This window comes from Nocardia aurantiaca, assembly GCF_009708175.1.
Taxonomy (GTDB): Bacteria; Actinomycetota; Actinomycetes; order Mycobacteriales; family Mycobacteriaceae; genus Nocardia; species Nocardia aurantiaca.
On record NZ_WMBB01000007.1, the window covers coordinates 403,363 to 461,033 of the forward strand.

Annotated in this window: 45 protein-coding genes and 1 riboswitch (1 of these 46 running past the window's edge); of the genes, 13 read left to right on the plus strand and 32 right to left on the minus strand. The window is 70.0% G+C overall.

The genetic code is table 11. The features are described from left to right. Positions 1-71: the 3' end of an SAM-dependent methyltransferase gene (locus GLP40_RS17490; protein ID WP_328290286.1), read on the plus strand. It extends 784 nt beyond the left edge of the window; the window shows 71 of its 855 coding nt (coding positions 785-855); the start codon falls outside the window, past its left edge; its stop codon occupies positions 69-71. Positions 72-86: 15 nt separating this feature from the next. Continuing rightward, complete coding sequence (locus GLP40_RS17495) at positions 87-929, plus strand: acyl-ACP desaturase (RefSeq protein ID WP_154788954.1); 843 nt, start codon at positions 87-89, stop codon at positions 927-929. A 75-nt stretch (positions 930-1,004) separates the two neighbouring features. On the opposite strand, the gene GLP40_RS17500 is transcribed toward GLP40_RS17495, so the two are convergent. Continuing rightward, complete coding sequence (locus GLP40_RS17500) at positions 1,005-1,490, minus strand: PaaI family thioesterase (RefSeq protein WP_154788955.1); 486 nt, start codon at positions 1,488-1,490, stop codon at positions 1,005-1,007. 150 nt (positions 1,491-1,640) lie between these two features. Between GLP40_RS17500 and GLP40_RS17505 the strand changes: the two genes are divergently transcribed. Then, positions 1,641-2,858, plus strand: a complete 1,218-nt coding sequence (locus GLP40_RS17505) for a cytochrome P450 family protein (RefSeq protein ID WP_154788956.1) — start codon at positions 1,641-1,643, stop codon at positions 2,856-2,858. Here GLP40_RS17505 and GLP40_RS17510 read toward each other — a convergent pair whose 3' ends face one another. Further along, positions 2,859-5,411 carry a cytochrome P450 gene (locus tag GLP40_RS17510; protein WP_154788957.1) on the minus strand — a complete coding sequence of 851 codons (2,553 nt, stop codon included), beginning with the start codon at positions 5,409-5,411 and terminating at the stop codon, positions 2,859-2,861. 117 nt (positions 5,412-5,528) lie between these two features. On the opposite strand from GLP40_RS17510, the gene GLP40_RS17515 reads away from it, so the two are divergent. Next, positions 5,529-6,806 (plus strand): glycosyltransferase, encoded by a 1,278-nt coding sequence (locus tag GLP40_RS17515; protein WP_154788958.1) that lies wholly within the window; start codon positions 5,529-5,531, stop codon positions 6,804-6,806. Then, the gene (locus GLP40_RS17520) at positions 6,803-7,582 is read left to right on the plus strand and encodes an ABC transporter permease (protein ID WP_328290287.1); all 780 of its coding nucleotides are present in this window, start codon (positions 6,803-6,805) and stop codon (positions 7,580-7,582) included. Before GLP40_RS17515 ends, GLP40_RS17520 begins: the two co-directional genes overlap by 4 nt. A gap of 5 nt (positions 7,583-7,587) precedes the next feature. Here GLP40_RS17520 and GLP40_RS17525 read toward each other — a convergent pair whose 3' ends face one another. From GLP40_RS17525 to GLP40_RS17565, 9 genes are all read right to left on the minus strand, one after another. Beyond that, complete coding sequence (locus tag GLP40_RS17525) at positions 7,588-8,535, minus strand: UbiA prenyltransferase family protein (RefSeq protein ID WP_328290288.1); 948 nt, start codon at positions 8,533-8,535, stop codon at positions 7,588-7,590. Beyond that, a complete protein-coding gene (locus tag GLP40_RS17530; protein WP_154788959.1) occupies positions 8,532-9,167 on the minus strand; it encodes a nitroreductase family protein in 636 nt (211 codons plus the stop codon). The genes GLP40_RS17525 and GLP40_RS17530 overlap by 4 nt, the downstream gene beginning before the upstream one ends. Further along, a complete protein-coding gene (locus GLP40_RS17535) occupies positions 9,164-10,186 on the minus strand; it encodes a ScbA/BarX family gamma-butyrolactone biosynthesis protein (protein WP_328290289.1) in 1,023 nt (340 codons plus the stop codon). The genes GLP40_RS17530 and GLP40_RS17535 overlap by 4 nt, the downstream gene beginning before the upstream one ends. Next, a complete protein-coding gene (locus tag GLP40_RS17540) occupies positions 10,183-11,118 on the minus strand; it encodes a nucleoside-diphosphate kinase (RefSeq protein ID WP_154788961.1) in 936 nt (311 codons plus the stop codon). Before GLP40_RS17540 ends, GLP40_RS17535 begins: the two co-directional genes overlap by 4 nt. Then, positions 11,115-12,221 (minus strand): SDR family oxidoreductase, encoded by a 1,107-nt coding sequence (locus GLP40_RS17545; RefSeq protein WP_154788962.1) that lies wholly within the window; start codon positions 12,219-12,221, stop codon positions 11,115-11,117. The genes GLP40_RS17540 and GLP40_RS17545 overlap by 4 nt, the downstream gene beginning before the upstream one ends. Next, positions 12,218-12,475: an acyl carrier protein gene (locus GLP40_RS17550; protein WP_154788963.1), complete on the minus strand. Its 258-nt coding sequence runs from the start codon at positions 12,473-12,475 to the stop codon at positions 12,218-12,220. The genes GLP40_RS17545 and GLP40_RS17550 overlap by 4 nt, the downstream gene beginning before the upstream one ends. After that, complete coding sequence (locus GLP40_RS17555) at positions 12,472-15,960, minus strand: AMP-binding protein (protein WP_328290290.1); 3,489 nt, start codon at positions 15,958-15,960, stop codon at positions 12,472-12,474. The genes GLP40_RS17550 and GLP40_RS17555 overlap by 4 nt, the downstream gene beginning before the upstream one ends. Continuing rightward, positions 15,957-18,683, minus strand: a complete 2,727-nt coding sequence (locus GLP40_RS17560) for a phosphoenolpyruvate synthase (RefSeq protein WP_154788964.1) — start codon at positions 18,681-18,683, stop codon at positions 15,957-15,959. Before GLP40_RS17560 ends, GLP40_RS17555 begins: the two co-directional genes overlap by 4 nt. Positions 18,684-18,896: 213 nt before the next feature. Continuing rightward, complete coding sequence (locus GLP40_RS17565) at positions 18,897-20,069, minus strand: FAD-dependent monooxygenase (RefSeq protein ID WP_230329642.1); 1,173 nt, start codon at positions 20,067-20,069, stop codon at positions 18,897-18,899. Between the two features lie 45 nt (positions 20,070-20,114). Between GLP40_RS17565 and GLP40_RS17570 the strand changes: the two genes are divergently transcribed. Then, positions 20,115-20,678 carry a TetR/AcrR family transcriptional regulator gene (locus GLP40_RS17570; RefSeq protein ID WP_196054710.1) on the plus strand — a complete coding sequence of 188 codons (564 nt, stop codon included), beginning with the start codon at positions 20,115-20,117 and terminating at the stop codon, positions 20,676-20,678. Between the two features lie 264 nt (positions 20,679-20,942). Here the strand turns inward: GLP40_RS17570 and GLP40_RS17575 are convergent, their stop codons facing one another. The 8 genes from GLP40_RS17575 to GLP40_RS17610 are packed head-to-tail and all read right to left on the minus strand — an operon-like array spanning position 20,943 to position 28,706. Further along, the gene (locus GLP40_RS17575; RefSeq protein WP_154788966.1) at positions 20,943-21,767 is read right to left on the minus strand and encodes a carbohydrate ABC transporter permease; all 825 of its coding nucleotides are present in this window, start codon (positions 21,765-21,767) and stop codon (positions 20,943-20,945) included. Next, positions 21,760-22,713, minus strand: coding sequence for a carbohydrate ABC transporter permease (locus tag GLP40_RS17580; protein ID WP_328290291.1), 954 nt, complete (start codon positions 22,711-22,713; stop codon positions 21,760-21,762). Before GLP40_RS17580 ends, GLP40_RS17575 begins: the two co-directional genes overlap by 8 nt. 3 nt (positions 22,714-22,716) lie before the next feature. Then, complete coding sequence (locus tag GLP40_RS17585) at positions 22,717-23,574, minus strand: metallophosphoesterase (protein WP_154788967.1); 858 nt, start codon at positions 23,572-23,574, stop codon at positions 22,717-22,719. Then, positions 23,571-24,941 carry an ABC transporter substrate-binding protein gene (locus GLP40_RS17590; protein ID WP_328290292.1) on the minus strand — a complete coding sequence of 457 codons (1,371 nt, stop codon included), beginning with the start codon at positions 24,939-24,941 and terminating at the stop codon, positions 23,571-23,573. Before GLP40_RS17590 ends, GLP40_RS17585 begins: the two co-directional genes overlap by 4 nt. Before the next feature lie 32 nt (positions 24,942-24,973). Further along, positions 24,974-26,095 carry an ABC transporter ATP-binding protein gene (locus GLP40_RS17595; protein ID WP_328290293.1) on the minus strand — a complete coding sequence of 374 codons (1,122 nt, stop codon included), beginning with the start codon at positions 26,093-26,095 and terminating at the stop codon, positions 24,974-24,976. 9 nt (positions 26,096-26,104) lie between these two features. Further along, positions 26,105-26,998 carry an alpha/beta hydrolase family protein gene (locus GLP40_RS17600; protein ID WP_154788969.1) on the minus strand — a complete coding sequence of 298 codons (894 nt, stop codon included), beginning with the start codon at positions 26,996-26,998 and terminating at the stop codon, positions 26,105-26,107. Beyond that, entirely contained in the window at positions 26,995-27,519 is a 525-nt protein-coding gene (locus GLP40_RS17605) for a YiiD C-terminal domain-containing protein (RefSeq protein WP_154788970.1), read from the minus strand. Before GLP40_RS17605 ends, GLP40_RS17600 begins: the two co-directional genes overlap by 4 nt. 26 nt (positions 27,520-27,545) lie before the next feature. After that, a complete protein-coding gene (locus GLP40_RS17610; protein ID WP_154788971.1) occupies positions 27,546-28,706 on the minus strand; it encodes an acyl-CoA dehydrogenase family protein in 1,161 nt (386 codons plus the stop codon). 143 nt (positions 28,707-28,849) lie between these two features. On the opposite strand from GLP40_RS17610, the gene GLP40_RS17615 reads away from it, so the two are divergent. Both GLP40_RS17615 and GLP40_RS17620 read left to right on the plus strand, forming a co-directional pair. After that, entirely contained in the window at positions 28,850-29,776 is a 927-nt protein-coding gene (locus tag GLP40_RS17615) for a PDR/VanB family oxidoreductase (protein ID WP_154788972.1), read from the plus strand. A gap of 39 nt (positions 29,777-29,815) precedes the next feature. Then, complete coding sequence (locus GLP40_RS17620) at positions 29,816-30,502, plus strand: hypothetical protein (RefSeq protein WP_154788973.1); 687 nt, start codon at positions 29,816-29,818, stop codon at positions 30,500-30,502. 78 nt (positions 30,503-30,580) lie between these two features. Here the strand turns inward: GLP40_RS17620 and GLP40_RS17625 are convergent, their stop codons facing one another. The 11 genes from GLP40_RS17625 to GLP40_RS17675 form a co-directional block, all read right to left on the minus strand. Then, the gene (locus GLP40_RS17625; protein ID WP_154788974.1) at positions 30,581-31,393 is read right to left on the minus strand and encodes an amidohydrolase family protein; all 813 of its coding nucleotides are present in this window, start codon (positions 31,391-31,393) and stop codon (positions 30,581-30,583) included. A 39-nt stretch (positions 31,394-31,432) separates the two neighbouring features. After that, entirely contained in the window at positions 31,433-32,803 is a 1,371-nt protein-coding gene (locus GLP40_RS17630; protein WP_328290294.1) for an acetyl-CoA carboxylase biotin carboxylase subunit, read from the minus strand. After that, positions 32,800-33,384, minus strand: a complete 585-nt coding sequence (locus tag GLP40_RS17635; RefSeq protein ID WP_154788975.1) for an acetyl-CoA carboxylase biotin carboxyl carrier protein — start codon at positions 33,382-33,384, stop codon at positions 32,800-32,802. Before GLP40_RS17635 ends, GLP40_RS17630 begins: the two co-directional genes overlap by 4 nt. Then, the gene (gene accA, locus GLP40_RS17640; RefSeq protein WP_154788976.1) at positions 33,381-35,063 is read right to left on the minus strand and encodes an acetyl-CoA carboxylase carboxyl transferase subunit alpha; all 1,683 of its coding nucleotides are present in this window, start codon (positions 35,061-35,063) and stop codon (positions 33,381-33,383) included. The genes GLP40_RS17635 and accA overlap by 4 nt, the downstream gene beginning before the upstream one ends. Continuing rightward, a complete protein-coding gene (locus GLP40_RS17645; protein WP_154788977.1) occupies positions 35,060-36,625 on the minus strand; it encodes a PfaD family polyunsaturated fatty acid/polyketide biosynthesis protein in 1,566 nt (521 codons plus the stop codon). The genes accA and GLP40_RS17645 overlap by 4 nt, the downstream gene beginning before the upstream one ends. Then, on the minus strand, positions 36,622-38,685 hold the full coding sequence (locus tag GLP40_RS17650; protein ID WP_154788978.1) for a hotdog family protein: 2,064 nt from the start codon (positions 38,683-38,685) through the stop codon (positions 36,622-36,624). The genes GLP40_RS17645 and GLP40_RS17650 overlap by 4 nt, the downstream gene beginning before the upstream one ends. Further along, entirely contained in the window at positions 38,682-45,311 is a 6,630-nt protein-coding gene (locus GLP40_RS17655; RefSeq protein ID WP_328290295.1) for a polyketide synthase, read from the minus strand. The genes GLP40_RS17650 and GLP40_RS17655 overlap by 4 nt, the downstream gene beginning before the upstream one ends. Before the next feature lie 34 nt (positions 45,312-45,345). Beyond that, a complete protein-coding gene (locus tag GLP40_RS17660) occupies positions 45,346-45,945 on the minus strand; it encodes an SGNH/GDSL hydrolase family protein (protein ID WP_154788979.1) in 600 nt (199 codons plus the stop codon). Further along, positions 45,942-47,192, minus strand: a complete 1,251-nt coding sequence (locus GLP40_RS17665; protein WP_154788980.1) for an NAD(P)/FAD-dependent oxidoreductase — start codon at positions 47,190-47,192, stop codon at positions 45,942-45,944. Before GLP40_RS17665 ends, GLP40_RS17660 begins: the two co-directional genes overlap by 4 nt. A gap of 7 nt (positions 47,193-47,199) precedes the next feature. Next, positions 47,200-48,879 carry an AMP-dependent synthetase/ligase gene (locus GLP40_RS17670; RefSeq protein WP_328290296.1) on the minus strand — a complete coding sequence of 560 codons (1,680 nt, stop codon included), beginning with the start codon at positions 48,877-48,879 and terminating at the stop codon, positions 47,200-47,202. 75 nt (positions 48,880-48,954) lie between these two features. Then, the gene (locus GLP40_RS17675; protein WP_154788982.1) at positions 48,955-49,899 is read right to left on the minus strand and encodes a LysR family transcriptional regulator; all 945 of its coding nucleotides are present in this window, start codon (positions 49,897-49,899) and stop codon (positions 48,955-48,957) included. Between the two features lie 280 nt (positions 49,900-50,179). Here GLP40_RS17675 and GLP40_RS17680 point away from each other — a divergent pair, with 280 nt between their 5' ends. The 5 genes from GLP40_RS17680 to GLP40_RS17700 all read left to right on the plus strand — a co-directional run bounded on the left by GLP40_RS17680 (position 50,180) and on the right by GLP40_RS17700 (position 53,637). Continuing rightward, positions 50,180-50,332 carry a hypothetical protein gene (locus GLP40_RS17680; protein ID WP_154788983.1) on the plus strand — a complete coding sequence of 51 codons (153 nt, stop codon included), beginning with the start codon at positions 50,180-50,182 and terminating at the stop codon, positions 50,330-50,332. A 52-nt stretch (positions 50,333-50,384) separates the two neighbouring features. Next, positions 50,385-50,930 carry an HNH endonuclease gene (locus GLP40_RS17685; protein ID WP_154788984.1) on the plus strand — a complete coding sequence of 182 codons (546 nt, stop codon included), beginning with the start codon at positions 50,385-50,387 and terminating at the stop codon, positions 50,928-50,930. A 78-nt stretch (positions 50,931-51,008) separates the two neighbouring features. Next, positions 51,009-51,275, plus strand: coding sequence for a WhiB family transcriptional regulator (locus GLP40_RS17690; RefSeq protein ID WP_154788985.1), 267 nt, complete (start codon positions 51,009-51,011; stop codon positions 51,273-51,275). 256 nt (positions 51,276-51,531) lie between these two features. Further along, complete coding sequence (locus tag GLP40_RS17695; protein ID WP_328290297.1) at positions 51,532-53,139, plus strand: substrate-binding domain-containing protein; 1,608 nt, start codon at positions 51,532-51,534, stop codon at positions 53,137-53,139. 87 nt (positions 53,140-53,226) lie between these two features. After that, positions 53,227-53,637, plus strand: coding sequence for a DUF7144 family membrane protein (locus GLP40_RS17700; protein ID WP_154788986.1), 411 nt, complete (start codon positions 53,227-53,229; stop codon positions 53,635-53,637). 156 nt (positions 53,638-53,793) lie between these two features. Here GLP40_RS17700 and gcvP read toward each other — a convergent pair whose 3' ends face one another. Together gcvP and GLP40_RS17710 are read right to left on the minus strand one after the other, a co-directional pair. After that, positions 53,794-56,652 carry an aminomethyl-transferring glycine dehydrogenase gene (gene gcvP / locus GLP40_RS17705; protein WP_328290298.1) on the minus strand — a complete coding sequence of 953 codons (2,859 nt, stop codon included), beginning with the start codon at positions 56,650-56,652 and terminating at the stop codon, positions 53,794-53,796. A 161-nt stretch (positions 56,653-56,813) separates the two neighbouring features. Beyond that, positions 56,814-56,908: riboswitch (glycine riboswitch) on the minus strand. A 134-nt stretch (positions 56,909-57,042) separates the two neighbouring features. Continuing rightward, positions 57,043-57,609, minus strand: coding sequence for a MerR family transcriptional regulator (locus tag GLP40_RS17710; RefSeq protein ID WP_328290299.1), 567 nt, complete (start codon positions 57,607-57,609; stop codon positions 57,043-57,045). Between the last annotated feature and the right edge of the window lie 62 nt (positions 57,610-57,671).

Consider the following 57,671-nt stretch of genomic DNA (forward strand, 5'->3'; position numbering starts at 1 on the left):
TGGAGGTGGCCAACGCCGGATGGGGTTACACCACCAAGCATTACGCACTGGGCTGCCGCAAGGCGCGCTGACGGTCGGGAGCGGATATGACGATGGAATCGGCGTTGCTGCCGGTGGGTGAGCTGGTGGCGGCGGTGGACGGGTTCCTGACCGCCTCGCCCGCGGCTCGGAGCTGGGATGTGGAGACCGCCTTCGACTGGGACGCCGCCGACGCGGGCCGGCTCACCGAGGGGCAGCGTTCGGCGGTGCGGTTCGTGACCTTCATCGAGGACCACCTGCCCGGATATTTCGATGTGTACCAGCGGTTCTTCCCGGTCGACGACAGCGTCGACCTACCCGCCTTCACGCACAATCGGGAGCTCTATCACTTCACGGTGCGCTGGGCGCTCGAGGAGGACACCCACGCGCGAGCGCTGAACCGCTATCAGGTGGACTCGGGCATCGCCGAGAGGGACGCGCTGCGTGCGGAATTGGCGGTGGAGGGACGCAAGCCGTTCGATCTGCCCTACGAGCATCCGGTGCAGTTCTTCGCCTACGCGCTGGTGCAGGAGAAGGCGACCCAGATGTACTACCACCAGTTGCGGGATGTGGCCGGTGATCCCGTGCTGGCCGCGGTGCTGTCGCGGCTGGCCCGCGACGAGGCGCGCCATTTCAGCTTCATGGCCGACGTGGTGAGCCGCTACCTGCGCACGCAGGGCGACGACGTGGTGGGGCCGATCCGCGATGTCATCGCCGGCTTCCGCATGCCGCTGGCCGATACGCTGCGCGGGTATTGGCGGTGGGCGCTGCGCATCGCCGACGTCGCCGACTACGACCACACCGCGGCCTATGAGCATCTGCTGCGGGTGCTCGACCGCGCGGTCGACGCGCGCACCGATCGCCTGGACGAGCTGGCGGGCTTCATCGCCCAGTGCCGCGCCCTGGTGTGAGCCGGCGGACGTCGACAGTGCCCGGTTCCCTTGGGAACCGGGCACTGTCGACGTCCGTCCGGGCCACCTCTCGGTTCAGCCCTGGGGGCCGAGGACCAAGATGGTAGTGGAGCCGTGGGCGATCAGCTTGCCGTTGGCGTCGGTGATCCGGCCCTCGGCGGTGGCGGTGCGGCGGCCGACGTGCACGGCCGTCGCCTCACAGGTCAGGCGGCTGCCGTCGATGGCCACCGAGCGGATGAAGTTCACCTTCAGCTCGAGGGTCGTGTAGGCGGTGCCGTCACCGAGCTTGGTGAATACCGCGCTGCCCATGGCGGTGTCGATGAGGGTGGCGAGCACGCCGCCGTGCACGGTGAACATGGCGTTGATGGTGGCCGGATTCGGGTCCAGGTAATAGCGGGTGTAACCGTCGCCCGCGTGATCGAGCCGAATGCCCAACGACGCACCGACTCCGAGATTCTCCTGCAGACCGCGTTCGAAGACGGTGGTCAACTCATTGACGCGCGCCGCGACCGTCGGGTGCAACGGGGCGTCGCCGTTCACGTGAATGCCGGTGCTGGTCATGGATTCGTCCTTCCTCTCAATGTCCCCGAATTCGACCAGCCTTCGGTGAATTGTTGTTTGCCACAGACGATTCCATTCCAAGCTCCGATCGGCCGATCGAGATCACCGGTGGGGTCGACGTGACCCCGGTCGGTCCGATAGCGTCGTTCCATGGCCGATATCGAAGCCCCGGACCGGATCGAATCCATCGGACCGGAGTTCTTCGCCGACCCGCACGCCCATTACCGCCGCTGGCGTGAGCAGGGGCCGGTGCGGCGAGTGCGCTTCCCCGACGGCGTCATCCGCTGGGTAATCCTCGATTACGCCGCGGGCCGGGCCGCCCTGTCCGATCCGCGCCTGCACAAGGACGCCGCGGTCAACGACGCCCTGCTCAGCAGCAAACGCGGTGTGCCGCAGTCGGATCCGAATGCGCTGGCCCTGCTCACCAATATGCTCAACACCGATCCGCCCGGCCACACCCGGCTGCGGAAGCTGGTGACCCGGGCCTTCACCCCGCGCCGGGTGGCCGCCCTGGGCCCGCGCATCGAGGAGATCACCGACGCTCTGCTGGATGCCATGGAAGGCCGCGGCGAGGTGGACCTGCTGCACGAATTCGCCGAACCGCTGCCGATCACGGTGATCTGCGAGCTGCTCGGCGTGCCGCTCGCCGACCGAGCGGAGTTCCAGGCATGGACCCGGGCGCTGGTCGCGGTGGCGGGCTTGGAGCAGGACCGTGCCCGCGCCTCGGAGGAAATGGCGGCCTACCTGACGCAGCTGGTGCGGGCGAAGCGTGAGCAGCCGTCGACCGACCTGCTCCGCGCGCTGGCGACCCCGGCCGACGATGGGGATATCCTCACCGATTCCGAGCTCGTGGGCATGGCCTTCCTGTTGCTGGTGGCGGGCCACGACACCACCGTCAACCTGATCGCCAACGGCACCCTCGCCCTGCTCCGCAACCCGGCCCAGTGGCAGGCCCTGCGCGCCGATCCGGACGCGATTCCCGCGGCCGTGGAGGAGTTCCTGCGCTTCGACGGCCCGGTGAACATGAGCACCATCCGACACACCGCCGAACCGGTCACCATCGCCGGCACGCCGATCCCCGCGGGTGAATTCGTCTTCGTCGCCCTGGCTGCCGCCAACCGCGACCCCGAACGCTATCCGGTCCCCGACGCCCTCGATCCGGCCCGCGACACCGGCGGCCATCTCGCCTTCGGCCACGGGATCCACTTCTGTGTCGGCGCCCCGCTGGCCCGTCTGGAGGCGCGAATCGCCTTCTCCGCCTTGCTGTCCCGGTTCCCGAACCTGCGCCTGTCACCCGCGGCGGAGACCCTCGCCTGGCATCCGAGCACCCTCATGCACGGCCTGCGGGAGCTCCCGGTGCTGCTGTGATCAGCGCGCCCGCAAGGTGACCGGCAGCGCGGACGGCGAGAGCACGAAATCCCGGTTGGAGGCGCGCACCCGGTGTCCCGGCACCGGCGTGATGCGCCACCGCGACAGCAGAGCCGCCGAGGCCAGGGCGATTTCGAGCATCGCGAAGTGGTCGCCGAGGCAGCGGCGGCGGCCGACGCCGAAGGAGATCATGGCCTTCTTGACCGTGTCGGCGGCATTCTCGGCGGACCAGCGATCCGGATCGAAGGACTCGGGATGTGTGAACCAGCGCGGATCGTGCTGAACCATATAGGGGCTGAACATGATTGCCGCCCCCGCCGGAATGACGACGTCACCGATGGGCAGGTCGGCGCCGGCATTGGCGGCGCTGATCCACGGTCCCCAGAATCGGATGGTCTCGGACACCACCTGTTTCAGGTACGGCATGGCGGCCAGGTGTTCGGGCCGCACATCACCGGTCCCCACGACCGCATCCAATTCCGCGTACAGCCGTTCCGCGATGGCCGGTCGCAGACTCACCTCGTGCCACAGCCACCCGGTCAGCGAGGCCATGGAGCCGACACCCCCGGCGAGCATGAGAATGGCCTCGTCGATGATGTGATCGTCGGACAGACGCGCCCCGGTCTCGCTGTCGGTGTGCCGAATGAGGGCGGAGACCACATCATTGAAATCCTCGTCACGCCTGCGGTATTCGCGCACCGCCGCCCCCACCGCGGCCCGCAGGTGCCGGGACTTGCTGCGCCACCGGTAGTTCGCGATCATCCGCAGCCCGCGCAGCCGCGGCGGCAACGCGGTGCGCACGATGACCTGACTGAGCAGCCACGGCACATTGTCGCGGATCTCGCGGCGCGCGCTGTCACCGAAATCGGCGGTGAACAGCGTCGCCGAGACGGTGTCGAGGACCAGCCCGTGCGCCTCGTCCATGAGATTCACCCGACGGTCGGCCGGCAGCGCGGCGGCCCAGGCATTGGCGATGTCGGCGGCGGCCTCGGCGTACTCGGCCAGCCTGCTCTGCCGCAACGCGGGCGAGATCATCCGGCGGCGCAACCGGTGCTCGGGCCCGCGCAGCACATTGACCGCCCCGCCCGCGATATCGGCGATGGCCTCGCGCAGGTCCTCCCGCTCGAATTCGGCATCGCCGAGATTGACCTCGCGCAGCAGGTCCGGGGTGGTGAGCACGTATCCGGTCTGGCGGCCGAAGTGCACGCGCACGATCGGCCCGAGGGCGGGCAGCGAGGTGACGAAGCCGGGCGCGTCGGCGAGCGCGCGCAGACTGTGCCCGAGCACCGGCACACGTCCCGGCGCGGTGGGGATGTCGGCCAGGGTGCGCGGCATGGCGAGCGGCGTCGCGGAGGCGACTGCGGCACCGGCGTCCCGGTAGACCTCCAATACCCTTGCGATCTGGCGCGATTGGCGCACCGTGTCGGCCCGACCGGCAAGTCGCGTACGCAGTTCGGCGAGCACCGAACGGTCCGCCGCCAGTTCGGCCAGGGTCTCGGCGAGCGCCTCGACGGACGGATCGGCCGACCGGACGCCCGCCGGCACCGATTCCGCCAGCGCGGGATCGCAGTACACCACCGGCAGTCCCACGGCGGTGGCCTCGAGCAGCGCCATTCCCTGGGTGTCGAATCCGTTGGACGGGAACAGCAGTGCGTCGGCGTCGGCCATGGCGTCGAGACATTCGGCCTGACTCACCCTGCCGTGCAGCCGGATTCGCTGCCCGAGCCGCCGCTCCACAATGCGCCCGACGGCCGCGCCGCGCAGGTCGCCGTCACCGTAGATATCGAGGACGCAGTGGTCGGTGCGCCGCACCGCCTCGATGGATTCCAGCAGCCGCTTCTCCCCCGACAGCCGCCCGCACCAGACCAGCCGCAGCGGCCCGTCCGCCGGGCGCGCCACGGCGGTGCGGCCGTCGAGCAGCGCGTCGTCGACACCGTTGGACACCACCGTGATCGGCCGGGTGAGCCCGTGCGCGAGCAGCAGATCGGCGAAGTGCCGGGTCGGTGCGATCACCCGATCGGCCGCCTGGGCCTGCCCGCTGATCGTCCACCAGGCGTGCCGGGCCGCACCCGATTCCCCGTCCCGGTGCGGCATATGGTGCGCGTGCGGCACATAGCGGCCGTGCAGCGCCCGCAGTGCCAGGGCGGTGGCGTAGGGCGCGGGCGAGGTGTGCTCGATGAAGGCGTCGTCGCGGCTCTGCGCGGTGTGGACCAGCGGAATGCGGTGCCGCCGGGCGGCTTTCATGCCCGCGATGGCGACACCGTAGGTGCTCTGGGTGTGCACGATGTCGATGGGCCCGCGCGCCGCGAATTCGGCGTCGATGAGCGCGGCATTGCGCCGGTTCGGCGCGACGACCTCGAACCCGTTCACCGCCGGAATCGAAAGAGGATGCAGGGCAACGATATCCGGATCCGGTTCGGTCGCCGGATCGGGCGCCACGAACAACGTGACCCGGTGCCCGGCCCGTTCGAGGCCTCGGCGCAGTCCGGCGACGGCCGTCTGCACCCCGCCGAGCGAGGCCGGGTGGTAGTCCACGAACATGGCGATGTGCATCAGCGGAACCCTACGCAGCGCCGCCCCACTCTGAAATGCCCACATTTCCTGCGTCTGGACGCCGGTCGCACGGCACCCCAGTGTCGACTGGTCCCGTCCCGTGCCGAGAGAGGCCGCATGCGCATAGCGATACCGCTGACCGGAACCCGGGGCGATGTGCACCCCATCGTGGGCCTGGCCGTCGAATTGCGGCGCCGCGGCCACGATGTGCTGATCGGCGCGCCGCCGAATCTGGTCGATTTCGTCACCGCCGCGGGGCTTCCCGCGCGGGCATGCGGCCCGGATGTGCAGCGGCTCTACAGTTCCGACGAGGGTCAGCGCGCGCTGGCGGCGGGCAACACACTGCGGTTGATGCAGCTGGTGGGCAAACAGATGGCCAAGTACGCCGAGCGAATGAACCGCGAGGTCATCGAGGTGTGCGCCAAGGCCGAACTGATCGTGGCCAGCACCGTCACCGAGGATCGGGCCTCGTCGATCGCCGAGGCCATGGACGTGCCGCTGGTCAGCCTGCACTACTATCCGGCGCGCATGAACAGCGCCTATCCCTTTCCCGGATTGCTTCCGGCGCAGTGGAATCCGCCCGCCACCGTGAATCGGGCGACCTGGCTGCTGGCCGAGAATCTGCGCCGCGTGGTGTTCCTGCGCTACCTCAACGAGCTGCGCGGCATGCTCGGGCTGCCGAAGTCGTACACCAGTCCCGCCGCCGCGCTGGCGCGTGCGGGCGTGCCCGAGATCCAGATCTATGATCCCGCCCTGGTTCCGGGCCTGCCCGAGCAGTGGGACGCCCGTCGCCCCTTCACCGGCTTCCTGACCCTCGATCACGCCACCCGGGCGGCGGTGGGCGAGCTGTCCGGCAGTCACCACGACATCCTGGCGTGGGTCGAATCGGGTGAGCCGCCGGTGTTCTTCGGCTTCGGCAGCATGCCGATTCGCGATGCCGCCACCGTCTTCGCCATGGTGAAGCAGGTATCCACGCGGCTCGGGTTGCGCGCGCTGGTGCACGCGGGCTGGAGTGACCTGGACATCGCGAACACCGCGACCGACGACCGCATCAAACTGGTCGGCGATTTCGCCTACGACCTGATCTTCCCGCACTGCGCGGCGGCGGTGCACCACGGCGGCATCGGCACCCTGTTCGAGAGCCTGCGGGCCGGCCTGCCCACGGTGGTGTGCTCGGTGTCGTTCGAGCAGCCCATGTGGGGCGGGCAGGTGGAGAAACTCGGTGTGGGCGCGCACCTGCCGTTCACCGGCATGACCGCCGACCGGCTGGAGCGCGCGCTGACGCCCCTGCTCAACGAGGTCACGCGGCGACGGGTCAAGGCTTTCGCGGCCACCTTGCGGACCACCGGCGTGGCCGAGCACACCGCGGATCTCATCGAGGCCGCCGCCCGGTGACCGCTCCCGCGTTCTCGGCGGCACGCCACTTCGTCCCCGACACCCTGGTCATGTTCCGCCGCTGCGCCCGCCGCACGCTGCGCAGCACGGATACGCTGATCATCTCGCTGACCATGCCGATCCTGATGATGCTGTTGTTCACCTATGTGTTCGGCGGCGCGATCCAGGTCGGCGGTTCGTACCTGAATTATGTGGTGCCGGGAATCATGTTGTTGTGCACGGGTTTCGGCGCGTCCATCACCGCCACCAGCGTCTGCACCGATATGACGCGGGGCAGTATGGACCGTTTCCGGACGCTGCCCATGTTCCGCCAGGCGCTCTCGGCCGGGCATCTGACGGAGGGCGTCATCCGCACCATGACGGCGATCGCCATCGCGGTGAGTGTGGCGGTGGCACTGGGCTACCGGCCGGGTTCGGGACCGCTGGGCTGGCTGGGGGCGGCCGCACTGATCGCGTTGTTCGTCGTGGCGATCACCGCCATCGCCGTGGCTCTCGGTATGGCGGCGAGCAATCCGGAGGCGGCGGGCGGGCTCACCTACGCCATCACCTTCATTCCCTATGTGAGCAGCGCGTTCGTGCCGACCCACACGATGCCGAGCTGGCTGCGCGGTATCGTCGACCGGCAGCCCGCGACACCGGTGGTCGACACCGTGCGCGCGCTGCTCGATGGCACTGCCGCCGATCGAGCGCTCGCGGCGGTGCTGTGGTGCGCGGCGATCGCGGCGGTCGGATTCCTCTGCGCCGCCGTGTCTTTCCGGCGGCTGTCCCACCGCTGAGCCGGTCAGCGGCGGGTGGCCGCCACCGCTTGTGCGATGAGGGTCAGGTACAGCGTGAGGATGAACAGGACCGCGGGAACCACCGGGTATTCCTCGTCGCGCGAGCGTACGAATCGCCATGCACCGATCGCCGGAATCACGGTGAGCGCCAGCGGCATCCAGCCGATGACGGCGGCCGCGCCGGACCACTCCCAAGGCTTCGCGGCGGCGATCTCACACACCGCGGCCGCGAGCGCGCACAGCACCGACGCCGCGGCACTCCCGATCGCGCCGAGGGCGTTCGAGTAGTACATCTCCCCGGGCCGCGCGATCCGCGAGGTCTTGCGCGCGAACTCGAATTGCAGGAAGGCTCCGGCGAACACGACCGCCACCGCCGCGACCCGCCCGTGGTCCGCCGCCTCGCCGGTGTCGATGGCAGACAGCACCGCGTACGCGGTCACCAGCAACTGCACCGGGTAGGTGACCACCAGGTTGAGCATGATGTTGGTGCGGACGGTCTCCGAAAGCCGTTCCAGCCCCCAGAGAATCAGGCCGTAGGCCAGCACCGCCGTGATCGCCACCGCCGATCGCACCGACAAGGCCAGACTGCCCCCGATCGACACCACCGCGATCACCGCCATGGCGCTGCGCAATTCGAGCGCGCTCACCGCTCCGGTCACCAGCGGCCGGTCCGGATTGTGCACGCGGTCGTATTCGAGGTCTTTCTGTTCGTCGACCATGCGCAGGTAGAGCAGGACGATCGCGACGACGCCGACGCGTGCGGCGGTCGCGCCGCCGGGATGCCAGGCCACATCTGGCTTGGTCAGCAGTGCCGCCGTACCCTCCAGCGCCAGCACCCAGAGAATCCCGTACAGCAGGTAGTGCGGCTTGTACATCACCTTGGTGAACCGCGCGATCCGGCCCACCGAGGTGAGAATGCCCGTCCGAGCCGGGATTTCCGCGAGATCGGTCACGATGCCGCCCCGCCGTCCCCCGGTGTCTGCCAGCCGTCCCACCCGGTGATTTCCGCCGCGGGCACGCGGCGAACCGGTTTGTGGCCGCCGGGCAGCAGATGGGCGACCGGCAGCATCGCCACCTGGGTGGCTTCCTCGAAGGGGATGCCGAGCAACTCGGCGACCTCGCGCTCGTAGGTCAGATGCGCTGTGGTCAGCGTCGAGCCGAGACCACGTGCGCTCAAGGCCAATTGCAGATTCCACACCGCCGGATAGACCGACCCGTAGAAGCCGGCCAACCGCAGCGCCGACGGCTCGGCGGGCGGGCGGCCCAGCGAGCAGACCAGGATCAGCACGGGCACCTCGCCGAGATGATCGGCCAGGTACTGTCCCGAGGCGAGATCGGCCAGCTGATCCGGTCGCGGGGTGCGGCCGGACAGGTTGGCGGCGAACCCTTTCCGGTAGTACTCGCCGATCCGCTGTTTGAGCTCGGCGTCGCGCACCACCACGAACCGCCACGGCTGCCGGTTCGAGCCGCTCGGCGCGTGCACCGCGATCTCCAGGCATTCCCGGATGTCGCGGTCGTCGACGGGCCGGTGCAGGTCGAGGCGTTTGCGGACCGCGCGGGTGCCCGTCAATAGATCGGTGTTCATCCGAGCGCATCCTCCGACAGTGCGGCGTCCCCGGCGAATTCGAGGTCGATACGCGCGGCGACGGCGCCGGCCTGCCGGATCTCGCAGTGCACCACCGTGGCGTCGACCCCGGAATCGGTGCGCTCGGCCACGCACACGGCGGGCAGGTCCAGTTCGACGAACTGCTCGAAGGCGCTGGTCACACTGAGCAATCGACGTTGTGGCGCGCCCATGGTGGTGAGCGCGGTCTGGCGGCACGCCTCGATGAGCAGATTGCCGGGCACATGGTCGAGCTGGTGGTCGAACAGGATCGGGTGCGTGGTGTCGGCCACCAGCGCGGCGCGGGACCGGGTCGGGCCGGTCTCCGGCGGGCCGATCACCACATTGCGGGGGTTCTCCCGGCCGACCAGGGCCGCGGCGGCCCGGACGCCCGGCGAGGCGGGAATCTCGAAGGGACCGAGCCCCAACCGCTGCCGGTATCCCACGCGGATGGCGGCCCACTGCCGGGGATTCACCCAGGAGAACGAACCGTCCACGGTACCCATCGGAATTCCCCGGCAGCTGATATCGAGGACCAGGTCCAGACCCTCCAGCCGCTCACCCCGATGGTGTTCGCGCAGTGCCCGCACCCGTAGCTCCAGATCGGCGGGTGCGGAGCCGATCTCCCAGATCGCGCCGTCGATGCCGGTGCCGTTGAAGGTGCGCACCAGGAAGGCCCGGTCGGTGGGCACGTCGAAGAACTCATGGGTGACCGCGATGGAAGCCTGCCGGGCGGCCTCCATGACCGCGATCAGATCATGGTGCCGACCCAGCGCGCCCGCGTGATCGCCGTAATGACCGTGCATGCGCGGCAATTGGGCCCCGACCACGAAGGTGTCGGGCGTCGCGGCGTCGAGGGAGGTCACGAAGACCTCCGCGACCGCGTGCCGGTGGGCGAGCGCGCGCGGAATGGTGCGCAGGTGGGTAGCGCGCGCCCCCGGCCGCCCGGTGGCCACCGGTGTGACGGCGTGCGCGGTCCTGGGTGGCTGTGTGGTAGTCACGGTCTGGCCTCCAGCCAATCGGTCGCGCTCACGGGGCGCAGGGTCTGTGACCCGGTCCCGGTGCGCATGGGTAGAAGGTGCGAACCCAGCACGATCAGCGACCAGGGGTCGAGTTCGCGGCCGGTGGCCCAGGCCACGTCCAGAAGCGCGGCCTGGGCCGCGTCGGAACCGGGTTCGGCGGTCGACATGCGTCGATCCAGGGATTTCATTGCCTCGGAATCGAGTTCGGCGCACAGCCGGGCGACGGCGTCGTCGCGCTCGAAGCTGCGGGCGGGCGCGTCGTCGTAGAGGTCGCGGGCCAGCGCAGCGGCCGTGTCGGTGCGGTCACGCACTTCGAGGGCGCGGGCGAGCACCTGCGCACGCGTGGCCTCGTCGAAGTAGATGGCGAGTTCGCGCAGCACGTCCGCCGGGTCGTCGGGCGAGTGGACGAGGTTGAGCAGGTAGTTGTGCCGGCCCAGCAGGTAGCGCAGTTCACCGGGCTGCCGCTTGCGCGGGTCGGTGGCGCCTTTCGCGGCGGTCAGGCGCACCGGCGTCGGCAGGTCGTCGACCGGGCCGCGGACCACCAGCACCAGCACGTCGGAGATCCCCACCAGCAGATCGGCCAGCCGCCGTCGTTCCGGTGAGGCGATGTTCCAGGCGAAGTACCACAGGGCCCGGGCGACATGCCGGTCCACGACCACGCGGCGGGCGTCCACGACCTGGAAGTCGTTGTCCGCCAGCCACATCAGCGTCGGCTCGACGGCGCGCGCCACGATGGCATCGGGTTTCAGCAGCAGCAGCGAGTGCTCCCGGGCGAAGGCTCCGGGGTCGATGCCGAGCCGCTCCGCCTGTTCGACGGTCTCGAGCACGTAGGTGTCGGTGAGATATGCGTCGACCTTCGCTTTGTCGGGGGTCGACGCGTCGAGCAGGGTACGCAGGGTGCCGTCGGTCATGGCCGGGTTCCTCCCGTGGCGGGTGCGCCGATTCCGGTGCGCGCCAGTGTTTCCGCGATGGAGGGCAGCGGCGCGCCCAGATAGCCGGATTCCAGGCAGTGGTCCAGCAGCAGCCGCAGGTACTCCTTGCCGGTGCGCGGCGGGAGCCGGTCCAGCAGGCGGTCCGCGTTCCCGGTGTCGAAGTTCAGGCGGCGCTGGAAGTAGCTGGTGTAGAGCGCGCCGATGCGCAGGTAGTACTCGCGCTCGATCGGGTCGAGATCCTCGGGGCGGAAGGAGGATTCCGGGACGAAGGTCGCGACCTCGAAGGACGGGTACTCGGCGAGCACGTCGGAGACCTCGCGCAGGGACAGGGTGTCGCGGCCCACCGCGTGCAGGGTGGATGCTTCGACGCTGCCGAAATCGGCGACCGCGGCGGCGATCACGTCGGCGACATGATCGACCGGGGCCAGTGCCAAGGTGGCGTCATAGCGGCCGGGCAGGGTGCGCAGCTTGCCCTCGACCATGAGCTTCACGATCGTGTAGAGGTTCTTGTACTCGCGGATCACGCCGTCGGCCAGGGCGCCGGTGACGATGCCGGGCCGCACCACCGCCCAGCGCAGGCCGCGCTCCCCGGCCGCGCGGATCACCTGTTCGGCCCGCAATTTGCTCTGCTCGTACCCGTTTCCGAAGGATTGGCCCGCATCCAGCTCGTCCTCCCGGATGACGCCGTGCCGTAGCCCGCACACGTACGCGGTGCTCACGTGCAGCAGCGGCACGCCCCAGGCGAGGGCCAGCGTGACGGCGTGCTCCGCGCCGCGCACGTTCAGCGCCTCGTACGTCTCGGCGGTGGCGTCGAAGGCGGTGGTGGCCGCGCAGTGCACGATCATGCCCACCCGGTCGGCGAGTCCGGCCGGCGCCGCGAGCTCCAGGCCGAAGCCCGGGCTCCGGATGTCGCCGAAGATGCGCAGGTCGGGCTCGTAGCCGGTGCCGTCATTGCGGCGGATCTCCGCATTGGTGTGCAGCACGGCGGCCACCGTCCGGCCGGACGCGCTCAGGCGCGCCGCGACTTCCGCGCCGACCAGGCCGCTCGCCCCGGTCAGCAGTACAGTGTCCCGCTCGCTCATGCGCTCACCTCCAGCGTGCGGGTGACCAGCTCGATGACCTGGCCTACCCGCAGCACCCCCATCAGCTGTTCGGGCCGGTAGCGCGGCAGCTCGAAGCTGCGCTCGAGCACGACGGTCAATTCCATGAGCCGCAGCGAGTCGAAGCCGAGGTCCTCGATCAAGCGCAGGTCGTCGCCGAGGTCGGCGGCGGGACGCGGGGCCATGGTGGCGATGATGTCCCGGACCCGCTGGGCGACACTGGATTCGGTGGTCATGACTGCTCGCTCTCTCGCAGATGGGGTTGCTGGCCGCCGCTGGCCAGCAGGTCGCGGGCTTCGTCCAGGGGCAGGTCGGCATCGAGATAACCCGCCAGCCGCAGCCAGTCGTAGCCGAGGGTGAGGGTGCGCTGCCATTGCTCGCGGGAGTCGAACGAGGCCGGAAACTCCTGGGCCACCCCGGCATCCGCGGCCAGACGGCGCACCCGGGCCACGACACCGTCGACAATGGCGAGATCGCCGAGCGCGTCGCCACCGTCGCGTAGCGTTCGCGAAAATCGCACACGCTCAGCCGATTTCAGCGCCTTGATCAGCTCGTCCCGCTCGGGCGCGGGTGCCGGCAGCAGTCGGGCGACGGTACCGGCAGGATCCACGTCGGCGGGCAGCGGATGAATGCCGAACGCGCTCAACAGCACTCGCACACTCATAGCGATAAGGCGGTGCGCGGCGATATCGGCGACATCCCCCTGCGCGTCCTTGACGGCCCCCACCAGATCCTCGCGGGCATTCTCCAACACCACGTTGGACCACACCAGGTTCAACCCCGCGCCGATGAACCGCCGCGCGGGCAACGGCGACAGCGTGGCGATACCCTCGCCCCGCGCGGCCCCCGTCAGTCCCATTGCGGGCGTGGTCACCACCGCCACCGGCGTATACGGCTCCACCGGCCCGCACATGGCCAGCGCCGGTGCGAGCACTTCCCCACCGCGCCACTGCAATCCGACGAAGCCCAGCCGCACGAACTCGGCCAGCTCCGCGCCGATGGGCTGCGGTGACCGCGCCATGATGTCCCGGATCGACTGCCGGAACACCACCGACCGCCACGCCCGAGCACCGGCCTCGGACAGCACGAAAACCTCACTGTCGGAACGCAACACATGCAGCCGCCCGGCCAACGGCCAGGTGGTGACGGCCGGCCGGCGGGTGAGGATCAGCGCGTGCGGATCATCGGCGATGCCCTCCACCCCGAGCTCCGCGGCCAGCGCCAGCATCGCGGCCCACCGCGCCGCGCCGCTGTCCTGTGGACGCGGGTCCGGCGCCACGGCGGCCGTCGTGGCGCCGCCGTCGGACTCCCGGTCGAGTGCGCGGTAGCGATCGATCAGCGCGTGCGGGGCGGATCGGGCGAGCTGCTGTGGCAGCCATTTGGTTTCGAGGTAGGTCTCGCCGCGGCGGGCCAGCCACGCCTTCATGGCTTGCCGGAGGCCGTCCTCCGCCCATGCGCCGGCTTCGGTGTGAACTCCGAAGGCGCGCAGAGCGACCGCGTAGCGCAGTGCGTGGCGGGCGCGGGCGGTCCACCACTTCGAGACGAGGCCGGTGAAGGCGTCGTGGGGCAGGATTGCGCGCAGTTCGTCGAGGTCCACCGCGCCGGGGCGGACGACCGTACCGCGCAGGAAGCGCTGACAGCGGTTCAGGACATCCTCGTCGGGGTCGGTCGCCGCTCGTTCGAGCTGGCGGCGGAGCTGGGCGACCGAGCGGGTGCGGACCTCCACGCGGCGACCGTCGAGGAACAGGACCGTCGGGAGGGTGGGCAATTCGTCCGAGCCGGGAGCCACGACCAGGAAGTCGATGTCGGAGCCCGCATTGCCGAAACCTTCCGCGAGGGAGCCCTCGAAAAGGATCGCCGCGTCCTCGGGGACCGAGACCGAGCACAGGGCTGCGTCCAGGAGCTGTCGCAGCCTCGTCATGGGCGTACCCGGTTGCGGGGCTGCCCTTTCCGGCTGTGGACGCTCTGGCCCGGGCTGGTTCGGCGTGGGCTCCTCTTGCTGACGGGGGGCGGGCGCACCGGGCGCGGCCTCGGCCTCGTGCAGCACGGCACCCACGAGGGATCCGTCGCGCAGCAACTGCCACATGTGGCGGCGGCGGGGTTTGCCGCTGGAGGTGCGGCGGATCAGACCGCGCGGCCCGGTGACGATATGGACCGTCTGGGCGGGGCCGAGGTGGCCGCGAATGATGGCCCGGGCCTCGGCGATCCAGTCACCGGGTGGGGTTTCGGCGAAGAGGGCGACGCCCTGGAGTCCCGCCTCGACGATGCCGACGGCGGCGAGCTTGCCCTTGGTGAGCCCGGTTTCCTGGGCGACCCGGGATTCGATGTCCTCCATGAAGACCGACCGGCCGCGCACCTTGAGGCTAGTACCCATGCGGCCGAGAACGAATACCTCTCCCCGGTAGAGGAATCCGGCGTCACCGGAGTACAGGCGGCCGTTCTCGATGCGGGTGGACGAGGCGGCGGTCGGCACGCCGGAGTAGCCCAGGGCCACCGAGTCCCCGGTCACGACCATCTCGCCCAGGACGCCGTCGGGCAGTTCCCGGCCGTCGTCGTCGACCACGGTCACCGTGGATTCGGGGGTGGAGAAGCCGAGCCCGGTGATCCAGCCCGAACCCGCCACCCGGTGGGTGTCGTCGACCCTGGCCTCCTCGAGCACCGGAACCCGTTCTCCGAAGCGCAGATTCGGATTGTCCAGCCGCAGCGCCGTGATGGGCCGCCGGGTGGGTGAGGAGGTCACCATCAGCGTCGCCTCGGCCAAGCCGTAGGCCAGGGTGAACGCGCCCATCGAGAAGCCTCGCGGCCCGGTCAGATTCGCGAAGGACTGGAGGTCGGCTACCTCGACCGGCTCGGAGCCGATGGCCAGGGTCCGCCACCCCGACAGGTCCAGGTCGGCGATGTCCTCGGGCCGGACCCGGTGCGCCACGTAGCCGAGCGCGAAGGACGGCGAGGGCGCGTGCTGGGCGTGGGTCATGGCCCGTAGCCAGCGGATCGGATCGCGCACGAACTGGTCCGGGCGCATGAGGTACAGGTCCGCCTGGTTCGTGACACCCTGCAGGAACGCGCCCACCAGCCCCATATCGTGGTACAGCGGCAGCCAGGACACCATGGACTCGCCCGGCCGCCAGTCGATCAGGCGGGTGATCATGGCGATGTTGTTGGCCAGGTTGTGCCAGCTCACCCGCACTCCGCGCGGTGCGCCCGAGGAACCCGACGTGAACTGGAGCAGCGCCACTTCAGACGCCTCGGCGAGCTCCCGCGTCACGGGGGCGGCGGGCAGCGCGGCGGCGTCGACGACCACCGGTTCGTCGGTGCGACCGGCCGCGACGCAGGCGTTGCGCACGAAGGTCTCGAATTCCGGGGAGGTGACCACCAGCCGGGGCGCCGCCTGCTCCACGATGCCCGCGATATGCGCCACGATCTGGTCCAGGTCACCGAACATGGGCGGCGCGACCGGCGTGAACACCCCGCCGCACGCCCACACCGCGTAAAAGGCCGCCACACACGGGAATCCGGTCGGCATGATGACGCACGCGCCCTCGCCGCCGCCGAGCCCGTTGGCGCGCAGCAGTTCCGCGATCGACCACACCTGGTCGGCCAGGTCCCGGTAACTGCGATACTCCCAGCCGTCGGCTTCGTCGGCGAGATGCAGCCCCGTGTCGGCAGAGGGCTCGAGCAGCCAGGCGCGCACGGCCGCTTCGTCGTTCACGTGGTCGATCACTGTTCTCCTTCGGGAAGCACGGTGACGGTGCCGGCGGCCCCATCGACTCGGATGCGCATGCCGCTGCGCAGCTGGCGGGTGACCCCGGGCAGCTGGACCACGGTGGGCACGCCCAGTTCGCGCGCCACGATGGCCACGTGGGTGAGCGGGCTGCCACGCTCGATGACCAGCGCCGACGCCGAGGGCAGCGCGGCCACCCAGCCGGGGTCGGTGCGGTAGGCGATGAGGATGCCGCCCGCCACGTCGCGGGGCTCGTCCACGATTACCGCGGCGCCCTCGGCAATGCCCGCCGCCGAAGGGGTTCCGGTCAGCACCGTGCCGGGGGTGGCGGCGGCCGTCGCGGTGACGGGCACCCAGCCCTGTTCGGCCAGTTCGGCATTGCCCATCCGGGGTCCGACGGTGCGGAAGCGCGCCGGAGCGACGAGTGAGGAGTCCTTGGCGCGCAGTGACTTTCGCAGCGACACCACCTCGCGCAGCAGCTGTGTGTCCGCGCCCTCGTAGCAGCCGCGCAATTCCTCGACGGTCAGCTGGAACACATCGTCGAATTCGTCGATGACGCCCCGCGCCGCCAGATCCCGGCCCATCACCCGGATCATGCGCTTGACCATGCCGAAGGCCCGGGTGCGGCAGAAGCGCAGCCGCTCCCGGTGGGCGGCGCACCGGGACACCTTGGCGCGCAGGCGTTCATAGAGACGTCGCCGCACGCCATGGCCGAGGTGCTCGTCCAGGTAGGCGTCGGCTTGCTCGCCGCGGCCGGCGGCCACGGTGTCGCCGACGCGGCCGACGGCGCTGCGCAACATGACGAACAGGTTCGCCGGGTTCTCCCGCAGGTCGGGCGTTTCCAGCTTGAGCTCGTCGAGGCTGCGGTAGCCGTAACGGTCCAGGTAGTCGTCGAGCGCGGCCAGGAACTCGGTCCGGCCGGCGATCCGCAGCGTCTCGTGAATCTCCTCCGGCGCGGTCGTATTGACGAGTTCGTTCAGCTCGGAATCGGCCCGCACCACCCGCGCGAGCTCGGTCATGGCGCGCGCCGGTTCGGCCGATTCGACATCCGCGCCCGGTCCGACCACCGCGTAGAGGAACCACTCCGGCGCCTTGGGCAGCACCAGCTTGGTGAGCACGAACATCAGGCCGGTCAAGGTCAGCAGGATGGCGTCGAGCACCATGAGCGGGCCCCACCACTCCACCAGGTCGCGTTCCACCGTGCGATAGGAGCGATATGCCTGCTCGCCGGTGAGCTCGGTGTAGTCCACCGCGTCGTATTCGTCGTAGACGCGATAGAAGTCGGCCATGAACCGTTCGACCATGTCGTCGATGCCGAACAGCCTTCGCGCGTAGATCACCGTGGTGCGCGCCCGCGACCACAGCCGGGCGGCCGGACTGTCGAATTCGAAGGGGCGCAGGGTCTTGGCGATGTCCGTCGCCAACGGTTCCGCTACTCCGAGCGCGGCCTCGAGCACCCGCCGGTTGAGCGGGTAGCCGGGCGCGATGCCGACCATGCGATACCAGTGCAGCAGGTTGTAGTAGACGCGGCCGTGAAAACTGCCCAGCAGCACCGGAGTCCACGCGTCGGTCTGCCGCAGCTGCTGCGCCGGCACGCCCAGTGATGCCGCGTAACCGCGGTACACCCGACCGTAGATATCGGCGGCGGTGGTGTAGGTCAGCGGAGAGGTGATCCCGCTGAAGCTCTCGATGATGTTGGAGTTGTCCCAGATGCGCAGGTCCGCGGGACCCACCCGCTCGCCCGCGCCCCGCAGCTCGACCTGGCGCGCGGAGAGCGCCGATGCCGTCGCGGTCACCGGCCGGGTCTGCAACAGCCACACACCGGTGTCGTCTATGGCCCATTCGATGTCCTGCGGTGCGCCACAGGATATTTCGATCTTCCTGGCGGTCTCCGCGAGCTCCGCGATCTCGGCATCGCTCAGTACCCGCGCACCCCGGCGATCCGCCTCGACCGCGACGGTCACGCAGCCCTGGCCCTCGACCGGCTCGAATCGAATATCCTTGTCACCCAGCGTGATATCCAGCAGCACACCGGTGTCCTTGTCCAGGATCATCGAGTCGGCGTCGACCGTGCCGGACACCAGCCCCTCCCCCAGCCCGTAGACGGCGCTGATCACCAGCTCGTCGTCCGCGCCGGTCATCGGATTCCGCGTGAAGATCACTCCACTGGATCGCGGGACGATCAGTTTCTGCAACACCACCGCCGGTGTGAACGCGCGAGACAGCCCGTGCGCGAACGCATATCGCACCGCTCGCTCCGAGAACGCCGATACCCAGCAGTCCCGGACCCGCGCGCCGATCGCCTCGATGCCGCGCACGTTAAGGTGGCTGTCGAACTGCCCGGCGAAGGAATGCTCCGCGCCGTCCTCGGCCGACATGGACGACCGCACCGCGATCGGTCCCGGCCCCAAGCGCTCCCATGCCCGCGCGATCACCTCGACCGCCGCCGCGGGCACTTCCGCCGCCGCCAGCGCCGCACGCAATTCGGCGGCCCGCGCGACCGCGGCCTCCACTTCTCCGAGCTCGGCGAACTCCCCGACCGCCGCCATGAGGCCCGCCGCCTTCGCGAACCCGTCGAATACCTCCGTTCCGAGTGCCACCCACTCCGGCACCCGCACCCCCACATCCCCCAGCGCGGACAGCCCCCGCGCCTTCCCACCCCCATACGCGGCGATTTCCACCGAATCCGACCAAGGGCCGAGCAACCGCACAACCTCTCCCATCCCCCTGAGGCCAGTCACACCACAGCGGACGCCGAAGCAAGATCAGGGGTTCTACTCTGAGTAGTCCGCGTTTCAAACGCGCACCAGCCCAAGCTTCTTGGGTCTGCCTCACCCCGGGTTCGTCGGCCACCATTGCCCGCCGAAACCCACGGCATGCGATTCGCACAGCGAGTGTGGCAACGCACGACGTGGGGATGTCGCCGTCCGCTCCGCCTACTCGGGCGGCTCCCAACTCAGCACCGGGTCCAGTCCGCGCAGCATGGCCGAGCTCGGCGAGAGCCTGATCATGGTGTCGCGCAACGCCGTTGCGGCCGGATGTGACCATTGCGCCACCGCACCGATCACCCGGGATCGGCGCGCGATCGCGGTGGTGCGGCCGCGCCGCAGGCGGTCATAGGCGTTCAGCGCCTCGGGAACAGGGTGCCGCTCCAGCACGGCGGCGAGGGTGACCGCGTCCTCGAGGGCCTGGTTGGCGCCCTGACCGAGATTCGGGGTCATGGCGTGGGCGGCATCGCCGAGCAGGGCGACCCGGCCGCGGACCAGCGAAGTCAAGGACGGCAGATCGTAGATGTCGTGGTGCAGGACGGTCGCCGGATCAACCCGGGCCAGGGCCGCCGGAATGGGCGCGGGCCAGCCACCGAACCGCCGGCGCACCTCGTCGAATTCCCCGCCCGGATAACGTCGCCCCTCCGGCGCGTCGGCGACCCCGAACAGGTAGGCGCACCCGTCGGGGAGCGGGACCACACCGAAACGCTCTCCGCGCCCCCAGGTTTCGCTGCCGCTCGGCGCGAAATCCAAAGGACCGGTGATCATCCGCCATGCGGTGTAACCGGCATACCGCGGTCCGCGCGCATCCGGCCACAGCGCCTCCCGGACCACGCTGCGAATGCCGTCCGCACCGACGACCAGGTCGGCCTCGCACACGCCCGTGATGTGGGTGACCTCGACGGTGTCCTCGAGATTCCCGATGCCGGTCACGGCGACGCCCGACCGCACGACGCCGTCGGGCAACGCACCGGCGAGGATCGAGAACAGGTCCGTCCGCCGCACGGCGACGAGGGGACCGTATCGGCGCTCGAGCTCGCCGGTGTCGGTCTTCGACAACCATCGCCCGGCTCTATCCCGAATGCCGCCCTCGATCTCCACGACCCCCGCCCCGCGCACGGCGTCACCCACACCGAGCGCATCCAGTGCGCGAAGGCCGTTGGCCCACAGTGAGATACCGGAGCCGCTCTCCCCGACCTCGGCCGCCCGCTCCAGCACCTCGACCCGCCACCCGCGCCGGGTCAGGGCGATGGCGGCGGCCAGCCCGCCGATGCCGCCACCGACCACGATCGCATTCTCGGACTTGCCCATCACGGCCTCCACTACAGCTGTAGTTACCATTCGACTACAGTTGTAGTCCCACGGGCCGATGAAAGGGAAGCCATGGTGACCGACAACGCAGATCGCCGCATCCGGCTGGCCGACGCCGCGATCGACACGCTGGCCGAGGCCGGGATGCGCGGCCTCACGCACCGCGCCGTCGACCAGGCGGCGGGTCTGCCGGAGGGCTCCTGCTCCAACCACTTCCGCACCCGCGAGTCACTGCTCGAGGCCGCGGTCGACCGGCTCGCCGACCGCGACGCCATCGAACTGGCTCTGCGTCCGCCCGATGCCACCGACCCCGACGAGGTGGCCCGCCTGCTCACCGACCTGGTGACCAAGTGGACCACCGTCGACCGCACCCGCATGCTCGCCCGCTACGAGCTCGCCCTGGAATCGACGCGCCGCCCCAAACTCCGCAGGGCCCTGCGCGACAGTGGCCTCCGCTTCCGCGCCATGGCCGCCGACCTGCTCGCGGGCCTCGGCGCCGACGAGCCACAGGTCCGCGCACACGCCTTCATCGCCTGCCTGGACGGCCTCATCTTCGACCGTCTGGCGGGCGCGGGGGAACCGGACACCCAGCAGATCTACGAGGCGTTGCGAATCCTGTTGCGCGGCTATCTGTCCTGATCCGCCGCACCGACGGCGAGCGAGGAAGCGGGCCGCGCCGCCGGCCTCGAATCGTGGCACGGCGGCGTTGGCGTACAGGGATCTCTCGGTGGAGGCGAGGCATCGAGGGCGAGGCCCGATTCGCGGTTCACGGACGCGTCGTCCCACTGGAGGAGGAACTCGACCGCAACGGTCATTCGCCGCGCCGCCTCGGCCAGGGTCTCCCGATCAGCCCACCGAAAATCGGCAGCGGTGATCCGAGGTCGGACTGCCTGTCCGAACGAGTCATTTGAGGCCCGAGCGCACGAAGGCGTTCACGATGTGCCGCTGCAGCACCAGATACAGCAGCAGAACGGGCAGGCAGGCCAGACCCGCCACCGCCATCATGGGACCCCACTGCTCCCCCTCGGTGCCCATGAAGCTGCGCAGCCCCAGTTGCAGCACCCCGTTGGAGCGGCGCAGCACCACCGCGGGCCAGAAGTATTCGTTCCACGCGTTGATGAACAGCAGAATCCCCAACGCCGCCAGCGCCGGTCGCAGATTGGGGACCACCACCGTCCACAGGATCGACCAGCTGCCGCGCCCGTCGATGCGGGCCGCGGCCACCAATTCCTTCGGGAACGCGGCCATGTGCTGGCGCAGCAGCAGCACCGCCAGCGCGGAGCACAGGGTGGGCAGCACCACGCCGACCAGGGTGTCCAGCAGGCCCAGCCGGGTGAGCAGGATGTAATTGGGCAGCATGGTGACCTGGAACGGCACCAGCCAGGTACCCACGAAGGCCAGGTACAGCAGCCGCTGGAAGCGGAAGGTGTACATGGCGAAGGCGTAGGCCGCCAGCAACGCGATCAACAGCTGACCCGCCGCCGACATCGCCGCCATGGCGAAGGTGTTCAGGATCAGCCCGGTGATGTCGACCTGCCGCGCCGCGTCGGTGACGTTCGACAGTGACAGCGGCCACGGCACCGGGGACAGCGAGGTGACGTCCTCGGGCCGGCGCAGCGCGGTCGCGAAGAGCCAGTAGATGGGGAACACGCAGACCAGCGACGTGCCCGCCAGCAGCGCGTGGCCGCCGGCGGACCGCAGCCGCTCGAACAGCGGTGAATCAATCATCGTGGAAGGCAACCTTTTCCGAGATCCAGACCAGGCCCGCGGCCACCACGCCGAATCCGACGAACATCAGCACTCCCGCGGCGGCGCTCATCCCGGCGTCGAAGCTGTGGAAGGCGTACTCGTAGAGCAGGTAGTAGATGTTCGTGGTGGCCTGCGCCGGCCCGCCCTGGGTCATGGTGTCGATGAGCGGGAAAGTCAGTGTGGGACTGAGCAATACGGTGGTCAAGATCAGGAACACCAGGGTCGGCGAGAGCAGCGGCAGGGTGATCCAGCGCCGGATCTGACCGGCGCTCGCGCCATCCACGCGCGCGGCCTCGTCGTAATCGCCGCTGATCCCGGCCAGCCCGGCCCACACCACCAGCACCGCGAAGCCGAGTAGCTGCCAGCCGGTGATGCCGATGATCACCCAGTGCGCGGTCCGCGCGTCGTAGACCCAGTTGCGCTGCGAGCCGAGCACGCTGTCGACGAAACCGGTGCGCGGGTGCAGCAGCCAGCGCCAGACCGCGGCCGCCGCCACCGGAGCGACCAGGAAGGGCGCGAAGATCAGGGCGTGGTAGATGGTGCGGGCCCGCGCGCCCACCCGGCGGCTCGCCAACGCGATGAGTACCGGCAGCCCGACGGTGAACGGCAGCAATCCCGCGATCAGCACACCGGTACGGCGCACCGAGGCCCAGAACGCCGGAAGCCCCACCAGCCGTTCGTAATTGGCCGATCCCACCGATCGCATGGGCGAGGTCGGCAGCAGATTCCAGGAGTAGGTCGACAATTGCAGGGCCTGCGCCAGCGGCTGGTAGGTCCACACCACCAGCAGCACCAGCGCGGGAGCGAGATACAGGTAGGGGGCCGCGATCCGGCCCACCCGGCGCGACAGTGCGCGGCGGGGACGCGCCGCCGGTGCCGAAGCGATCACCGGCGGCGCGTCCTGTGTGTCGAGAATGACGAACACCGGCTACCCGGCCTCCGCCGCGAGAGCGGCCAGCCGTTGCTGCACCTCGGTGTCGGCCTTGTCGTAGATCCGGGTGCCCGGGGCCGCCTCCACCGCGGTCGCGATGACCGTGGAGCCGAGCACGTCCAAGCGGGTGAAACCGGAGCCGACGAAACCCTGCTGGCGTCCGGCCGGAGCCATGGCATCGATGCGATACGCCAGCGCCGGGCCCACCCACACCGGGATTCCGGCCAGCGCCGACGCCGCGGTCATGTGGTTGTGCCCGCACAGGATCATCCGGACGTCAGTGCCCGCCACCACCTCGGCCAGCCGGTCGGCGTCTTCCAGCTTGAGGAATTCGGCGGCGGGAATCGCCGAGGGCAGCGGCGGATGGTGCAGCACCAGCACCGTGCCGCGTGCGGCGGGCCGCCGCAACTGCTCCCCCAACCAGGCCAGCTGCTCGGGTTCGAGCCTGCCATTGTGGCGGCCCGGGGTGGTGCTGTCCATGCCGATCAGGCGCAGCCCGTCCACCTCGAGCACCCGATCGTGCGGTCGCGCGCAGTCCGCCGAGCCGGGCTCGAGCCCGAGCAGTTCCACTCCGAAAGCGGTGCGCTCGTCGTGGTTTCCCATCACGTACAGCACCTGTGCGCCCAGTTCGGCGGCCGCGGGTTCGACCACGCCGCGCAGCCGCCGGTACGCCTCGGGCGCGCCGTTGTCGGCGAGGTCACCGGACAGGATGAGCGCGCCGATACGCCGCCCGCCGGTGCGCAGCCGGTCGAGGACCCCGGCCAGCGCGGTGAAGGTGTCGACGGTGTCGAGCACCGGTTCCCCGGCCGCGCGCAGATGAGTGTCGGTGAGCTGCACCAGAGTCAGATCGGTCATGACGCGGGCAGCAGTCTGGCGCCCTCGGTGCGGGCGGCGGTGAGCGTGGACTGCGGATCCTTGCCCTGGAACACGACCGACTCGACGGCGTCCATCATGCCGTCACGGATCTGCAGATAGTCGTTGCCCGGCATGGAAACCCACGGCTCCATGGTGGCCAGCTGCGCGATATTCGGTGTCAGCAGCGGGTTCTGGGCGGCCCAGGCGCCGAGCACGGCCGGATCGGTGACCATTTCCGAACGCAGCGGCAGGTAGCCGATATTGCGGGAGATCTGAAGGTAGGCGTCCTCGCTGGTGAGATACTTGATCAGCTCCCAGGCGGCGCGCTGCTTGGCCGGGTCGCCGGACAGGATGTGCAGTCCCGCACCGGAATTGGTGGGCACGGCGGCCTTGTCGCCGAAGCGCGGCAGCGGAGCGGCGCGCAGGTCCCATTTGTCCTTCGCACCCGCCACGAAAGTGCCCTGGATGGCGCTGGTTTCGAGGATCATGCCGATCTCGCCTCGCGCGAACGCCTCGTAGCCCTGCTTCTGGGCCAGCTTCGGCATCGATCCGGTGGTGACCAGATCCTGCGCCATCTTGGTGACCTCGACGCTGGGCGCGTCGGCGTAGGTGAGGGTGCGGCGGTCCTCGGAGATGACGCGCCCGCCGTTGGAGCGCACCAGCGATTGGAAGCACCAGTCCTTGGCGGACTTGGTCAGACAGTCCAGATACACCCCGCCCTGTCCGGTCTTGGACGTGATCGCCTTGGCATCCTCGGCGACCTGCTGCCAGGTCGTCGGCGGCTTGGCGGGATCCAGGCCGGCCGCGGTGAACAGGCTGGCGTTGTAGTACAGCACGGGGGTGGAGAACACGAACGGCACGCCGTAGGTGTGGCCGTCCCAGTCGTCGAGGGTGCGGGCGCGCGGGTGGTAGTGGAAACGCGTGCCGTCGAAATTCTGCTGCACGGCCTGCTTGCCGAACAGCGTGTCCAGCGGCTTCGCGCCGAGCTGGTGAATGGTGAAATCCAGGTCACTGAAGCCCAGTTGGGCCACATCGGGCGGTGTACCCGCGACGATCTGGTTCTGGATGCTCGAGATGGTGTCGGTGGCCGGGTTGGGGCTGTTGCCCTGCGGCTTCTGCGCGGTCACCTTGATGTTGGGGAACTTCTTGGAGAAGTCGGCGATCAAGGCGTTGAAGGTGTCGGTCCACGGGCCGGCGAGGCCGTAGTTGTAGGACTCGAAGACGATCGAGACCTTCTGATCGGGGCCCAGTTCGGGGACCTGCGCGGTGGAGGTCTGATCGGTGGCGGTGGTGCCGCTCAGCCCGCAGCTGGTGAGCGCGAGGCAGGCGGCGAACACCAGGCCCAAGACGGGCACGGTGCGTTTCACGGGTTTTCTCCTCATCGAGTGGTGTTCGAAGTTCAGGCGACGGACGCCGCCGCGACGTCCTGGACGGCCGGTTCCGGCTCCTGCCAGGTCAGCCTCAGGCCGCGGTCCGGGTCGAAGAGATGGATGTCGGTGGCATCGGCGCGCAGCCCGATGTCCTCGCCCACGGCGACTCCCGCGGGTCGGGGCGCGCGCACGCACAGGTCCGCGGCGCCCGTGGCGACGTGCACCAGCTCCTCGCTGCCGAGGTTCTCGACCATGGTCACGCGGCCGCGCACGGTGGTCGCGGCGGGATCGATGCGCAAGCGTTCGGGCCGGATGCCCGCCAGCACCGCGGTGCCGTCGTCGGGTCCGCCGGAAAGGCCCAGGGCGGCGTCGATGCCGTCGGCGCGCATCCGCAGGGCGCCCTCATGCGAAACCACCTCCGCCGGAAACAGATTCATCGGCGGGGAGCCGAGGAATCCGGCGACGAAGGCGGTGCGGGGACGGTCGTAGAGCTCCTCGGGAGTGCCGACCTGTTCGACCCGGCCCGCGTTGAGCAGTGCGATCCGTGTGGCCATGGTCATGGCCTCCACCTGATCGTGGGTGACATACAGGAACGTGGCACCCAGCCGCCGGTGCAGGGCGATGAGTTCGGCGCGGGTGGCGCTGCGCAGCTTGGCGTCCAGATTCGACAGCGGCTCGTCCATGAGGAACGCGCCAGGATCGCGAACCATGGCCCGCGCCAGAGCGACTCGCTGACGCTGCCCGCCCGAGAGCGCGGCCGGCCGCCGCTCCAGCAGCGCCGACAGCTCCAGCGTGCCCGCCACTTCGCGCACCCGCTGGGCGATCTCAGCACGAGAACGTCGACGGGCGCGCAGCGGGAAGCCGATGTTCTTGGCCACCGTCAGATGCGGATACAGCGCGTAGCTCTGGAAAACCATGGCCAGATCCCGCTGCTGCGGTGCCGCGTCGGTGATGTCGGCGCCGTCCACCAGGATCCGGCCCGTCGAGGGCTGCTCGAGGCCCGCGATCATGCGCAGCAGCGTGGATTTGCCGCAGCCGCTGGGGCCGAGCATTACCAGGAACTCACCGTCGGCGATGTCGAGGCTCACCTCGCGCACCGCGTAGTCGGTGCCGAATCGTTTCGACACCTTGTCGATTTGCAGCCGGGCCACGTCTCTCCTTCAGACCGGCGCGGTGCCGGTCGTGATCCAATTCGCCACGCCGGTCGCGATGGCGGGCGCGTCCTTCACCCACAGGAAGTGGTCGCGATTGCGGACGGCCGAGCTCTCGTCGATATGCCATTGCGTCACCCGCGCCGCGGGCATGCGCGAAACCAGGAAGTCCACATTGGATTTCGGGCCGAGCACATCCTCGGACAGCGAGATGGCCAGCACCGGCAGCGTCATGGCGGCCAGCAGCGAGTTGTAGCGGCGCTTGGTGCCGCTGGGGCGGTAGTAGCTGGTCAGAGAGTGCATCGACCAGTCGACCATCACGCCACCGGGCATGGGCGCGGGAATCAGCACGCCGCCGGGCCAGTGCCCGCGCACCCGGGACACCAGGCCGATCCACTGGATCTGGCTCAAGGCCTCCCACCAGCGGCGCGGGCCGAAGGCCCACCAGAACACGGTGCCGGTGCCGATGACCGTGACGCCGACGATCCGGCCGGGTTCGGCGGCCGAGAACAGCAAGGCGAGTTGACCGCCCAGGCTGTGGCCGAACAGGTGGATCGGCGCGCCCGGGAAGCGTTCCTCGACCGCGGCCACGATGGCGGGCAGATCGATCTCGATCATCTCGCGGTAGCCGAAGTCGGTGTGCTCGCCCAGGGCGGGCGTGGCCTCGCCGTGGGCGCGCAGGTCACAGGTGGCCACCGAGAGCCCTTGGGCCTGTAGGGCTTTGGCGAGCGAGAAGTAATTGCGGGCTTTCATCGCCATGGCGGGCAGGATGAGCACGACCGGCGCGTCGGGCCGCTCCGAAGGCAGGAAGCGCACGGTGAACGACACGCCATCGGTGGTTTCCACCCGCGTGGACTCCAGAGTGCCGAATTCCGACCGGGACTCGGGGGTGGCGGTGGTCATGACGCCTCGGTTCCGGCGATGGTCACATCGCATACGTAATCGAAGGTGAACTTGGCGACCACCACCTCGTTGTCGTCGAGCAGCGACGCCTTGCCGGACAATTCGAACCGCGCCGACTCCGTCGCGGCCAGAATGACGGACAGCTCGGGCTGGTCAACGGTCGCCACGGCGCGGATACGGCCCTGCGCCGGTTTGCGATACGACGCGGTGCCACCCCGCAGGACCAGCCGCTCCACCGTGTACAGCCGCTCCGCCGCAGCGCCCACGAACGCCGCCGCACCGGCGATATCCGCGGCCGTGAACAGCGCGCCGGCATGCACGGTGCCCATATGATTGCGCACCTGTTCCACCGCCGGGATCTCCACCACCGCCCGCTCGCGGCTGATCTCGGTGACGAGCGTGCCGACGTGGCCGCCGAACGGCACCAGCGCCTGCGACACCGCGCGCAAGTACTCGTAATCGACGGCGTCGTAGTCCAATTCCGGATACGCGGCGGCGAATCCGGCCAGGGTTCTGGTCATCTCTGTGTTCCCTTCTGATCGCGTTCTCAGCGGGGTCCGCGCAGCACGCGGCGTGCGATGGACCAGCGCAGCACTTCCGAGGGCCCCTCGTAGATGCGGAATGCCCTGGCCTCCACCAGGAATCGAGCGACCAGGTGGTCCTCGCAGACGCCGAGGCCGCCGTGCAGCTGCACGGCGCGGTCCAGCACGCGCCAGACCGCCTCGGAGACGAAGGTTTTCGCGACCGAGGTCTCGTGGCGGGCCTGCGGGGAGGCCGGTCCGCAGACATCGACGGTCTCGGCGACGGTGCGCACCAGGCTGCGGGCGGCCGCGATATCGATCTCGTTATCGGCGACCAGGCCCTGGGCGATGCCGTGTTCGGCGATCGGAACGCCGAAAGCCGAACGGCGCGTGATGTGTTCGACGGTCAGCTGCTGCGCGCGCACGGCCAGGCCCAGCCAGTTCATGCAGAACACCAGCCGCGAGGGCGCGAGCCGGACCTGCGCCAGCTCCAGGCCGCGCCCCACCTCGCCGAGCACGGCGGCATCGGGCACCTCGCAGTCGACGAACTCGACCTCGCAGTGGCCGCCGGGAGCGCTGGTGTGATCCAGGGTCGGCATGCGGCGACCCACCCGCAGACCGGGATTGTCCTGATCGACCAGGAACATGGTGGGCCCGTCGGTGGTCATGGCCACGCAGATGGTGAAGGCCGCGCCGTTCGCGCCGGTGGTGAAGTGCTTGGCGCCGTTGATGACCCAGCCGTCATCGGTCTCGTGGGCGACGGTGCGCAGCATGCGCGGATCCGATCCCGCCCCGGGGGCGGGCTCTGTCAGGGCAATGGCCGAACGCACCTCGCCCGAGGCCAGCGGGGCCAGGTAACGCTCCTGCTGCTCGGCATCGGCGACATGGGCCAGCAGGTGGATATTGCCGTCGTCGGGGGCCCAGGCATTGACCGCGAGCGGCCCGAGCAGGCTCGCGCCCGCGGCCTCGAGCACCTGAGCCTGGCCACGGGTGTCCAGGCCCAGGCCACCGTAGCGCGGGTCGGACAGCGGGCCGAAGACTCCGGCTTCCTTGGCCTTCTTCTGCAGATCCAGCCGCAGGGCGTCGTCGGTGACGCGGCCGCCGGCCACCACCTCGCGTTCCACCGGGTAGACGTGCTCGGTCACGAATGCTCTGGTCCGTTCGACCAGTTCCGCCACAGCGCTCATAGCGCCAGTGTCGGCCCGGCACCGCGCATCCCGGCCGGGCGATCGTCAATGCCTATCGGGCGAATCGACTCCCGCTACCGACGCGCGATCGCCGCCCGGCTCGGACAGGGTTGGGCTCGACACCGACTCCACGAGGGGATGCGATGAGCGAGCTGACGGTCCGGGTCACCGACCGGCGGGACGAGGCCGAGGGCGTGTTCGCCCTCGAGCTGGCCGCGGCCGGTCCGGGCGCGCTGCCGCGGTGGACCCCGGGCGCGCACATCGACGTGCACGCGGAAAGCGTTGGACAGCGACAGTACTCGCTGTGCGGCGATCCCGTCGACGAGCGGCGCTGGCGCATCGCCATCCTGCGCGAACCGGCCGGCCGCGGCGGCTCCGAGCATCTGTACCGCACCGCGCACCCCGGGACCGAGCTTCGGGTGTCACTGCCGCGCAACAACTTCGCACTGGTGCCCAGTGCCGAGTACCTGTTCGTGGCGGGCGGGATCGGCATCACGCCGATCCTGCCCATGCTGGCCGCCGCCGAGCGGGCCGGGGCGCGCTTCAGCCTGTACTACGGTGCGCGCACCCGAGCGCACCTGGCCTTCACCGGCGAGCTCGCCCGATACGAGCGGGTGACTCTGGTGCCGCAGGACGAAGCCGGGCTGCTGCCGATCGCGGCGCTGCTGGCCGAGACCACCGCGACCGTGTACTGCTGCGGTCCCGCGCCGCTGCTCGACGCCGTCGAGAGCGAAGGCGCGCGCCGCGGGCTTTCGGTGCACACGGAGCGGTTCACGCCGCGGCGCGTCGACAACGGGGTCGATCGCGCCTTCCAGGTCCGGCTCGCGCGCAGTGGTCAGGTGCTGTCGGTCGCGGCGGACCGGTCGATCGTCGACGTCCTCGAAGGCGCGGGCGTCGCGATCGTCACCTCCTGCCGGGAGGGCACCTGCGGCAGCTGTGAGACGACTTTCCTCGAAGGCGAAGTGCAGCACCGTGATTCGGTGCTGTCCGCCGAAGAACGCGCCCGCGGCAGGACCTTGATGCCCTGCGTCTCGCGGGCGCTCTCCGACGTTCTCGTGCTCGAGCTCTGACACGGGAAACACCAAGAAAACACACGCAGAGAGAAACAGATGAGGAACACTGCTGCGGCGTCCGCGCTGCTCGCTGCCGGACTGTGCATCAGCGCCGGCATTACCGGAACGGCCGGGGCCGACACCCCCGAGGCCGTGAACTACACGGCGACCAGCACCCCGACGACCACGATCGTCCGGACCGACGCGGGCTCGATGACCGTCGAGGATGGCGTCTTCAAGATCAAAGCCGCCGACGGCACCGTCCTGGCGGGCACCGAATTGTCTTTCCGCGTCGACGATTTCGTCTTCCCGATCGCGGCCGACATCAGCGACCGCACCGCGACCCTGACCCCTCAGTTCGACGAGGCGCACGCGGTCTACAAGCCGGTCGCTCTCCCCTACGAGGACCAGGCCCCCTGGAAGACCCAGTACGACCGCGAGCAGGCCGCGTGGGGTCGCATGCGTGACTCCATCGCCCTCGGCGCCACCATCGGCACCCTGGTCGGCGGGCTCGGCGGCGCGGGCCTGGGCTGCCTGGCGGGCGCGTCGGTCGGTCTCGCCCTCACCGGCGCGCTGGCCACGCTGTTCGGCGCGGGTCCGCTGGCCGGTTGCATCGCGGGTGCGGCCGCCGTCGGCTTCCTCGGCACCATCGCGGGCCAGCTGCTCGTCACCGCCCCGGTCGCCATCGCCGCCGCCATCCAGTACTTCACCACCATCAACCAGCCCTTCACCCCCGCCAAGTAGGCGGCACAGGCCCGGCGAACCTCTCGCCCGGGGGACACCGACCCCGCCCGGATCTCCGATCCGGGCGGGGTCTTTCGTTCACACGCCGAAAACGCGGCGGGCATTACCGTCCAGATACAGGTCGCGGGTTTCCTCGTCGAGGCCCAGGGCGTCGAGACCGTCGAGGGCATGCTGCGGGAAGATCATCGGGTAGTTGGTGCCGAAGAGGACCTTGCGACGGCCGGTGCCGGTCTTCAAGTACGAAACCAGTTCGGGAGGCAGGCGTTTCGTGGTGTAGGCCGAGGTGTCGATGTAGACGTTGGGGTGTTTGCGGGAGACGGCGATCATCTCCTCGGTCCACGGGTAGCCGATATGGCCGCAGACGATGGTGAGGTCGGGGAAATCGAGGGCCACCTGGTCGATGTACGGGATCGGGCGGCCCGTTTCGGAGGGGCGCAGCGGACCGGTGTGGCCGACCTGGGTGCAGAAGGGGATGCCCAGGTCCACGCAGGCCGTGTAGAGGGGGTAGAAGCGGCGGTCGGTGGGCGGGGTCTCCCACAGCCACGGGAGTACGCGCAGGGCCTTGAAGTCCTGGTCCCGGACGCGGTGGCGCAGTTCGCGCACCGAGTCCATGGGGCGGCGCAGGTCCACCGAGGCGATGCCGGAGAAGCGGTCGGGGGCTTCGCGGACCCATTCGGCCACTTCGTCGTTGGAGATGAGAACGCCCTCCGGTGCGGACCAGGCCGACAGGAGGGCGTGGTCGACGCCCGCCGCGTCCATGGCGGCGAGCGTCGACTTCAGGGGGATGTCGCCGGCGGGGATCTCCGCGCCGGACCAGCGGCGCAGCGAGGCGAACATGTCATGGGCGAGAAAGCGGGCCGTGGGGTGCTGGGCCCAGGCGTCGACGGTCATCTGCGCGTGCTCCTTCGCGTTGCGTGATGCCGCCTTCCATCATGCCGGTGCGCCCACCGGCGCGGTGAGGGAACCGATCAACGCGGTGTCGTGGGTGGCGGCACGGAAGCGCGGATGGTCGAGCACATCATGTAGGAACTCGGCGGTGGTGGCGACGCCCGCGCCGCGAATCCGGGTCTCCGCCAGGGCGCGCCGCATCCGGGCGATGGCGGTGGCGCGGTCGGGTCCCCACACGATCACCTTGGCCAGCAGCGAATCATAGTTCGGTGGAATCGAGTAGCCCGCCGAGATATGGGTGTCCACCCGCGTGAACTGGCCTCCCGGCAGTACGCATTCGGTGAGAGTGCCCGGGGCGGGCGCGAATTCGCGTCCGGGATCCTCGGCATTGACCCGGCATTCGATGGCCACTCCGCGGGGCAGGCCGCCCGGGGGCACGGTCAGCCGTTCCCCCGCCGCGATGCGCAACTGCTCGGCGACCAGGTCGATACCGGTGATCATCTCGGTGACCGGGTGCTCCACCTGCAGGCGGCAGTTCACCTCCATGAAGTAGAAGTTGCCGTCGGCGTCCAGCAGGAATTCCACCGTGCCCGCACCGACGTATCCGGCGGCCCGCGCGCCGCGCACCGCCGCCGCGCCGATGCGTTCGGCCAATTCGGCGGGCAGCCCCGGGGCAGGCGCTTCCTCCACCAGCTTCTGATGCCGTCGCTGCAGCGAGCAGTCGCGCAGCCCCACATGCACCACGCATCCGTGCGTGTCCGCCAGGATCTGCGCCTCCACGTGCCGCGCCGGCTCCAGATACCGTTCGATGTACAGCCTGCCGTCGCCGAAGACGGCGGTGGCGCCGGCACGGGTCTGCTGCCAGGCGGCGGCGAACTCACTCGGATCGCGCACCACCCGCATACCGCGCCCGCCGCCGCCGGCCACCGCCTTGAGAATCACCGGATACCCGATATCCCCGGCCAGATCCCGCGCCTCGTCGACCGTCTCCACGGGATCGCGGCTGCCGGGCAGCAGCGGCAGTCCCGCCTCGGCCATCAGGGCCCGAGCGGTGGACTTGTCACCGAGCCGGGCCATCACCGCGGCCGGAGCGCCGACGAACACGAAGCCCTCCGCCTCGCAGACCTCCGCGAAATCCGGGTTCTCCGAGAGGAATCCGTAGCCGGGGTGGATGGCATCAGCGCCGGTCGCGCGGGCCGCCTCGATGACGGCGGGAATGTAGAGATAGCTGCGCTTGGCCGGGCTCGGACCGATCTGGATCGATTCGCCGGCCATGCGCACCGCCGGCGAGTCCCGGTCGGCCGCGGAATGCACGGCCACGGTGTCGATCCCGAGTTCGGCGCAGGTGCGGATGATCCGGACCGCTATCTCACCCCGGTTGGCCACCAGTAGCTTGCGGATCGGCGGCGTCACCGCAGCACCTCGAACACGATCAGCGGCTGCCCGTGCTCCACGGATTCACCGTCCTCGACGAGGAATTCGGCCACCACGCCCTCACTCCCGGTGGTCACCGGGATCATGAGCTTCATGGCCTCGACGATGGCGACCTGCTGGCCGGCCCGCACCGGGTCGCCCTCGGCCACGAACGGGGCCGCGCCGGGTTCCGGGGACCGGTAGAAGACGCCGACGGTCTCCGCGGTCAAGGTGAATGTGGCCGCGCTGGAATCCTTTCCGTCGTTCGCGCCGGGTGCGGTCGGCGCCGCGGGTGCGGGGCCGACCGGGAGGTGCGGTGCTGCCGCAGCGGTGAGCACCGCGTTCCCGGCCTGGCCCGCCTCCCAGCCGACCTGCAAGACCACCGGGCCGTTGGCCACGGTCACCGAGGTCGGTGCGGGTGCGATCCCGGCGCGCACGGTCAGGGCGTGGCGGGCCAGCACGGTCAGGCTGTGGTCGGCCTCCGTGGCGCTCACGGCGCGGGCCGAGCCGAGGGCCGCCGCGGCGGGTCCGGAGGTCGTGTGGGTGGCGGCGGGCGGTGCGGTGATGCCGTTGTCGGTCATCGGTTCTCCTGGAGGTCGTTGGGGGCCGTGCCGAAAACCCGGAAGCGGGCGTGCCGCTGGGCCGCCAGATCGGCGGCGGGCAGTGTGCGCAGCTCGTGCAGCGCCTGCCGCAGCGCGCGGCGCAGCAGTGCGGTGGCGGTGGCGGGGTGGCGGTCCGCACCGCCCTCGGGTTCGGGCACCACCGCGTCGGCGATGCCGAGTTCCAGCAGCGCGGCGGCGTCCACCCGCAGTGCCCGCGCCGCGCGCGGCGCGGCCGCGGCGTCCTGCCACAGGATGGAGGCGCAGCCCTCGGGGCTGATCACCGAGTAGACGGCGTTCTCGCAGACCAGCACCCGGTCGGCGACGGCCAGCGCGAGCGCTCCCCCGCTGCCGCCCTCGCCGGTGATCACTGCGACCACCGGAACCGGCAGTCCGGCAAGCAGTTTCAGGTTCTCGGCGATCGCGACGGCCTGCCCCCTCTCCTCGGCGGCGATGCCGGGATACGCCCCGGCGGTGTCGACCAGGGTGACGACCGGCAGCCCGAGTTTGGCCGCCAGCCGCAGCACCCGCGCCGATTTCCGATAGCCCGCCGGTGTCGGCATGCCGAAGTTGCGTTGCGCGAGTTCGGCGGCGGTGTGCCCCTTCTGGGTACCGATCACCGCGACCGGCACCCCGTCCAGTCGCGCCAGCCCGGCCACCATGGCCGCGCAGTCGGCGCTCATCCGGTCGCCGTGCAGTTCCACGAACTCCTCGAAGGCCCCGGCCAGGTGATCCAGCGTGGTGGGGCGGCCCAGACGCCGGGCGGCCCGTACCCGCTCCCAGGGGTCGGCGACGGCGAGGGTCGCCGGATCGGTGCGCACGGCCTCGGCGTCGTCGGTGTGCGGCCGCGACGGGCGAACGGTCATGCCCACCAGCCGGATCAGCCGATCCCGCAGCGCCGAGCGGTGGCAGATCATGTCCACGATGCCGTGTTCGAGCAGGAACTCCGCGGTCTGGAAACCCGGCGGCAGCGTCTGCCCGATGGTCTGGCGGATGACGCGCGGGCCCGCGAAACCCAGGCGCGCACCGGGTTCGGCGACGATCACGTCGGTGGAGGTGGCGTAGGAGGCGGCGACCCCGCCGTAGGTGGGGTCGGTGACGACCGAGACGGTGAGCACGCCCGCGTCGTCCAGGCGGCGCAGCGCGCAGCTGGTCTTGGCCATCTGCATGAGCGCGACGATGCCCTCCTGCATGCGCGCCCCGCCGGAGGCGGTGACCACGATGAGCGGACGCCGTTCGGCCAGCGCGATTTCCGCGGCCGTCGTCACCGCCTCGCCGACCGCGCTGCCCAGGCTGCCGCCCAGAAAACGAAAGTCCATGGCCGCCACCACGACCCGGACCCCGCCCAGGGTGCCGCGCACGCACAGCACGGCGTCGGGCATGCCGGTGGCCTGACGCGCGCTGTCGAGCCGCTCGGGATAGGGCCGGGAGTCGCTGAACCCCAGGGGATCCCGCACCGTCGCGGCGTGGTCGACCGGTGTCGCGGAGTCCTCGTCGAGCAGCAGGTCGACGCGCTGCCGCGCGGTCAGCATCCCGTGGTCATCGCATTCGGGGCACACGCGGTCGGCGCGCTCGTAGCGTTTGACGTAGATCATGGCCGAGCAGCCGGGGCACAGCATCCACGCGGTGCCCGCGGCCGTGCCGGTGTCGAGTACGGTCATCGTTCCTCCATCGGGCGCGGAATGTAGCGGCCGAGCGCGGCCGGGAGCCGCACGCCGGCGGTCCGCAGCTGCGCGATCCGGGTGAGATAGGCCGCGCCGGTCATCACCTGGTCGGCGATGTCGGCGACCGCGCGGTTGCCGGGTGCGGCGAGATAGCTGCCCGCCGCCCACGAGTTGAACGCGCCCATGGCCGGGCCGCACCAGATCTGGTAGTCGGGCACCCGTTCGGCGTCGCCGCGGATGCTCCAGCCCGAGGACAGCCCCAGATACCAGCGGAAGATGAGAGCCATGCGCGCCTTCGGGTCGCCTTCGGCCGAAACCAGCTGGGCCGGATCGCGTTCGGTGAAGAAGGCCACGCAGTCCTGCCACACCGTCTGCAGCGGACGCCGGAACAGTGTGGCCTCCAGATCCTTTCGCACCTCGGCGGGCAGGGCGTCGATGCCGTCGTAGGCCCGGTAGAGGTCGTAGAGCCGTTGTGCGCGGGCGGCGAACATGCTGCCACGCCGCAGCACCTGCACCTGCACGCCCAGTTCGAACATGTCCGAGGAGGGCGCCATCGCGCAGTCCGCGAACTGCGCGGTGGCCAGCAGCCGCTTGGTGGCCTCGCACTGGGCCGCCTCGCGGGCGGACTGATTGATCGACCCGGTGACGACGTAGGCCGCGCCCATGGCGAAGGCGCCGGCCGCCGCGTCCGGGGTGCCGATGCCGCCCGCCGCGCCGATGCGCACCGCCGCCGCGGCGGGCACGGTGCGGGCCACGCGATCCCGGACGGCGAGGAGTTCGGGCAGCAGCACCATCAGGGGGCGGCGGTCGGTGTGGCCGCCCGAATCGGCTTCGGCGGTGATGTCGTCGGCCATCGGCACCCGGGCCGCCAGTTCGGCCTGGGCGCGGGTGATGCGGCCGTCGGCGACCAGTTTCCGAAGCAGCCGCTCGGGCGCGGGACGCAGGAACGGTTCGGCGACTTCGACCCGGGAGACCTTGGCGATCACCCGATTCCTGATCTCGACGTTTCCCTGCCGGTCGGCCGTGAGCCCCGCGGCCCGGTAGCGCACCACCTCGGCGGTGAGGTCCATGAACGCCGACGCCTCCACGCACCGCACGCCGTGGCGCAGGCACGCGTCCACGATGGCGCGCTCCAGCGCGGGCTCGGACGGACTGTGGATCAGGTTGCAAGCGAAGGGCTTCCCCGCCAGCCGCCGTGACAGCCCGGCCAGCGCGGCGTCGACCGTGGCCGGGACAACGCCGGCCGCGCCGTAACTGGCCAGGTATCCGGCTTCGGCCATGGCCACCACCAGTTCGGGCGAGGCGATTCCGTTGGCCATGGCCCCGGCCGCGTAGGCGGCCCGCACCCCGTGCGCGGCCCGGAAAGCGCTGTCGCCCAGCCGCTCCGGCGGCAGCGGCGGCACCGCCGCGAGCACTTGGCCGTGAGCGGCGACGGCGGGATCGGAAGTGGCCGCCACCCGTCCCTCGGTGCGCACGATCCAGCAGGGCCGGTTCAGGTCCAGCAGCACGGCGGCGATGTCGGCGGTCTCGGTGGCGGCGGGTGGGCGGACGGTGGTCATGCCGGCGCCTTTCGATCGGCGAGTTCGACGGCGAGGTCGATCAATTCGTAGATGCGCAGCCCCGGCTTCCACAGCGAGCCGTCGACCACGACCGTGATGCCGTTCTCGCCACGGTGCACCGATTTGATGTGCGCCTCCAGCTCGACGGTGCCATCGGTGGGCAGGAACTGGCCGCGATAGCGCCAGCTGAAGGCGATGTCGGCGGGTATCCGGAACACCGGGTCGGCCATGCCTTCGGCGAAACCGGCGTCGATCATCCATTCCTGCACGGCGTGGATGACCGATTCGACACCCAGCGAACCTGGAATCACCGGATCCAGGTGGAAGTGACGGGCGAAGAACCAATCCCGTGGGTCGATGGTGCGCAGCGAACGCAGGTATCCCGCACCGTAATCGCCCCCGTCGTCGACCACCTCGACGCGGTCGACGAGGGCGAGTGTGCGCCGCGAGCAGGCGCGGGCGGCCGGATCGGCGCGGCGGGCAGCCACATCGATGACCCGGGTGCGGGCTTGCGGATGCGCCGAAAGCCAGCTCGGCACGTACCGTCCGGCGTCCAGACCGGTCTGATTGGCCAGGGCCTGGTCGCTGAAGTAACCGAACATGGTCTCGCCCCGGTAGAACGGCTCGCCGTCCACACTGAGGGTGTAGTCGAAGGTCTGCAGTGACGAGCCCGGCAGGATGGTCGTCGACAGCAGCCGCGAGGACTGCCGGATCGTGGTGTCGCGCAGGTCGATCTGCCGCAGCACGGTGGCGGTGCCGCCCAGGTTGCGCAGGCTCAGGGTGGCGCCGGGCTGGGTGAGCGTCGGCCCGGCGTAGTAGCCCATGAGCAGCGCCGCCTGCAGCGAGGTCTCCATGTACACGAAATGCGGCATGGAGTCATTGGCGGTATCGCCGTAGTACCAGGAATCGGCGGGCGAATCGTATTCGGTGTCGTAGGAGGCGGATTCGAGGTCGCCGCGGGCGCCGTCGAAGCGCAGAACCCGGTCCACCAACAGCAGGCCGCCGGTGGGCAGGCGGGTCGCGCGCACACCGGTGTACGGCGCGAACTCCGGCCCCATCGCGATGGCCTGGTCGCCGCGCGCCAGGTGGGCCATGTGGAACTCGTTGAGCAGCAGGCCCGGCGCGGCATGGCCGGGCCCCACGTCGGCGCCCGGCCGCTCGGCGACCATGACGGTGACCGGCAGCGCGCCGGCGACGCCGTCCACTGTCGCGGTCGCCTGCAGGAACGGACGCGGCACCACATCGAGCCGGTCGACCACGAGATCGACGGTGCCGCTGCCGAATCCGGGCGCGTTCTCGCCGACGCCGCCGGTGAGCGTGCTCCCCGACAGGCACAGCGGCATGCCGGTGTAGAGCGCGAACACCTCCGCCGCCTGCAGGGCCGCCGCGCGCGGATCACCCTCGAAGCGGGCCACGACCCGACCGTCGCCGGTGCCGCCGTACAGCTCGATCGCGCTCACCTCGGTGAGTGCGAGCGGTGTGGTGGCCGCCAGCCGCGCCGCCACCTCCACTCCGTCACGGTGGTGCGCGCCGCCGAACACGGCACTCATCTCGGCGGCGGCCAGCAGCTCCAGCGCGGCGCGATCCAGCCGCGCCACCCCGGTGCGGGCCAGCGGCTTGAACGCCCCCTCCCTGGCGTGGGCCGATATCGGCTGCCGGGTCCTCTGTCCCGCGTCCACGCCGGACGACTCCGCGCCGACGGTGGGTGACACCGTTCCCGCCTCGGATGGGTCCGGCCCGGCTCCGGACAGGACCGCTTCCGTCCGTGGCCCCGGCGTGCGCGCCCTCCGCCAGATCGCCCGCTGCAACGCGGTCTGTGCGGTCAGCGCCGCGTGGTGCGCCTCGAGCACGCCCGCGCGAATCTGGGCTATCGCCTCGGCTGTCACCGGGTGCACGGCTGCGGCGGGCTCCGCCGTCCACGTCACCGCCGACTCGGCCGGCCGCGTCGCCGGGAAGGGCGAGGGACCCTGCACCGCCCGTGCCGGTTCCGGCGGTTCGGCGGCCGGGGGCCGCGCGCCGACCGGATCGAAGGCGATGCCGTCGAATTCGAGAACTGTCATGCCGTCCACCGCCTCACCGAGGTTCGGAACTTCTCCGTCAGATCGGGTGTCGTGAGCACCGCGACATCCGAGAACCGTTGCAGCACCGTCCCGTCGGTCGCCACTGCGGTCGCGTCGATCAGGGCTTCCATCCGGGTCACGCGCGGGTTGTCGACCACCACCAGGAACGATGCGTCCACCGGGAGCGGCCGGTAATACTCCACCCGGCCGACCCCCAGCGGCAGGCAGGCCGCGCCGAGCAGGCGGTGACCGAGCACGGGCGGACATTGCAGGACCAGGTCGGCCAGCACCGGATCGTGCAGGCGTCCGGCGAACGCGCCGTGCGCCACGGGATCCGCCGCGAGGGCACATTCGAAGACCATGGCCTCGTCGCTTCCGGCGCGCACCCTGCGCAGGCCCTGCAGAGCCGGGGCGTGGAACTGGATCGCGTCGCGATAGATGCGGTCCGCGCTCTCTCCCTGCCCGTCCGGAACCTGCTGCCGTGCGGGCTGTTCCGCGCTCGCCGCGAGCAGCAACGTGGCGCGGAAGCGGGCCGCCGCGTCGGCGAAGACGGTGGCGTGCAACGCCATCGACCCGTCGGCCGTCTCGGCGGGCCGCGACTCGAATTCCAGGGTGGTCACGGGGTGGTCGAACACCAGTCCTTTCAGTACCTGGAAGTCGCGCGCTCCCACCACGATTCGGCCGGGATGGGTGCGCTCGGCCAGGTTCACCATGGCCCCCAGCCCGAAGGTGGCCGGGAGCACGATGTGCTCGCCGATCCGGTGGGCTTCGATCACCGGGTTGTCGACCAGGCCCGCGATCGCGCGGCGTGCCCGCACCGGCACCGCCGGTGTGTCGGCGGTCGAGAGCGCGGTGGCCGCGCCGACCAGCAGGATCGGCTCTTCCCGTCGCGCCGCGGTGAACTGCGCGGCGAACGCGGCCGCACCCGCGGCCGGCGCCAGCAGCGGAACACCGCGCGCCGCGAAGTGTTCCCGCAGTGCGGGAGTCACCATGCCGCCGTCCCACGCACCCCAGTCCAGGGCGGTGACCCGGCGTTCCGGATCGCGCGCTCCCCAGCTGACCGCGAACCGGCCCAGCGCCTCATTGGCCGCCGCGTAGTCGGCCTGTCCGGTGTTGCCGAACAGTCCGGCCACCGAGGTGAACAGAATCAGGTGCCGCGGCTCTCCGGCCGCGGCCAGCACCGCCGCCAGTCCGGTCAGCTTGGGTCCGAGCACCCGTCCGATCGACTCCGCCGTCTTGTCGGGAATCAGCGAGTCGGCCAGCACGCCGGCACCGTGCACGACACCGGTGATGTCACCGCGCCATGGAGCGAGAGCGGCGGCCAGCGCGTCGGCATCGGTGGCATCCACCGCCAGGTACTCGGCGCGATCACCGAGGGCGGCGAGGGTGGAACGGATTTCGCGGACGGCACGGACATTCTCACAGGCCCGGTCGATCTCCCGTGGGGTTACCCCGGTACCCGCCAGGGCCCGTACCGCGGCGGGTTTGAGGTCGGGGTCGGCCACGCCCGCGGCCCACTCCGGGTCCTCGCTCAGCGCGGTGCGACCCAGCAGCACGAAGCGGCAGCCGCTGTGCCGGGCCAGTTCCAGGACACAGGTCGCGGTGACGCCACGCGCGCCGCCGGTCACCACCAGGGTGTCGGCCTCGGTGAGCAGCGTCGCGCCGAAATCGGCGCCGGCGCGGACCATCTCGACGGTGCGAGCCGCGGCGTGACGACTCGGCACCGGCGTGCGGCGCGTCCCGGTCACGTCGATCCCGACCTCGACAGTGTCGAGGGCGGAGTCGCAGAGTTCCTCGAGCACCAGCTCCGCCAGCCGGTGCGGCAGCGTCTCCGGGTCGATGTCCAGGGCTCGGCAGAACAGTGCGGGCTGTTCGGCGGCAAGGGTTTTCACCAGTCCGCCGAGCCCGCCGAGCAATGCCGCCACCGGTTCGGCGTCACCGAGGAAGCCGAGCTGCCCGTCGAGACGGGTGATGGTGGCGAACCCGGCCCGGTCGCTCGCTGCCCGCAGGCGGGGCAGCACCTGCCCTGCCGCGAGGATCGCGTCGGTCAGAATGCCCTGCGCCTGCGCCCATTCCGTGGCTACTCCCGCGACCACCACGCAGATGTCCACCGGCCCGGTGCCGGTGACCGCGCCGGACCCGGAGACTCGCCGCACCGACCAGTTACGTGCCCGCAGCTGCTCTTCCAGTGCCTCGCAATCGGTTTCGCCCGATTCGTCCAGGCATACCAGCACGGCGTGCCCGGCCGCCCGGTAGGGATCCACCGCCGGATCCACCGGAGCCAGCTCGACAAGTTCCACCACGTGCCGCGGCGCTTCGGCCGCGGCCTCAGCTTTTGGGCGGACATCACCCCCGGCCAGCTCGCCCACGATCTGGTCGAGCGTGCGCAATGTGCCCAGCTGCTCGGGACCGAGTACGGGCAGCTCGGGAAACCGCTCCTGCAACGCGCCGATCACCTGCACCCGTTTGATCGAGTCGACCCCCAGATCAGCCTCCAGATCCATGGCCGGATCGACCATCTCGACCGGATACCCGGTCTTGTCGGCCACCACCTCGCGAAGCGCCCGCCGCAGCGAATCCGCGGACAGGCCACCCGAACCGGACGCCGGATCGCCCGCCGTCTCGGCCTGCGTCACAACCGCGTCCGCCCGGCCAGCGGGCGCGTCCACCTCGGGGGCGACGATGTTCGCAGCCGAGCCGAACCCGGCCAACTCGTCGGCGACCTGATCCAATGTGCGCAGCGTGCCCAGCTGTTCCGGCCCCAGCACCGGCAGCTCGGGGAACCGCTCCTGCAACGCGCCGATCACCTGCACCCGCTTGATCGAATCCACGCCCAGATCAGCCTCCAGATCCATGGCGGTGTCGATCATCTCGACCGGATATCCGGTCTTCTCGGCGACGACTTCTCGCAGCGCCCGTCGGACCGTGTCGGCCGACGGCCCATCCACACCGATGGACTCGGCCGCCGTGGCCGCGTCCTCCGCCGCCCGGGTCGCGACACCATTGCCCGGCAGGGTGATCGCCGTCTCGTGACCGGCGGGGCCGCCATCGGGTACCGAGAGACCGCCGGCCGCGGCAGTGCGGGCCGGCGCGGTGTGAGCAATGCCCGGCGCGAGCGCGGAGACACCGTTCCCGGTCGCGCCGTCCGCGGTGCGCGCCGAGACGGCGGGGCCGTGCGGTGCCCCCGCCTCGGGCAGCGTCGCCACCGGATCCGATTCGACGTAGACGGGCACCGAGCGCGACCGCACCGCGCCGCCGCCCTCGAGGGCGGCCAGTTGTGTCACGACATCGCCTGCGCGCGAGTGGCTTTCGCTGATCGCCAGGCCGTGATCCTTGACGGCCTCGATGGCGCGCACCAGCAATTCGTCCACATGGCCGTGACGCAGGGCTCCGGCCAGATCGCGGGCCAGTTCGAGCTGTCCGTCCAGGTAATGGCGGTGGGTGTGCAGATGCTGCACGAGCGCGCTGTCCAGCGCGTCCGGCGCCGGGATGCGGTACTGCGGTTCCGCGGTCACGGAGTTCTCCTGGGTGCTGGGCGCGGGCCGGTCACCCCGGCCGGGCTGGGCAATGGGGTTGAGCCGACCGTGCGCGCCGCCACCGTTTGCGGTGAGGCGGGTCGGCGTGCCGAGTTCTGTGCGGGCGGCAACGGTCGCCGGGGCGGAAAGCGTTCCCGCCGTGGCTGGTACGGCCGGGCTCGCACCGGTGGCTACCTGTCCGCCCGGCGCGAATGCCGCGTGCGCGGTCCCCGCCGAAGCATCGACCGCAGCCGCGGGTCCACCGGGCGCGTCGACCACCTCGGCGGCCGTGAGGCTCACGCGGTAGCCGTCGGACAATGCCGCGGCGTACGCGGCGCGGCGTGTCTCGGGCACGTATTCCGGAGCCGAGATCGTCACCGTCATCGCGGGCTTCTTCGCCGGGGCGGCCGGCTCCGGCGCGTTGCAGCGGTTGATGCCGCGAATGTCGAAGCCGAGCACGGCGAGCCGGACGGCGGCCCGCTTGAGAGCCAGGTCACCATTGCCGATCGGGCCGGAGTCGGTGGGGATGGCGATGATCTCGTCGCCGAAGGTGCGCCGTGCCAGCGAGGTCAGCACCTGTTTGGGGCCGAACTCGACGAAGACGGTGCAGCCGTCGGCCCGCATGGCGGTGAGGGCGTCGTAGAACTCGACGGGGTTGCTCAGCTGCGCGGTCAGGGTGGCGCGGTTGGCCTCGGGATCCGCACCGTAGGACGCGCCGCGGGTATCGGCGTAGACGGGAGCGTCGGGCGTGCCGATCGTCACCTCCGCCACCGCCGCGCCGAACGCCTCGACCGCGTGCCCCACATACGGGGTGTGGAAGGCGCCCGAGACCGGCAACGGCCTTGTGATCCAACCCTTTTCGGTGAATCGCCCGGTGACGGCGGCGACACCGTCAGCGCCGCCGCCCACCACGACCTGATCGGGGGCGTTGTGGTTGCAGATCCACACGTCGTCGATGCCCGCGAGCGCCTGTTCGACCTCGGCGCGCGACGCGCCGACCGCCACCATGGTGCCCGCCTCGACGCCCTCGGGAACGGTCATGGCCGCGCCGCGCGCCCGTGCCAGAGCGTGGAAATCCGCGGTGGCGATCGCGCCGGACGCCCACAGCGCGGTCAATTCACCGAAACTGTGGCCCAGGTAGCCGTCGGCGCGGAAGCCGAACTCGCTCAGGACCTGGAACTGTCCCGCCGACAGCGCGCCGATGGCCGGTTGCGCGAATTCGGTGCGCCGCAGCATGTTCTCCTGCTCGGCGCGGGTGTCCTCGTCGAAAGCGGGCGGCGGGAACACCACCGCGCCCAACCGTGTCGCGGCTCCGGCGAACACGGCGTTGGCGGCGTCGAAGGCCGCGCCCACCGGCGGATTGTTCAGCGTGGTGGCCACGCCCATGTCGACGTACTGGCTGCCCTGACCGGCGAACAGCGCACCCGCCCTGCGCTCGGGCAGCGCGGCGGCACGGAAGTACACGCCCTCCGGGTGATCCCAGTGCGGCGCTCCGGGATTGCGCGTGAGCTCGTCCACGACGAGTTCGCGCAGTTCGGCGACGGTGTCCTCGTCCAGCGAGACGAAACCCACCCGGGCATGGTGCTCGGGAATATCGCCGCCGTCACCGCCGTCGGTGCCGCGCACGGCCTCGATCAGTCCCGCCGCATCCGGCGCGTGCCAGATATGCGCCCGTGGTGTCCGGTGCAGCAGCGCCCCTCGCGCACCGTCGGCCTCCTCCAGCACCAGGTGGAAGTTGGTGCCGCCGAAGCCCATTGCCGAGGCCGCGGCCCGCCGCACCGGGCGCATCGGATCCAGGATCCACGGCCGGGAACGAGTGTTGACATAGAACGGCGCTGCGCCGGAGGCGATTTCGGCGTTCGGCTCGTCGACGTTGATGGTGCCCGGCAGCACCTTCTGGTGCAGCGCCAGCGCCAGCTTCATGATGCTGGCCGTGCCCGCCGCGCCCTTGGTGTGCCCGATCTGGGACTTCACACTGCCCAGCGCCGCGAAGCGGGTCTCCGGACTCGCCTCGGACAGCAGCCCTTTCAGCGCGGTCAGCTCGGTCTTGTCGCCGACCGCGGTGCCGGTGGCGTGCGCCTCGATGAGTTCCACGCCGGCGGGCGAGCAGTCGGCGTCGGCGTAGGCACGGTCCAGCGCCACCCGCTGGCCCGCGGCGACCGGCGCGTAGATGCTCTTGGCCCGGCCGTCACTCGACGATCCCAGTCCGCGGATCACCGCGTAGATCCGGTTGCCGTCGCGGCGCGCGTCCGCGAGCCGCCGCAGCGCCAGCATCGAAATGCCCTCGCCCAGCAGGGTTCCGTCGGCCCCCGATCCGAACGGGCTGATTCGCCCGCTGTGCGAGAGCGCTCCCACCTTGGAGAAGCACATGTAGATGAAGATGGTGTTCTCGGTATCCACGCCACCGGTGATCATCATGTCGGCCCGGCCGTCGCGCAGTTCGGCGATGGCCGTGCGGATCGCGGCCAGCGAGGCCGCGCAGGCCGCGTCCACGGTGCAGTTCATACCGCCCAGCCCGAGCCGGTTGGCCACCCGCCCGGCCACCACATTGGCGAGCAGACCCGGGAACGAATTCTCCTCCCACGGCGCGAAAGCCGCCGCGAACCGGTCCGCGATCGCATCGGCGTCGGCATCGGACAGGCCGACCGAGCGCGCCGCCTCCTTCAGCACCGGGGTGGACAGCCGCGCCGCCAGGGGATGCATGAGCGGCACCGGGCCGGTGGTGCCCAGCACCACACCGGTGCGCGACGGGTCGTACCACGCCGACCCGGTCGCGCCCGCGTCGGCCAGCAGATCGCGCGCCACGGTGAGGCTGAGCGTCTGCATGGTGCTGGTGACCTCGAGCTGATTGGGCGGCAACCCGAACTCGAGCGGATCGAAATCCACGTCGGGTAGGAAAGCGCCGCGCCGCGAATAGGTTTTGTCCGCGGCCGCCGGATCCGGGTCGTAGTAGTCGTCCAGGCTCCAGCGCGAAGCGGGCACCTCCTCGGTGCAGTCGACACCGTCGACGATGTTCTGCCAATACTCTCGATGGTTGCGTGCCTTGGGCAGCAGGCCCGACATCCCGACAATGGCAATCGGGTCGCGTGCCAGGCGTCTGTCGTCCGTCACGAAGAATCCTCTCGAACCGTGGCCGATGCGCCGGTCAGGCGGCGACCGTGGTGGCGGTGGTCGACGAAATGAGTTCGGCCGCACTGGCGGCGAACAGGCGGTGTCCGGACGGGCTCGGGTGCAGTCCGTCCTCGGTCCAGGTGCCGGCGCGCTCCCATTCCGAGCGGGCGGACAGATCCAGCAGCAATACCCCGTGGTCGGCGGTGACCCGGGCCATGGCCGCGTTGGCGAAGGCGAAACGCTCCCGCAACAGGCCCCGGAAGCCGTCCGGAACCGGCAGGCGCGCCGGGATATCCGGGTAGTCAGCGGTGAAGACCGTTGCACCCGTGGCACGTAACGCGCCGAACAGCGTGTTCAGATTGGCTTCGAAGGCTTCCGGGTCGAAGGCGCTCACCAGATCGTTCACGCCTACCACCACGCCGTACAGCTCGGCCCGCGCCGCCCGCGGCAGCTGCTCGCGCACCACGTCGCTCGTGGTCGCGCCGTGCACGCCCAGATTGCGGACCGCGGCCGGCCGCAGGCCGAGCTGGCCGCCCAGCCGCGCCACCCAGCCGCGATAGCCCCCGGCCGGGGCCGGGTCGCCGCGGCCCTCCACGAAACTGTCGCCCAGGGCGACCAGGCCCGCCGCGGTCATAGCGCCGCCTCGGACTTGCTCACATGGCGGGCCTGCACCGGGAAATCGACCTGCTCGTACAGCTCGGCCAGTTCGGTCTCGCCGAAGAACTTCTCCGGCGGGTACAGTCCGGCGATCAGGCCGAAGAACTTCGTGGAGTAATCCGGGCTCATGCTGGCGGCGCGGAACACCGAGTCGTAGTACGGGGTCAGCGTCAGCTCGGAGATGCTGGTGGTCAGCTCGAAGGTGCTGGCGCTCTGAGCGTCGCGCTCACGCTGGTATTCCGGCATCGTCTCCTCGAAAGGCCGCCCGCCCGAGAGGGTTTCGGCGACCAGGTCCGACAGCAGCTGGGCGTATTTGAACGAGTCGGTGATGCCCCAGCCGGTGAAGGGGTCCTTGTGATAGCCGGCGTCGCCGACCAGCGCCCAGCCGGGGCCGTAGGACTGGCGGCGGTAGTTGTCCGGGTACAGCATCGGACGGAACGGCTCCACCCGGCGGCCGGAATCACGCAGGCGCGCACCGATTTCCGGGTCGATCTGATCCACGATCTCCTGCACGCCGGCGTCCGGGTCGGTGCGGAACTCGCGGAACCGGTCGCGCTTGCGCATGACGGCCACCAGATACAGCTCGTCGTTGGTGGGCCAGGCCGCGAACTGCTGCTCGCCGAAACCGGTGCGGTGCTGCATACCCCAGTCGATGCCCTCGTAGTAGGAGTAGTAGACGAAGCACGCGGCCGGCGAGCCCTCGTAGACCTGCGCGCCCACCTCCTTGGCCACGGTGGAGCCCGAACCGTCGGCGCCGACCACCAACTTGGCCCGGAACTCGTGCTCGGCTCCCTCGCCCACGCGGCCACGGATGCCGGCCACCGCGTCCCCGTCGCGCAGCAATCCGGTCACGGTGAAGCCCGAGATCACCTCGGCTCCGGCCGCGTCGGCGGCGTCGACCAGGATCTTGTCCAGCACGGTGCGGCGCGGGCAGTACACGGCGTCGATGCCGTCGGGCGACGGATCGGCCATGCCCCGGATGTCGATGTCGGTATAGGTGAAGTTCAGATGCCGCACCGGCGGACAGCCGGTCGCGGTGACGCGGTCGAGCAGATCCCAGGACTTCAGCAGGCTCAGCCCGGCCTGGTGGATGTAATGGGTGGACGAGGTGTCGCTGGGGAACAGCGCCCGGTCCACCGCCAGCACCCGGTAACCCTTGCGGGCCAGCAGCATTGCCAGCGGGGCGCCGGACACACGGGTACCGACAACGATGACGTCATACATGCTCAGATCACTTTCGGGTCGTCGAGTAAAGGAGATCGATATCGGCCGAATAGGTTTCCGCGATCGCGGCGCGACGCAGTTTCAGTGAAGAAGTCAACAATCCATTGGCAATGGTGAAATCGCCTGCCACAATGCGAAACTCGCGAATGGATTCCGGACGTGAAACGAGCGAATTGGCATCGTCGATCGCGGATTGAATCGCGGTCGCGAGATCCTGTCCGGGGTTCTCCCGCCGCCAGATCTCGGCGCGCTCGGCATCCACGGTCACCAAGGCCGTGACGAAGGCCCGCCCCTCGCCCACCACCATGCAATTGCTCACCAGCGGATGCAGCCGTACCCGGTCCTCCAACGGAGTGGGCGCGACATTCTTTCCACCGGAGGTCACCAGGATTTCCTTCTTGCGCCCGGTGATTCGCAGGAATCCGTCCTCGAGCTCGCCCACATCGCCGGTGTGCAGCCAGCCGTCGGCGTCCACCGGACGCTGCGAACCGGCCGCGCCCCAGTAGCCGGGCGACACGTGCGGCCCGCTGACCAGCACCTCACCATCGGCGGCGATGGCCACCGCCGTGCCGGGAATCGGCGTGCCGACGGTGCCGAGCCGATTGGTCGCCGGCGCGCTGACCGTCACCGCGGTCGCCGCCTCGGTCAGGCCATAGCAGTTCAGGATCACCGTGCCGAACGCGGCGTAGAACCCGGCGGTCGAATCGTCGAGGGACGCACCGCCGGAGATGACATGGCGCAGCCGCCCGCCCAGCGCGTCGGCCACCGGATCGTCCACCACCACCGGCGGTTGCGACTGCGCGAGCCGCAACAGCCCGGTGACCACCGCCTCCCGCTCGGCCTCCTCGCTCAGCAGCGAACGGCAGTGCTTGCGAATCTTCTCCAGCGCATAGGGAATCAGCGCCAGGAAGGTGGGCCGCAGCCGCGGCAGCGCGGGCACCAGTTCGGGGATGCCGGGCAGCAGGTGGGTCCGAGCACCGCCGAACAGGCACGCGAAGAGCATGGTCTGGCCGAACACATGCGACAGCGGCAGCGCCAGCGCGGTCACCCCGTCGAACAGTCCGCCCGTCTGGCGCACCGTGTTCGCCGAGGACACGTACATGTTGCGGTGGGTGATCATGCAACCCTTGGACACACCGGTGGTACCGCTGGTGTAGACGATCATGGCCAGGTCGTCGGCCCGCACCGCGGCGGTGCGCTCGGACAGGTCCGCCCGGATCTCCCCCCGCGCCCACTCGGCGATGTCCGCGAAGCTCCACACCTCACCCGCGCCCGCCGCGATCAGCCGAGCCGCGTCCTGCGAGGTCTCCGCCGCGAAATGCGTGCTGCCGCTGTCGCGCAGGATGTGCTCGATCTGGGCGGCCGACGAGGTCGGATACACCGGCACCACCACCGCGCCGATGGCCAGCGCCGCGCAGTCCAGCAACGCCCACGCCAGGCCGGTGCGGCCCAGTACCACCACCCGGTCGCCCGCCGCGACCTGCCGATCCAGCAGCGCCGAGGCCGTGGCCCGCACCCGCCGGTCGAGTTCCGCACAGGTCAGGGGCGTGTCCTCACCGTCGGCGAGGGTTTCGCGGTCCGGGTGCCGGTCGGCCGCTCCGGCGACGATGTCGTACAGACTCGAGGTGTCGGGCGGTTCGAAACCGTTTCCGGTGACAGATCTTTCGGTGACAGCCGCTGTGTTCACAAAACGAATTCTGGGCGGCGGCAATCATTCTCGTCGCCGCCCGGACCGCTGTTCCTACCGCGCGAAAGTCATTGCCTATCGAATCGCGCCGACGGAAACCACGCGGGCATCATCGAGGGGGGCCGGTTCCGCCGAATCGATACAGTCCAGGAAAGCGGCCACCGCGGGATTCTGTTCCTCCGCGCGCCACACCGCATACAAATCCAGAGTAGGTACCGGGTCCAAAAGTTTGACCGCCACCGTATTGCTGCCGGGCGCGCCCATCCCCATGGAAATCGCGCGTGGCAGCGAGGCGAACCCGACCATCGGGCGCACCGACACCACATGCGCCGTCGCGCCCGGGTCGTCGGCGTGATGGCCCACGCTGAGCGCGATCCGCGTCTGCGCGGCCGCCTTGAAGATCGCGTCGTACATGGCCGGGCACTGCTCGCGGGAGAACAGCACACAGTCCTGCCCCTGCAGCTCGGCGAACGGCACACCGGGGCGATCCGCCCAGCGGTGCCGTCGTCCCACCACTGCCACCAGCGGCACCCGGTGCAGCAGCCGCCGATAGCGGAACTCCGCGGTGCTGGGGTGGCCGTATACCATCGCGATATCCAGCGACCCGTCCGAGAGCGCCGCCAGCTGCGGGCCGGTGCGCTTCTCCCACAGCGAGACCACCACGTCGGGGTGGCGGTCCGTCATGCGAATCAGTGTCTCGGGCAGCACATGACGGCTGGCGGGCAGGTTGTAGCCGATGGCCAGGGTGCCCGCCCGGCCCTCGGCGGTGGCCTTGGCCACGCGCGCTGCCCGGTCCATCTGGGCGACGATCTGGCGGGCCTGCAGTTCGAATTCCCGACCGGCGGCGGTCAGTCGGACCTCGTGCGAATTCCGGGCGACCAACTGGACCCCGAGTGACTTCTCCAGTTTCTGCAGCTGGGCGCTGAGGCTTGGTTGAGTGAGGTGGAGGCGCTGCGCTGCGCGGCCGAAGTGCAACTCTTCGGCGATCGTGATGAACGAGACTAGATGTCGGAACTCCATGACGCGGCTCCTTCCGAGTACCCGTCACGGTAGCCGCGACAGGTAACCGGTGATGAATCGCGTCCGCACAGCCGACCCCGGTTCGGTTTCCTCCCAGTGAATCCCCGATGTGATCCCGGTCTCCCTGGAACAAACATCCGCGGCCCTTCGTTGTGACTCTACGATGCGCGCCTGGTCGCCGACCGGAACCGCGGCATCCGGGGGCGGAAAAATCACCCGACAACGGCAGGTCCGTTGTGCCACCATGTGTTTCATCGAAGATCAGCCGACCGTCACGGTCGTGACCAGCAGGAAGGAGGAGACGGCAATGTATCCGATGTGCGGCGGACGGTATCCGAGTTCGCCCGAACAGCGCGCCCTACTCGTGGGCCACGTCGAGCGCAGCCTGCGCGGCGATGACCGGACCATCGGCCGTCTCCAGGCCCACGGCTGACCGGCCGGCTCCCCTTCCTGTTCGATCCCCTTCACGAAACATGGTGACCCCCATGCTGTTCCGTCATGCCGAAGACCCGGAGATAACCACCGACAACTGGATCAACGCCACAGTGCTGCTGCTCAACGCCTCCTACGAGGCGCTGACCACGATCCGCGCCGAGCGCGCGGTGGTGCTGTTGCTCAGCGGCGCCGCCGAGACCGTCACCGATCGGCAGCCGCACTTCCCGATCCGCTCCAAGCACCTGGAGCTGGTGCTGCCGGAGACCATCCGGCTCAACCGCTACATCTATCTCGAGCACCGGATCCTCGTGCACGACGACGACAGCCGCGCCACCCTGGCCGCGGTCCTGCGCCGCGACCGCTACCGCTGCGGGTACTGCAACAGCTGGGCCCGCACCGTCGACCACATCCGCCCGCGTTCGAAGGGTGGGCCCAACACCTGGGCCAACCTGATCGCCGCCTGCGGTCCCTGCAATACGTACAAGGCGGACCGGACTCCCGAGGAGGCCGGCATGCGCCTGCTGTGGGAGCCCAAGGCCCCCAACGACAGACAGCGGGCCCAGCGTCAGGTCTGGAAGGAACTGGCCGCGTCCTGATTTCGATGGACAGGGCCCGATGTCGATGAACAGGAAGCGCCCACCACGCGTGATCGGACATGAAAGGAGCGAGATCCGATGACGAACACTGCACTTCGGGAGCCGACCCTGGCGGATCTGCTCCCTATCTCCGACTCGAAGGACTACTGGCAGCGCGCCGCCTGCAAGGGTGACCCGAACCATGAGGCGTGGTTCCCGTACCCGTCGCAGGACTTCGACTACGCGCGAAGCATCTGCGCGGGCTGCCCGATCCGGCGCGAATGCGGTGACTTCGCCGCCCGCACCGGCCAGTCCGGCGTCTGGGGCGGTCACGAGTACGACCGCGGCAAGCTGATTCGCGACTGAATACCGGGCGGCGCCCCTCACCGGGGTCGCCGCCCTTCTTCGACGTCCGCTTCGAGGCGGCGCGTTGCGTATCGGATATCCGCCCACCGACGCACGAGGCGATGGCGGCCGGGATTCGTACCGGTCGGGTTTCGCGCAGCCGCCTGGTACAGGTGGCTACCGAACCGTCAACATAGGATGGTCACTCGTGGGAACTCATCGCGCCGCGGGCGGGTCACGAGGTATCAGCAAGGGACCGGTTATCGCAGTCGTCGCGGTGATTGTGCTAGTGCTGGCCGTCGTCGGATGGGCCTGGTTGTCGGATCGGTCGAAGCAGCGCGACAGCCGGGCCGCCGCCTCCTGTGTCGAGGGCACCGCGACGCTGAATGTGACCGTCGATCCCGACATCCTCACCCCGGTCAAGGCCGCCGCCGACCGATTCGATGCCACCAAGCCGCATGTGCGCGACCACTGCGCCGAGGTGGCCGTGACCGCGCAGCCCTCGGCCGCCATGGTCGCGGCGTTCACCGCGAACAAGCCGTGGGATCCGGCGCTGGGCCCGCAGCCCGCCCTCTGGATTCCCGAGTCCTCCCGCTCGGTCGAGCAGATGCGGGTGCCGGGTCTGATCGCGGGCACCCCCGCCCCGATCGCGGTCAGCCCCATCTCCCTCGCCGTCCCCGACGACCTGCGCCGCGCGCTCGAGACCGCCCAGGTGCACTGGTCGGATCTGCCCAGGCTGCAAGGCGGGTCGCTTGGCGACATCGGGCTGCCCACCTGGGGCAAGCTGCGCTTGGCCATGCCCGCCGGGGACGCCTCGCTGGCGGTCGCGACCGCGGTGGGATCGGGCGTCTCCGGCACCGATCCCCTCGACGAGAAGGCGGTCGCGACGGGCCAGGTGGTCTCGGCCATCTCCGGCCTCGCCGCGGGCGCACCGGCCGCCAAGGACGTGACCGGCGCCCTCACCGACCTGACCGGCGCGACCGACCCGGCCACCGCTGCCCTGCACGCCGTGGCCGCCACCGAGCAACAGATCCGCGCCCACAACGGCCTGACCGCGTTCCGCCCCGACGGCGCGGGACCGGTCGCCGACTATCCGGCCGCCCAGCTCACCGGCGCCTGGGTCGACCAGACCCAGAACCTGATCGCGGGCCTGTTCGCCGACTTCCTGCGCGCCCCCGACCAATCGAAGCTGTTCACCGACAACGGCTTCGGCGCGGCCCCGCCGGCCACCGCCGCCGTCCCGGCGAAGTCCGTGCTGGACAAGGTGAACCAGATCCTCGCCCACCCGGTGCTCGGCGTGCAGGCCACCGTGCTGCTCGACGTCTCCTCCTCCATGTCCGCCTCGGAGGGCTTCGGCACCCGGCTCGCGAATGCCGTTGCGGCACTGGAGTCCACGATGAACGTCATGCCGCCGGACTTCGGCCTGGGCGTGTGGGAGTACTCCAAGAACCTCGACGGGAACAATCCCTACCGGATCCTCACCCCGACCGCACCGCTCACCACCGATCAGCGCACCGCCATCAGCCAGTCCCTGACCACCGTCACCGCCGGCGCCGCCAAGCCGGACCGCGCCTATCCCACGGTGGAGGCGGCCTACAAGAGCGTGCTCGCCAACTACGCCGCGGCCCGGACCAATTCGATCCTGCTCATCACCGATGGACCCGAGGACGACTCCCCCGTCACAGGTGATCAGTTGCTGGCCGCCGTCGCGGCGGCGGCCGATCCGGCGCATCCGGTGCGGGTGGACGTCATCGTGATCGGTGGCCCGGGCACCCAGACCCTGCAGACCCTGACCCAGCGCACGGGCGGCACCTACACCAAGGTGAACACCAGCGCGGATCTCCCGTTCGGCACCGCGGTCTCGCAGGCGCTGACGACACCGTGACGGCCCCCGACCCCGGGCGGCAACGGCACGGCAACACGTCGGCCGCAATGTCCGCGTTCATCAGCAAACCCGTGGCATATTCGGCAAATGGCACATAGCACTGGTCCCGAACCCACATTGAAGCAGGGCGTGGCCGCCGGAACGACCATCGCGGCGGGCATCCTGCTGCTCGTCGTCGGGGTGCTGTCGATCCTGCAGGGCATTTCCGCGGTGGCGGCGGACAACCTGCTGGTCGTCGGCTACGACTACGTCTACAAGCTGAACACCACCGGATGGGGCTGGATCCACATCGTCCTCGGCGTCATCGAGGTCGTCGTGGCGATCGGCCTGCTCCGCGGCACCACCTGGGGCCGCACCGCGGCCCTGGTGCTGGCGGCCCTGTCCATCGTGGAGAACTTCCTCTGGATTCCCTACTACCCGGCCTGGTCCCTGCTCATCATCGCGCTCAACGTCGTGGTGATCTGGGCCATCGCCAGCTACAAGCCGATCACGGCTTGATCCGACGCACAGGAGAGGACAAGCGCCCCGCCGGTTCTCCGAACCGGCGGGGCGCTTACTTGTTCGAGGAAGATCCGGGTCGATCCGACGTAACTCGGATTGCAATCCACCGCGAGGATACGATCCCGACCGAAAGCGGGCCGGGATCACGGGAAATCACTCGGCGTAGGCGTCCAGCGGAGGGCACGAGCACACGAGATTGCGGTCGCCGTAGGCGCCGTCGATACGGCGCACTGACGGCCACACCTTGGCGCGGGCGTGCTTCACACCCATCGGGTAGACGGCCAGTTCGCGGCTGTACGGGTGGTTCCACTCGTCTACCAGGCACTCCGCGGTGTGCGGTGCGCCGCGCAGCGGGTTGTCCTCCACCGGCCAGACCCCGGCCTCGACCTGGTCGATCTCGCCCTTGATGGCGATCATGGCGTCGATGAAAGCGTCCAGCTCCTCGAGGTTCTCGCTCTCGGTGGGTTCCACCATGAGAGTGCCCGCGACCGGGAAGCTCATGGTCGGGGCGTGGAAGCCGTAGTCGGCCAGCCGCTTGGCCACGTCGTCCACGGTGACGCCGGTGCGCTTGGTGATCTCGCGCAGGTCCAGGATGCACTCGTGGGCGACCATGCCGTTGTCGCCGGTGTAGAGGACCGGGAAGTGTGGATCCAGCTTGCGCGCAATGTAATTGGCCGAGGCGATGGCGGTCAGGGTGGCGCGGCGCAGGCCGTCGGCGCCCATCATTCGGATGTATGCCCAGGTGATCGGCAGGATCGACGCCGAGCCGTACTTGGCCGCCGACACCGCGTGCGAACCCTTGTCGAGCGGATCGCCCGGCAGGTACTGCGCCAGGTGCTCGCGCACCGCGACCGGACCCACGCCGGGGCCGCCACCACCGTGCGGAATGCAGAAGGTCTTGTGCAGATTGAGGTGGCTGACATCGCCGCCGAACTTGCCCGGACGAGCCAGTCCGACAAGTGCATTCAGATTCGCGCCGTCCACGTACACCTGACCGCCGGCCTCGTGCACCAGCCCGCACAGCTCGGCCACCTCATGCTCGTACACGCCGTGGGTGGACGGGTAGGTGATCATGATGCAGGCCAGCCGCTCGGCGTGGTCGGCGATCTTGGCGCGGAGGTCGTCGAGGTCGATATCGCCGTTGGGGCGGGTCTTCACGACCTCGACCCGCATGCCCGCCATGGCGGCCGAGGCGGCATTGGTGCCGTGCGCGCTGGAGGGGATCAGGCAGGTATCCCGGTGCGAGTCGCCGCGATCCAGGTGGTAGCGGCGAATCGCCAGCAGACCCGCGTATTCGCCCTGGCTACCGGCATTGGGCTGCAGGGAAACCCGGTCGTAGCCGGTGACCGCGCACAGCCAGCCCTCCAGATCCTCGATCAGCTTGATCAGGCCCGGCGCGTCCTCGACCGGCGCGTAGGGGTGCACCCGATTGAAGCCCGGCCAGGTGATGGACTCCATCTCCGCGGCCGCGTTCAGCTTCATGGTGCAGGAGCCGAGCGGAATCATGCTGCGGTCCAGCGCGATGTCCTTGTCCGACAGCGCGCGCAGATAGCGCAGCATGGCGGTCTCGGTGCGGTACCTGGTGAACGCGGGCGCGGTCAGGTACTCCGAAGTGCGGACCTCGATGTGCGGGCGTTGCTTGCCGTGGAAGAGCGCACCCTCCGGGCCGACCGGGATCTCGGCGCCGAAGCAGTCCAGCACGGCGACCACATGGGCGTCGGTGGTGACCTCGTCGCAGGCGATGGCGACATGATCGGAGTCCACCAGCCGCAGGTTGATACCGCGGCCCTTCGCCTTGGCCACAATGGCTTCCGCGCCGCCGGGCGCGTTCACCAGCACGGTGTCGAAGAAGCTCTGGTGCACCACCGCATCGCCCAGCCCGGCGGCCAGCCACTGGGCGTGCCCGTGCACGCGCCGCGCCAGGGACCGCAGCCCGTCCGCGCCATGGTAGGAGGCGTACATGGCGGCCAGGATGGCCAGCAGCACCTGCGCGGTGCAGATGTTCGAGGTCGCCTTCTCGCGGCGAATGTGCTGCTCACGCGTCTGCAGCGCGAGCCGATAGGCCAGGTTCCCGTCCGCGTCCACGGACACGCCGACCAGGCGGCCCGGCAGCTGCCGCGCGTGCGCGCTGTGCACCGCGAGGTAACCCGCGTGCGGCCCGCCGAAGCCCAGCGGCACGCCGAAGCGCTGCGTGGTGCCGAAACAGGCGTCCGCACCCTGCTCGCCGGGCGGCGTGATCAGCGTCAGCGCAAGCAGATCCGCGCCCACCGCGACCAGCGCGCCGCGCGCGTGCGCGGCCTCGATGACCGGTGCCCAGTCCACGACGCGGCCCGATGCGCCAGGCTGTTGCACGATCACGCCGAAGAAGTCGCCCTCGGGAAGCTGGGGCGGGTCAGCGGGCGTGCGCGGAGCCAGATCCGCCTCGACGATCTCGATGCCCAGCGGCTCGGCCCGGGTGTAGAGCAGGGTCCGGGTCTGCGGGAACAGGTCGGTGTCGATGAGCAGCCGCATGGACTTGCTCTTGCGGTTGGCCCGCTGCAGCAGCGTCATGGCCTCGGCGGCCGCGGTGGCCTCGTCCAGCATGGAGGCATTGGCGACCTCCATGGCGGTCAGGTCGGCCACCATGGTCTGGAAGTTGAGCAGCGCCTCGAGGCGACCCTGGCTGATCTCGGGCTGGTAGGGCGTGTAGGCGGTGTACCAGGCCGGGTTCTCGATGAGATTGCGCAGCAGCACCGGCGGGGTGAGGGTGTCGTAGTAGCCCAGCCCGATCATGGAGGTGGCCACGGTATTCGAATTCGCCAGTGCCGCAAGCTCGGCGAGCGCCTCATGCTCGGAAACGGCGGCGGGCAGCGCGTTCAGGCCATTGCCCTCGGGCGCGTCCAGAATGCTGGCGGGCACGGCCTTGGTGGCGAGTTCGTCCAGCGATTCGACGCCCACGGTCTCGAGGATGCGGCCGGTCTCGCCGCTGTCGGGGCCGATGTGGCGGTCGGCGAAGGATCGAGTCCAGATCACGGCTGCTCTCCAAAGGGTGGGCGGAATCGGCTTTTCGGCCGACGTGTCGTCTGCCCTCCCCCTCTGTCCTCGATGCCTGAGAGATTCGGACCCCGGCCGCGCGGCCGGTGCCCTTTCACCATGGGCGGGTGACGCGGGGTCACCACTTTCCAGAGGCGTCGAAACTCCGCACGGTCCCTGATGCCTGAGAGATTGACGGGGAGGTGCTGCTCCTTCGGCGTCCGAGGCTATCCCGGAACTCTCCCGCACGGCTGCGACGCACTGCCAGTTTAAGCGGCACCAGGTTACGGCGATGTTGCCTGGTCCGGTTTCGCACAGTCCGGAGTGTGATCCTGATACGCCGAACGCGCGCCGCCCCGGGCGACGCGCGTTCGGATCGGACAGGGCTGTCTAGCCGGTCTTGCTCATGCGGGCCTTGCGGCGGAAGGCCAGTTCGTCCTCGGGCCGATCCGAGGCGGTGGCGGTTTCGGCGCGCTCGGCGGGGAAGTTGGCGATGGCGCCGGTGAGTTCGCGCATGGCGCCGCTGACGGCGATGCCGAATACGCCCTGCCCGCCCTGCAGTAAATCGACCACTTCTTCGGCGGAGGAGCACTCGTAGACGGTGGTGCCGTCGGAGAAGAGCGTGATCCCGGCGAGGTCTTCGACACCGCGGCTGCGCAGGTGGTCCACGGCGATGCGGATGTTCTGCAGCGAGATGCCGGCGTCGAGGAGGCGCTTGACGATCTTGAGGACCAGGATGTCCTTGAAGGAGTACAGGCGCTGGCTGCCGGATCCGGTGGCACTGCGGATGGACGGGACGACCAGTCCGGTGCGGGCCCAGTAATCGAGTTGGCGATAGGTGATACCGGCCACCTGACAAGCGCTGGGCACGCGGTAGCCGACGAGTTCATCGGGCACCGTGTCATCGGGGAACAGCCCTGGCTGCACCACATCCTGAGGTTGCGGTTGATCTCCCACTGGCTACTCCCTTACTGCGTGCCTATCAGGGCTGGGCTCATGTCGTTTGAAACAACACCGAA

What these genes read in the sequence shown, in the direction of transcription:
- GLP40_RS17495 (WP_154788954.1), top strand. Translation starts at nt 87, where the DNA reads ATGACGATGGAATCGGCGTTGCTGCCGGTGGGTGAGCTGGTGGCGGCG.
- GLP40_RS17500 (WP_154788955.1), bottom strand. Translation starts at nt 1,490, where the DNA reads ATGACCAGCACCGGCATTCACGTGAACGGCGACGCCCCGTTGCACCCG.
- GLP40_RS17505 (WP_154788956.1), top strand. Translation starts at nt 1,641, where the DNA reads ATGGCCGATATCGAAGCCCCGGACCGGATCGAATCCATCGGACCGGAG.
- GLP40_RS17510 (WP_154788957.1), bottom strand. Translation starts at nt 5,411, where the DNA reads ATGCACATCGCCATGTTCGTGGACTACCACCCGGCCTCGCTCGGCGGG.
- GLP40_RS17515 (WP_154788958.1), top strand. Translation starts at nt 5,529, where the DNA reads ATGCGCATAGCGATACCGCTGACCGGAACCCGGGGCGATGTGCACCCC.
- GLP40_RS17530 (WP_154788959.1), bottom strand. Translation starts at nt 9,167, where the DNA reads ATGAACACCGATCTATTGACGGGCACCCGCGCGGTCCGCAAACGCCTC.
- GLP40_RS17540 (WP_154788961.1), bottom strand. Translation starts at nt 11,118, where the DNA reads ATGACCGACGGCACCCTGCGTACCCTGCTCGACGCGTCGACCCCCGAC.
- GLP40_RS17545 (WP_154788962.1), bottom strand. Translation starts at nt 12,221, where the DNA reads ATGAGCGAGCGGGACACTGTACTGCTGACCGGGGCGAGCGGCCTGGTC.
- GLP40_RS17550 (WP_154788963.1), bottom strand. Translation starts at nt 12,475, where the DNA reads ATGACCACCGAATCCAGTGTCGCCCAGCGGGTCCGGGACATCATCGCC.
- GLP40_RS17560 (WP_154788964.1), bottom strand. Translation starts at nt 18,683, where the DNA reads ATGGGAGAGGTTGTGCGGTTGCTCGGCCCTTGGTCGGATTCGGTGGAA.
- GLP40_RS17565 (WP_230329642.1), bottom strand. Translation starts at nt 20,069, where the DNA reads ATGGTAACTACAGCTGTAGTGGAGGCCGTGATGGGCAAGTCCGAGAAT.
- GLP40_RS17575 (WP_154788966.1), bottom strand. Translation starts at nt 21,767, where the DNA reads ATGATTGATTCACCGCTGTTCGAGCGGCTGCGGTCCGCCGGCGGCCAC.
- GLP40_RS17585 (WP_154788967.1), bottom strand. Translation starts at nt 23,574, where the DNA reads ATGACCGATCTGACTCTGGTGCAGCTCACCGACACTCATCTGCGCGCG.
- GLP40_RS17600 (WP_154788969.1), bottom strand. Translation starts at nt 26,998, where the DNA reads ATGACCACCGCCACCCCCGAGTCCCGGTCGGAATTCGGCACTCTGGAG.
- GLP40_RS17605 (WP_154788970.1), bottom strand. Translation starts at nt 27,519, where the DNA reads ATGACCAGAACCCTGGCCGGATTCGCCGCCGCGTATCCGGAATTGGAC.
- GLP40_RS17610 (WP_154788971.1), bottom strand. Translation starts at nt 28,706, where the DNA reads ATGAGCGCTGTGGCGGAACTGGTCGAACGGACCAGAGCATTCGTGACC.
- GLP40_RS17615 (WP_154788972.1), top strand. Translation starts at nt 28,850, where the DNA reads ATGAGCGAGCTGACGGTCCGGGTCACCGACCGGCGGGACGAGGCCGAG.
- GLP40_RS17620 (WP_154788973.1), top strand. Translation starts at nt 29,816, where the DNA reads ATGAGGAACACTGCTGCGGCGTCCGCGCTGCTCGCTGCCGGACTGTGC.
- GLP40_RS17625 (WP_154788974.1), bottom strand. Translation starts at nt 31,393, where the DNA reads ATGACCGTCGACGCCTGGGCCCAGCACCCCACGGCCCGCTTTCTCGCC.
- GLP40_RS17635 (WP_154788975.1), bottom strand. Translation starts at nt 33,384, where the DNA reads ATGACCGACAACGGCATCACCGCACCGCCCGCCGCCACCCACACGACC.
- accA (WP_154788976.1), bottom strand. Translation starts at nt 35,063, where the DNA reads ATGACCGTACTCGACACCGGCACGGCCGCGGGCACCGCGTGGATGCTG.
- GLP40_RS17645 (WP_154788977.1), bottom strand. Translation starts at nt 36,625, where the DNA reads ATGACCACCGTCCGCCCACCCGCCGCCACCGAGACCGCCGACATCGCC.
- GLP40_RS17650 (WP_154788978.1), bottom strand. Translation starts at nt 38,685, where the DNA reads ATGACAGTTCTCGAATTCGACGGCATCGCCTTCGATCCGGTCGGCGCG.
- GLP40_RS17660 (WP_154788979.1), bottom strand. Translation starts at nt 45,945, where the DNA reads ATGACCGCGGCGGGCCTGGTCGCCCTGGGCGACAGTTTCGTGGAGGGC.
- GLP40_RS17665 (WP_154788980.1), bottom strand. Translation starts at nt 47,192, where the DNA reads ATGTATGACGTCATCGTTGTCGGTACCCGTGTGTCCGGCGCCCCGCTG.
- GLP40_RS17675 (WP_154788982.1), bottom strand. Translation starts at nt 49,899, where the DNA reads ATGGAGTTCCGACATCTAGTCTCGTTCATCACGATCGCCGAAGAGTTG.
- GLP40_RS17685 (WP_154788984.1), top strand. Translation starts at nt 50,385, where the DNA reads ATGCTGTTCCGTCATGCCGAAGACCCGGAGATAACCACCGACAACTGG.
- GLP40_RS17690 (WP_154788985.1), top strand. Translation starts at nt 51,009, where the DNA reads ATGACGAACACTGCACTTCGGGAGCCGACCCTGGCGGATCTGCTCCCT.
- GLP40_RS17700 (WP_154788986.1), top strand. Translation starts at nt 53,227, where the DNA reads ATGGCACATAGCACTGGTCCCGAACCCACATTGAAGCAGGGCGTGGCC.